This window comes from Polynucleobacter sp. UB-Raua-W9, from assembly GCF_018687435.1.
GTDB lineage: Bacteria > Pseudomonadota > Gammaproteobacteria > Burkholderiales > Burkholderiaceae > Polynucleobacter.
The window spans coordinates 805,918-863,588 of the sequence record NZ_CP061290.1 but is presented as its reverse complement, the minus strand read 5'-3'; the positions used below and the strand labels follow the sequence as shown (position 1 = coordinate 863,588).

The following is a 57,671-nucleotide window of genomic DNA, read 5'->3' as shown; positions in this document are numbered from 1 at the left end:
TATCCGCAAACACTGCCACGCTTAAACTTCACTCTAAAGACCGTAATTCTACAATGCTTGGGGTCTTCGAGGATCTTTAGGCCTTGTAGAGCAATGCAACAGCGTGCACTGCAACGCCCTCACCCCTTCCCAGGTGACCTAGAGATTCATTGGTTTTAGCCTTCAGGTTTACGTGGCTAGGGGTCACCAAGAGGTCAGCAGCGATATTTCTGACCATTTCAGGCAAATAATCAGCCAATTTTGGCTGCTGGCAAATAATGGTGGCATCGACATTCCCAACCTGAAAGCCTGCCGCCTGAACCTTTTGCAAAGCTGCGCGGAGCAAGATTCGACTATCCATGTCTTTGAATTTTGGATCAGTGTCCGGAAATAACTGCCCAATATCATTTAACCCTGCTGCACCTAACAAAGCATCAGTTAATGCGTGGAGTAAGGCGTCAGCATCAGAGTGGCCCAATAAACCTTTTTCATGCGGCACATGCACTCCGCCAAGGATGAGCTTGCGATCAGCCACCAAAGCATGGATGTCATAACCCTGACCAATACGAAACAGTGGAACGTAAGTGTTACTTGGTGTCATATGAACTCTTGATTGATTACTTGTTGTTTGATAAAAGTAGTTGCATCAACTCCCAATCAGCAGGATGGGTTACCTTAAAGTTCCGAGTTGCGCCTTCAATTAATAATGGCCTCATTCCTCCCAACTCCATAGCACTTGCTTCATCAGTGACGTCAGCCTCTAATCGAATAGCATCTTCAAGAGCAGCATGCAATTTCTTCAGGCCAAACATTTGAGGGGTTTGAGCCTGCCATAAGTGTTCGCGTGGAATGGTTTTCTCTACATGGGGCATGTTGCCCGCAATAACAGAATCCAAATCCGCTTGCTTCAAAGTATCCGCCAAAGGAACAGCCAACAAACCACCCACATCAGTGGCTAGTACCAGGTCAATCAATTTTTGAATGAGTGCAGGTGTAATACCAGGCCTAGCTGCATCGTGAACTAGGACCCAATCATCTTCTGGCATGCCGGATTTGAGTAATGCTGCAAGAGTGTTGCAAACGGTCTCTTGACGGGTAAGGCCACCAGTAGGCAAGAAATGAATTGGCTTGCTGCCTTTGGTAAGGGTTTTCAAAATGGGGTTATCAATAAAACCCGGTGCGACACCTATCCAGATGGATTCAATGAGGGGAGACTGCATAAAAGCGTCTATGGCATAAGCCAGCATAGGCCTGCCAGCTAATTGCTGGAACTGTTTAGGCAAATCACCACCTAAGCGAGATCCTGTTCCTGCAGTTGGCAGAAGCGCATGGCATTTCTTCTTGGATTGATTTCCTGAGCTCATGCCTGATTCTATAATGAGCGTAGATGTCTGATGGATTAAATCTAGTACCCCCCATACCCGCTCCGCGGGCTGGGCAGCGCTTTACCTTTTCGGGGCTGGTAGGCTCGGCTGACGCTGCTCTGATAGCCCAAACCGCCCTGCACTATCGCAAGGATTTTTCAGTCATGGTGATCTTCTGTGCACAGGCACAAGAAGCCCAAAGACTTTTAGAAGAAATTCCGGCCTTTGCTCCACAGCTCAAAACACGTCTTTTGCCTGACTGGGAAATTCTTCCGTACGACCATTTCTCCCCGCATCAAGACTTAGTGTCTGAGCGTTTAGCAACCCTCTATGAGCTTCTGAATGGTAGCTGCGATATAGTTCTGGTCCCTGTAACCACGGCACTGCAAAGATTGGGGCCACCAAACTTCTTATCAGGGCATACCTTTTTCTTTAGGCAGGGAGACAGACTCAATGAGGCAGCGCTAAAACTACAACTCCAACAGGCTGGCTATGATCCTGTAAGTGCAGTCATGCGTCCGGGTGAATACAGCATTCGCGGTGGACTGATTGATCTATTTCCAATGGGCTCTACTCTGCCCTATCGCTTAGATTTATTTGGCGATGAAATCGAGCAGATTCGTTCGTTTGACCCGGACACCCAGAGAAGTCTCTATCCCGTCAAAGAGGTTCGTCTTCTTCCGGGGCATGAATTTCCCTTTAATGATGAGGCTCGCACGGCATTCAGAGGCCGTTGGCGAGAAGTCTTTGAAGGAGACCCCACCCGCTGCTCCATCTACAAGGATGCGAACTTAGGCATCCCTAGCGCAGGCATAGAGTCCTATCTACCTATGTTCTTTGAGGAACAATCAAGCGTATTCGATTATTTCCCAAGATCAGGCGATCCGGTATGGATTATCAGCACCGGCGATATTGAGGATGCGATACGAAGCTTTTGGAAAGACACTCTCTCACGTTATGAGTTTCTCAAACATGATCTTGATAGACCCATTCTTCCGCCAAAAGAATTATTTCTGGATGTTGATGAATTCTTCTCTACAGCAAAACCACATGCTCGCCTCTCCCTAGAAAAAGAAACTGACGAAGCTGCGCAGTTTCTTCCGGTCCCAGATATTGCAGTTCATCGTCGCGACGCTGATCCAGTAAGCGGTTTACGAAAATTAACAGCAAATGAGAAAGTACGCATTCTAATTTGTAGCGATAGCGCTGGTCGCAAAGAATCAATTCGACAATTATTTGAAGAAAGCAACTCTGTTGTTGGCCTAGATGGCAAACCCCTTTATGAGCTAAAGCCCGAAGGCTTTGAAACGGTTGCCGAATTTATTAAGAGTGACTCCTTATTTGGAATAACAACTGCCCCACTCTTTAATGGTTTCTCCTGGCCGGCCCAAAACCTCATCATCATTACCGAGGCAGAATTATTTACTGCAACCGCAAGGCAAAGGCGCAAGGGTAAAGCATCCGAGAGTGCCGACCCTGACATGCTCTTTAAGGATTTGTCAGAGCTCAAGATTGGTGACCCTGTAGTACATGCTGAACACGGTATTGGGCGCTATCAGGGCTTGGTACTTCTCAATTTAGCTCCCCCTAAAGAAGCACCCATTTTTGAAGAGTTTCTCCATCTTCAATATGCAGGTGAAGCAACCCTGTATGTCCCCGTTCAACAATTGCAAATGGTAACGCGTTATGCTGGATCTGACCCAGATTCAGCACCGCTTCATCAGCTAGGGTCTGGACAATGGGATAAAGCCAAACGCAAAGCTGCTCAACAAATTCGGGATACTGCTGCCGAACTCCTTGGGCTCTATGCTGCAAGAGCAATCCGTAAAGGCCATGCCTTTGAATTTTCAGCCCACGATTACGCCGCTTTTGCTGAAAGCTTTGGCTTTGAAGAAACTCCCGATCAAGCAAATGCAATTGCTGCAGTAATTGGCGATATGACGAGCGGTACGCCGATGGACCGCTTGGTTTGCGGTGATGTTGGCTTTGGTAAAACTGAGGTTGCGCTAAGGGCTAGTTTTGTTGCAGTCATGGGTGGCAAGCAAGTTGCTATTCTTGCGCCGACTACCTTACTCGCCGAACAGCATGTTGCCACTTGGAAGGATCGATTTGCCGATTGGCCCGTTCGAATTGTTGAACTCTCACGCTTTAAAACTACCAAAGAAATCAATGCTGCATTAGAAGCAATTGCCAAGGGCGAAGCTGACATCATTATTGGAACCCACAAGCTACTCTCCAAGGAAACGCAGTTTGCAAATCTCGGTTTGGTGATTGTGGATGAAGAACATCGCTTTGGCGTCCGCCAAAAAGATGCTCTAAAGGCCTTACGGGCCGAAGTTGATATCCTCACCTTGACTGCCACACCAATACCCAGAACCTTGGGCATGGCCATGGAGGGCTTACGCGAATTTTCTATTATTGCTACCGCACCTCAGAAACGTCTCGCGATTAAAACATTTGTACGCCGGGAGGGTGATGGCGTTATTCGCGAAGCAGTTCTTCGAGAAATCAAACGTGGCGGCCAAGTCTACTTTCTTCACAATGAAGTGGAAACTATTCAGAATCGTAAACACGCACTACAAGAACTGATTCCAGAAGCAAGTATTAGTGTCGCTCACGGTCAAATGCATGAGCGTGAACTTGAGTCTGTCATGCGCGAATTCGTTACCCAAAGAACTAATATTTTGTTGTGCACGACCATTATTGAAACTGGTATTGATGTACCAACTGCCAATACCATCATCATGCATCGTGCCGATAAGTTTGGCTTAGCCCAACTACACCAACTACGCGGTCGTGTTGGTCGCTCACATCACCAAGCCTATGCTTACCTGCTCGTTCCCGATCCAGAGGCCTTAAGCAAACAAGCCCAGTTGCGCCTCAATGCCATTCAGGCCATGGAAGAGCTTGGGTCAGGCTTCTATTTGGCTATGCATGACCTAGAGATTCGGGGTGCTGGCGAAGTCTTAGGTGATAAACAATCTGGTGAAATTCATGAGATTGGTTTTCAACTTTATACAGAGATGCTCAATAGAGCAGTCAAGTCTTTGCGAAGCGGTAAGGAGCCTGATTTACTTGCACCATTACAAGCAACTACCGACGTTAATCTCGGTGTCCCGGCCTTGCTTCCGAATGACTATTGTCCTGATGTGCATGAGCGCCTCTCTTTGTATAAGCGCTTTGCCGGTACAAATGATTTCTCAGAGCTCATGGGCTTACGGGAAGAATTGGTAGATCGCTTTGGGGATCTTCCCGATCAGGCTAAATCATTTTACGAAACGCATCGACTCCGCCTGGAGATGGCCGGCTTTGGCATTAAAAAGATTGATGCCATAGCAACATCAATACAAATTCAATTTATTCCAAATCCACCTATTGACCCACTCAAGATCATTCAGCTGATTCAGAGCTCTAAACACATTCAACTCAACGGCCAAGATAAGCTCAAAGTATTACCCCAAAAAGATCGGGAATTCGAAAAACTTGAGCAGCGATTAGATGCAATTCGCCAAGTATTGCGCCGCCTAAATGAATCTGCCATGCTGAGCCCTGCTAAAGCCAATTAATCATTCGCCTTTATTATTAAGTTATGTCCAAGCAAACTCTTGTTGCCCTCTCTAAAGAGCCAATCCCCGAAAAGCTAGTCTTTGAACTTCAGAAGCAAGCCAATCAATATGGAGTGTCCGTAGATTCGATAGTCGGACAAATCTCCAATGGCATCTACTATTCTGAGCGTTGGGAATTGAATCAATTATTAGATATTGCCCAAAGGGAACATCTGCGCTCCATTGCAGCAAAATTTAATAGCGACCTCTGCTTCTTAAATCCCGAGCTCAAGCCTGCTGACATCAAAGTGCTGGCGATGGATATGGATTCAACGTTAATCAACATTGAATGTATTGATGAGATTGCCGACTTTAGCGGAAAAAAATCTGCAGTTGCACAAATTACCGAAGCAACGATGCGTGGTGAGATTAAAGGCTTTAAAGAAAGCTTGCGGCGTCGTGTTGCCCTACTAGAAGGAGTGTCCGTTGACTCGCTAGAAGCAGTTTATCGAGAACGCTTGCAGCCAAATCCTGGTGCCCAAGAACTGTTGGCAGGAGCAAGTGCACGCGGTCTTTACACTCTTTTAGTATCTGGTGGCTTCACCTTTTTTACAGAAAAACTTCGCGAACAACTCGGCTTTAAGCAATCACAAGCCAATACCTTAGAAATCATCGATGGCAAGTTGACGGGCAAAGTGCTTGGCGATATTGTCGATGGCGCTGCTAAGGCAGCCTATCTCGATGAAGCTTGTCGCTTGTTGGGATGCGCTAAAGTAAATGCAATCACGATGGGTGATGGCGCAAATGACCTCATCATGATGAATGGCTCAGGCATTAGTGTTGCCTATAAAGCAAAACCAGTCGTCAAAGAAAAAGCCGACGCGGCTTTTGACCGAGTCGGCTTGGATGCTGCTTTACTACTGATCTCTTGAGCATTTAACCAAAGAGATCAATCGCAAATCGTCCTGAGTCTTTACCCCAGCTTTTATTACAGACGCTCAAAAATAGTAGCAATACCTTGACCGCCGCCAATACACATCGTTACCAAAGCATATTTACCTTGAACACGTTGCAATTCATGGATGGCTTTAGTGGCAATAGCAGCGCCAGAGCAACCAATAGGGTGACCCAAAGCAATCGCACCACCGTTCACGTTTGTTTTAGCTGGATCTAAACCAAGACCTTTCGTCACTGCCAAGGCTTGCGCAGCAAATGCTTCGTTGGATTCAATCACATCCATTTGATCTAACTTGAGGCCAGCACGCTCAAGAGCAAGCTTAGTTGCGGGTATTGGACCTTCGCCCATGATGTGGTTCGGAACACCAGCCACCGCATAGGACACTAAACGTGCGATTGGCTTATGACCAGCCTTCTTGGCAGTTTCTGCATCAGCCAATACAAAGAACGCTGCACCATCGTTAATACCAGAGGCGTTACCTGCAGTAACAGAGCCACCCTCTTTCTTAAATACAGCTTTCATCTTGCCCAGAGTTTCCATAGTGGTATCTGGTTTGCAATGTTCGTCAGTATCAAATACGACATCGCCCTTGCGAGACTTAATGGTAATTGGAACAATTTGGGATTTGAAACGACCTTCTTTAATTGCGTTAGCAGCACGACGGTGTGATTCCACTGCCAATGCGTCTTGCTCTTCACGAGTCAGCTTCCATTTTTCAACGAGGTTCTCTGCAGTAACACCCATATGACCAACGCCAAATGGATCGGTCAATACAGCAACCATCAAGTCAAGCATTTTGGTATCACCCATACGAGCACCACTGCGCATCGCTGGCGAGCCATACATACCGCGCGACATGACTTCAACACCACCGCCAACACCGTAATCGCAGTCACCCAACATGATTTGCTGCGCAGTAGTCACAATTGCCTGTAGGCCAGAGCTACATAAACGGTTCAAGGCCATGGCTACAGATTCCATTGGCAAACCAGCTTGAATCGCGGCAACGCGAGCAACGTAAGCGTAACGACTATCCGTTGGGATGGTGTTTCCAACAGTTACATAATTGATCAAGGCGGGGTCTACACCAGAGCGGGCAACTGCTTCTTTCATCACAATACCGCCGAGCTCGGAAGGCTCAAAGCTACTGAGGGAGCCATTGAAGGCGCCAATAGCGGAACGTACTGCACTTAAGACAACGACATCACGACTCATAAAAATCCCCTTAGACGAGCCCAAAATTGGGCTGAATTTGTACTAAATGAATGACGCAAACATTATTTTTATAGCAATCGTCAAGTTTCCGCTATTAGGTCATGCCCTTGGGAGCTAATAACCGTTGCACGAATGATTTCGCCTGTGCGATAGCGCTTTGAGGGCTTAGTCGGCGGCAAAACCCTCACCAGACCATCAATTTCAGGGGCATCCCCAATGGTTCTGCCAATTCCACCAGATTCGTCAACACGGTCAATCAGGACCTGAACCCTTTTTCCTATTTTATTGGCAAGACGCTTAATGGAGATTTCTTCTGCTTTTGCCATGAAACGCGCACGGCGATCCTCTCGAACTGTGTCGGGAACTGGACTATCCAATTGATTTGCGGTTGCACCCTCGACAGGTGAATACGCAAAACATCCTGCGCGATCAATTTGTGCCTCATCCAAGAAATTGAGCAAGTACTCAAATTCTGCTTCAGTTTCACCCGGGAATCCTGCAATAAAAGTACTGCGAATAACCAAATCAGGACAAGCAGCACGCCAAGCTAAGATGCGTTCTAAATTTTTCTCTCCGCTAGCAGGTCGCTTCATTCTTTTCAGAACATCAGGATGTGCATGCTGCAAAGGAATGTCAAGATAAGGCAATACACCATAGCCATGCTCAGAAAACTCTGCCATCAGAGGCAAGATGTCATCAACATGCGGGTAAGGATAAACGTAATGCAGCCGTACCCATGCTTGATGTTCGCGGGCAATCTGATTTAAGGCGTTTACTAAATCAAACATCCGAGTCTTTACTGGCTTGCCATCCCAAAAACCTGTGCGGTATTGAATATCAACGCCATAAGCACTCGTATCCTGAGAGACAACCAATAACTCTTTCACACCAGATTCAAATAAACGCTTAGCTTCCAGCAATACCTCGCCAATAGGTCTTGATACCAAATCCCCACGAAGACTAGGAATGATGCAGAAAGTGCAACGGTGGTTACAGCCCTCAGATATCTTTAGATAAGCATAATGTTTTGGTGTCAGCTTGACACCCGCCGGAGGAACTAAGTCTGTAAATGGGTCGTGTGGTTTTGGCAGGTGCAAATGAATTGCCTGCATCACTTCATCGGTAGCATGTGGCCCAGTCACTGCAAGCACTTTAGGATGGATGCTTTGTATAAGATCGCTACCGTCAGCATTCTTTTTGGCACCCAAACATCCAGTGACAATCACTTTGCCGTTTTCAGCAAGCGCCTCACCAATCGCGGCAAGACTTTCTTCTACCGCAGAGTCGATAAATCCGCAGGTATTCACAACCACTAAGTCAGCACCTGAATAATCCTTTGCCGTCTCATACCCTTCGGCACTCAATTGCGTGAGAATCAGCTCAGAATCAACGAGCGCCTTAGGGCAGCCTAAGGATACAAAACCAATTTTCCCAGCCACAACTATTCTTTTTGGTTTTTAGTAGGTTGTGGTGTAAACGCAAAATTACCAAATAGGTTTTGTGAGCCCTGTAATTGCTCTTGCATTTTTACAAATAAATCTTTGCTCTGCTCCATGTAATTCCCCATCAAGCCTTGCATGAGGGGGTTTTGAAGATTCATCATTTGCGACCAAGCTTCAGGCGTACTACCAGCACCTAAGCCTTTGGTCTGATCACCTAATTTATTGTGAATATCCACAAAAGACTGCATTGTCTTTTCAAGATAATTACCCATCAAACCTTGCATCGAGTTGCCATAGAAGCGAATGATTTGTGAAAGCATTTGAGACGAGAACACTGGAGCACCGCCAGCCTCTTCTTCCAGAATAATTTGCAACAAAATATTGCGAGTCAGATCTTCATCCGTCTTTGCATCAATCACTTTGAAAACTTCATTTCCCATGACCAATCCCTTAATGTCGGACAAGGTGACATAGGTGCTGGTTTGGGTATCGTAGAGACGACGATTGGGGTATTTCTTAATGAGGCGGTCTTCACCAGCTCGCTTTGTTCGGGTAACCATTTTTTTCCTTACTGAATACTGCAACGCAACATTAGCCTAGTTTATCTCTAGTTTGATGCAAAGGTAAATAAGCAATGTTGCGACCAAATCATTGTGCAGAAATGCTGCACTGCAGTATTAACCAGTGTGAATGCCGCCGTTTAATGAGAAGTCTGCACCAGTTGCATAGCCACCATCATCAGAAGCAATCCAGCAGCAAATGGAAGCAATTTCTTCAGGAGTACCTAAACGCTTCACAGGAATACCAGCAACAATCTTCTCAAGAACATCTTCGCGGATGGCTTTAACCATATCGGTACCAATGTAACCTGGAGAAACGGTGTTCACAGTAACGCCTTTAGTGGCAACCTCTTGTGCCAGGGCCATTGTGAAACCATGTAAACCTGCCTTAGCAGTTGAATAGTTCGCCTGACCAAACTGACCTTTTTGACCATTGACAGAAGAAATATTGATCACACGACCCCAATTGTTTTCAACCATGCCATCGATCACTTGTTTGGTAACGTTAAAAAGCGAATTTAAGTTGGTATCAATCACAGCCTTCCATGCATCAGGGGTCATCTTGCGGAATACGCTGTCGCGCGTAATGCCGGCATTATTTACCAATACGTCAACGCGGCCCACTTCAGCCTTTACCTTCTCGAAAGCAGCAACAGTACTGTCCCAATCAGAGACATTGCCTTCTGAGGCAATAAAGTCATAACCCAAAGCCTTCTGCTCAGCAATCCATCGATCTTTACGCGGTGAATTTGGACCGCAACCAGCGATCACCTTAAATCCATCTTTTGCTAAACGTTGGCAAATAGCAGTACCAATACCGCCCATACCACCAGTTACGTACGCGACTTTTTGAGACATTGATTTCCCCTTTAAAAAACCTTCATGAATTTTTACGGCGCTTAAGCCGCTTGAACTGCCTTTTCTTTTACATACACCCCAGGTGCAGCATCCATTTTTTTGTACTTGGCATTACCAAATATTTTGCTTGCTGGTTTTTTTTCTCCGCCAAATTGCTCAAGCCATTTGGTGTAATTCGGCCACCAGCTTCCGGGTAGTTGCTTTGCGCCTTTAAGCCATTCATCTGCAGTAGCTGCAATCTTGTTATTTTCAAAGTAATAACGCTTATTTTTTGCTGGCGGATTTATCACACCAGCAATATGACCAGAGGCGCCAAGAACAAAACGATTTTTCCCTTTCAGGATATGCGTTGATTCATAAGCAGATTGCCAAGGAACAATATGGTCCTCTTGAGAAGCATATAAATAGGCTGGGCACTTAATCTTGCCTAAATCAACTTTCTCACCACAAATCTTAAGCTTGCCAGGCTTAACTAAATCATTCTGCAAATAGGTATGACGTAAGTACCAGCAATACATATTGCCTGGCAAGTTGGTTGAATCACCATTCCAATACAGCAAATCAAATGGGGGCGGAGAATTGCCTTTGAGATAGTTTTCAACTACATAGTTCCAAACTAAATCGTTAGGACGCAAGAAGGAAAAAGTGTTCCCTAGATCTAAGCCAGACATCATTCCGCACTTGCCATTCTTGCCGCCGATGGTGTTCTCGCGTAACTCTACCATGCCTTCATCAATAAAGACATCTAAAACGCCCGTATTGGTAAAATCCAATAAGGTTGTAAATAAAGTTAGGCTAGCTGCTGGGTGCTCATCGCGTGCCGCAAGAACTGCTAAGGCTGAAGACGTTAGGGTACCGCCAACACAAAATCCTAGGATATTGATCTGCTTGGTATTGCCAATATCTTTTACAACCTCAATCGCTTTAATGACACCTTTTCCAACGTAATCATCCCAGCTCACCTCCGCCATAGCGGCATCTGGGTTTTTCCAGGAAACGAGGAAGACGGTATGTCCTTGAGCAACCATATGGCGCACAACGGAGTTATCGGGCTGCAAATCCAAAATGTAATATTTATTAATGCATGGAGGCACCATTAAATAAGGGCGTTCAAAAACAGTTTCCGTCAGCGGCGTGTATTGGATTAATTCAAATAATTCATTACGAAAGACAACGTGACCCTCTGTTGTTGCAATATTCTTTCCAACCTCAAAAGCGCTCTCATCCGTTTGAGAAACTTTGCCCTTCTTCATGTCGCCCAGCAAATTTACGATCCCTTTTTGAATCGATTGGCCCTGGGTACTGATAATATTTTCTAGCACCTCTGGATTAGTCGCAATGAAGTTCGATGGCGAGAGCGCATCGATCATTTGCTCGGTCGTAAACAGAATCTTCTGTCTAGTCTTTTCATCTGTATCCACTGCATTGGCTAAAGACATCAGATGTTTTGAGTTCAACAAATAGGTTGCAGCAATCACCTTGCTCCAAGATGAATGCCAAGCTTTACCAGCAAAGCGACGATCCTTTACCTCAATGGCTTCGGGATTAGTCGCAATATGTGCTAACTCGGCGAAGTATTCCTTTTGAATTTCCGCCAAGCGCTCTGGAGGAATCATCGCCATATGGTGCGGCGCCAATGATGGGGTGGCCCCGGTATTCATGCCTGCAAACATAGTAGTCTCTTCAATTAATTAGGATCATTCTCGGTCTATACAGCTTATAAAGTTATACGCAATAACCCTAGCCGCAGAAATGGGCTAGTGTTTACCCGCACACAATCAACGTTATTTGGAAATCCAAATGAGGGATGCAGATCGACCCGTTACTCCATCACGACGATAGGAGAAAAATTGTGCTTCATTTTTCACGGTACACATTTCATCGCCAAAGATGGATTTCAAGCCAATAGCCGTGAGTCGATCTCGTGCTAACTGATAAATGTCAGCAAAATACTTTCCAGGCTTATGGGGAATAGGTAAAAAACACTGCTGGATGTCATGCATCCCCGTTTCCTGAAAACGTTCCAATACATCCTGGCCAACTTCAAAGGATTCTGCACCAATTGCTGGCCCCATCCAGGCGACCAACTCTGCCGCCATAGGAAGATCTGCAAGCTTGAGCATTTCGCTTACTGTGTTTTCCAAAATGCCATCGCATAAGCCACGCCACCCTGCATGGGCGGCGCCAATAACAGAACCATTAGTAGTAGAAAGTAGGACCGGTAAGCAATCAGCCGTCAAAATAGCCAATACCTCGTTTGGAATATTTGTTACGGCAGCATCGGCCTCGAATGGCTTAGCAATCACTAGGGCGCGACTAGCAGGCGTACTCACCTGAACACCGTGTGTTTGTTTAAGCCATATAGGCTCTGTCGGTAGATGCTTTCTCAGAATTTGACGATTTGCTAAAACTCTTGGGTATTGATCTCCAACATGATCCCCAAGATTGAGGCTTTCATAAGGTGGATTGCTAATGCCGTCCTGCCTTGTTGTTTGCAATGAATGAACACATTGTGGGGCTGACCATTTAGGCAAAATAAAGCTCATGATTGATGCTCATGATGAATGGATGCTAATAAAGCCTCTTCCCTTGGCAGCACCTCGGGGCCCATGCCAAGCTGTGGCAATAAGTCCATCAAATCAAGCGGCGGCAAGCGAAACCAAGTCATCCATTGCTGAGATAAGGGATGTTGCAAACTGAGGGCGTATGCATGTAGAGCCTGGCGCTCAAATGGCATGGACTTGGCAACTCCAGGCGTTTTTTTACGGTAAACCGGATCGCCTAGCAATGGAAAGCCAAGTGATTCGAGGTGTACGCGGATTTGATGCGTACGCCCTGTCTCTAGGCGGCACTCAAGCAAGGCTAGAGGAGACTCATTAAAACTGCCCTTTGCAAGCCTTCGAAATACAGTCGCTGCAGGCTTACCCTGTGGGCTGCCGGCTGCCATTCGAAGACGATCGCGTTGATCCCTGCCAACAGAGGCTAAAACTTTGCCTTGACTAGGCGCATCACCCCAAACCCAAGATAAATAGCGACGCCCAACAGTTCTCTCTTGTAGCTGCCTTACTAGAGCAGTTTGGGCTTGAGCGGTACGAGCTACCATCATCAACCCAGAAGTGTCTTTATCTAAGCGATGAACAATCCCAGCCCTAGGTAAGGACTTGAGCTCTGGATAGCGAAATAAGAGTCCATTGAGCAAAGTGCCCGACCAATTTCCGGCGGCTGGGTGCACTACCAAACCTGGCTGCTTATTTATCACGATAAGAGATTCGTCCTCATAAACAACATCCAAAGGAATATCTTCCGGATTGAAGGCAAATTGCTCCGGCATTTCTTGTGGAAAGAGCTTAATACTTTCACCACCATGCAGCAAATAACGGGCTTTGGTGACTTTTCCGTCCACCATAACAGCCCCTGCCTCAACCCAGGCTTTGAGTCGATTACGGGAATAATCAGGCAAAGACCCTGCTAATACCTTGTCGAGTCGCTCCCCGGCCATCTCTAAAGGAATCTCCAGGGAGATGAAATCCTCATCATCGATATAATCGGTAGGATTCGAATCAGGAGTTTGCGGCAATGCCACGCTTAAAGAGCCTTTCAGTAATGTCCGACGTAATATCAGACGCCAGTTTAAGGCTTGCTGGTAACTCTGCCCAACAAAAAAAGGCCACTTTTTTTAATAACAGCCCCCTAGCATTGCTTTTGGTAATGCTGACGGCAGTGCTATTACTCAGTGGATGCGCCGGTAGCGATGGCCAAAAAGACGATACCGATATTTGGTCAGAAGCCAAACTCTATTCGGAAGCCACCGATAAATTAAATGATGGTGACTTCGTTAAATGCGGCAAATACTTTGACAAACTAGAGGCACGCTTTCCATTTGGTCCCTACTCACAGCAAGCGCAAATTAATGCTGCTTATTGCTACTGGAAGGGCAATGAACAAGCACAAGCACTGGTTGCGATCGATCGTTTTATCAAATTGCATCAAGGTAGTCCAAACTTAGATTATGGCTATTACCTCAGAGGTCTTATCACCTTCAATGATGACTTGGGTTGGCTTGGTAAATTTACCGGTCAAGATTTAAGTGAGCGTGATCCGCAAGCAGCTAAAGATGCGTTTGAATCGTTCAAAGTAGTTGTCGAACGTTTTCCCGACAGTAAATACGCACCAGACGCTTTGGATCGGATGCGCTATATCGTCAATTCGCTGGCTGAAGCCGATGTGATTGTGGCCCGTTTTTATTATCAGCGTGGCGCCTATTTAGCCTCTGCAAATCGTGCGCAGCTCGTCATTCGAGACTATGACCGCGCACCTGCCGTGGAAGAGGCTCTCTATCTGCTGTATAAGTCCTATCAAAAGCTGGGCATGGTTGACCTCAGCAACGATACGGCTCGCGTCTTTAAGCTTAACTTTCCGGATAGTCAGATGTTAGAAACTGGGCAGCGCGTGAAGAAAGAGCGTAGATGGTGGCAGTTCTGGAATAAGTAAGAGTGCAAGGTATCGCAAATTCAAACCCCATTCAAATTGAATGGGGTTTTTTATTGAAGCACCTTCTCTAGCTACCCTTTAATGTTTACTTAATGACTACAGGGACACGAGGGGCTACAGCACAAAGAAGTTCATACCCAATGGTGTCACTCATTTGTGCAACATCATCAACAGGAACCTTATCGCCCCATAACTCTACAACGCTACCGATTTTTGCATGAGGTGCATTACGTAGATCAATGCTCATCATATCCATCGATACACGACCAACGATTGGGCAAATTATTCCGCCATCTTTGCTTCCGTCACTTACCCAGACTGGCGTACCATCTTTTGCGTGACGCGGATAACCATCGGCATATCCGCAAGCGATGATGCCCACCCTCATTGCTTCAGGAGTCTCAAAGCGTCCACCGTAACCAATGCGTTCGCCTTTTTCCAACTCCTGAATATCAATGATTTCACTATGTAGATGCATTACCGCCTTTAAATGGGCATTCTGAATATCTGAGTACAGCCCTGTTGGCGATGCGCCATAAAGCATAATTCCAGGTCTAACCCAATCGCCAAGAGCATTGCGATGCCACAAAGTCGCCGCTGAGTTAGCCAGTGAAGTGGGGGCAGCCAAGCCATCAATCGTGTCATTAAATAATTCCAACTGACTATCGACAGTGGGAATCCGATCAACTTGATCAGCATTTGCAAAATGCGTCATGTGATGCATTTTGCAACCCGAGGCATGCAAGCGATGAAATGCCGTTCTGTAGGCTGCAGGTTTTAAGCCTAGGCGATTCATGCCGGTATTCATTTTCAGAAAAACATTAAATGGTTTATGCGCTTGATATTTCTCAAGCCATTCAACCTGAGCTTCGCAATGAACAACGAGATCGCATGACAACTTGTGGGCTAGTGCCAATTCATTTTCATGGAATAACCCTTCCAATAATAGGATTCTGCCCTGCCAACCTTGCTCCCTTAAACGCAGTGCACTTTCCATGTTTAGGAGGGCAAAACCGTCGGTAGATGCCAAGCCCTGCAAGGCAGCCTCAAAAGAGTGCCCGTAGGCCCTAGACTTAATGACAGACCAAATCTTAGACTCTGGAGCAAGCTCCCGAACTCTGTTTAAATTATGCCGAAAGGCCTCGGTGTAAATCGATGCCAAAATTGGCCTATTAATCAAGCCATTAGCTGAAGGGCCCATATTGACCCCTCCTTTCGTGTTTTAATTGAATCAATGACTAGATTGTACGAATGAACCGTAGTTTTTACATCATTATGGCGGCGCAATTTTTTTCGTCGCTTGCTGATAACGCCCTGCTGATCGCAGCAATTGCCCTATTGGCCCAGCTTCATGCTCCGGCCTGGATGACCCCTTTACTCAAATTATTCTTCGTATTGTCCTATGTGGTTCTAGCTGCCTTTGTAGGCGCCTTTGCAGACTCACGCCCCAAGGGCAATGTCATGTTCATCACCAATACGATTAAGTTCGTAGGCTGCGTAGTCATGCTTTTTGGTAGCCACCCATTGCTAGCTTATGCGATCGTCGGTCTTGGTGCTGCAGCCTATTCACCCGCGAAGTATGGAATTTTGACTGAACTTCTCCCACCAGAAAAACTAGTGGCTGCCAATGGCTGGATCGAAGGCCTCACGGTTGGCTCCATTATTTTAGGTACCGTCTTAGGTGGTGTTTTGATTAGCAGTACGGTATCCCAAAGCCTGCTGGCATTGGATATGCCGACCATTGATACGGGGATTGATACGCCTGCTGAATCCGCCATCATGATCATCATGATGATTTATATCGTTGCAGCACTGATTAATCTCAAGATTCCAGATACCGGGGCGCGCTATGTTGCTCAAAAAGCAAATCCCATTGAACTTATCAAAGATTTTTCAGTTTGCTTTAAGACCTTATGGAATGATCGCCTCGGTCAAATCTCATTGGCAGTGACCACTTTGTTTTGGGGTGCTGGTGCTACTCTGCAATTTATTGTGATTAAGTGGGCTCAAGTTGCCCTTCACATGAATCTGTCGCAAGGCGCCATTCTGCAAGCCATATCCGCTGTCGGAGTAGCCGGTGGAGCCGTTTGGGCCGCAGGTCGCGTACCTCTTCGTAACTCTCTAAAGGTATTGCCATATGGCATCGCCATGGGTTTAGTGGTTTGTGTGATGGCTGTCTACAACTCAGATATGTTGCCTAATATAACGATGATGACAATCGGCAAAATGCAAGTAAGCCTCAATTTGCTACCGGCATATCTTTTATTGATACTAGTTGGTTGGTTGGCAGGCTATTTTGTTGTACCAATGAACGCACTACTGCAGCATCGCGGTCACGTGCTGATGTCTGCCGGCCACTCAATCGCAGTTCAAAACTTCAATGAAAATATTTCGGTGCTAATGATGCTTGCCATGTATTCAGTATTGATATGGCTTGATGTACCAGTACCGTATGTCATCATTGGCTTTGGATTAACAGTCAGTGGCTTGATGTGGCTGGTTATTAAGCGTCACGCTAAAAACCAAGCGGAATATGACTCGATGCACCTCATCGGTGAACACAAGCATTAAATATTCTGCAGTACTGACTTTGCTAATAAAAGATCCTGCCAGAGCAAGGCCTTGTCTTTGGGTTTAGTAACTAGTTGCGCCAAGTCAAATGAAGCGATGACTGGAATCTCCTCATCAGCCCCATTATTTAGAGAGAGTATCGTTTCACGTAGTTGCGGCAAAGGATCTCGCTCACCAGTAATTTTTTGAGCGATAGGACCTCCAAAGGCAAACGCCACCACTGGCAAACCATCGCCCGGGGCTTGAAGCGTACCCAGATTATCGTTGGTACTCTTCCATGACCACTCTTGCGGTCCTAAACCTAGCGTGCGGACGACATTCTGAAAGAGAGTCTGCGCATCACCTTGCGGCTGAGTACCAAAGAACCACCAATGCCCTTGAGAAACTTTTTCAACAGCCTCTTGGTGTGCTATAGCAGTTGCCTGCTGTACTTGGACTGAACTTTCCGCAGATGAGATGGCATGAACCGCATCTTTAGAAGACCATTCGGTAATGCCCATTTCCTTCAGGAAGACTGAATGTGTATTGCTCATGACTCTAGCTTAATCGATTTAGCCATCACGAGCGCATCTTCGCGTGTTCCCAAGTGTGGATCAGCTGGATAGTAATTTTTACGCATACCAATTTGCTCGTAAGCAAGCTTTTGATACAAATTGACTGCCGCAACATTCGACGGCCGAACTTCTAGAATAATTCTGGGAATTTTTTGCTGCGCAGCCACACCCTCGATTGCCGACATCATTCTGGAACCCAACCCCAGCTTGCGCAACTTTGTAGATACCGTAATGTTCAGCAAATGCAATTCATCAACTGCGGGAAAGAGAATGCAATAAGCCCATAAAATTGCGGGATCTAAATAGGAACCTTTGACCGCCTGATCTACTTGCGGGCGAATGCAATAAGCCCAATGTCCTGCCGCTAGCGAATCGGAAAAATTTCCCCTGGTCCACGGGTGCTGATGCGATACCGATTCAATCTCCAAAACAGCATCTAAATCTGCAGTCTGCATAGGCAGAAAAGAAAGTTCAGCAAAGCTCTCAGACATTACTTGAGTAATTCTTGGCGTTCTAGGGTGGTAAAGGCAACCTTATCTCGCACATACAGCGGTTCAAGCATGCGCACATCGATTTGCTTACCTTCCAGATAATTTTGCTTAGCGCAATCTAAGATGCCTAAGGCGGTTAGATGGATTTCCGCATCCAGCGTAACCGAAGAAAGCGGTACGTTTACCTTGGTCAATAGGCGATCGCCGTAGGTCTTAATAGCACTACCGGCTAAATGATCAACATCAACGAGATCTAATTCTTCAGGCTTTGACAAATGGATAGCGGTGATACGCTTTGGCAATTGATCTGCACCAATCGGAGTTTCGTATTTAGCCCAATAAATTTCATCCATACGGGCATCTATGGCGATGACAAAATGTGCTGGCTTTGCCCGACTGAAGTCTTCCGTTTTAATGAATTGCGCCGCAATGGCATCCAAGCTAGCCACAGGCAAAACTGGCAAATTACAGGAGATGGCCAAGCCTTGAACTGCTGCTACACCAAGCCTGACCCCTGTAAAGGCACCAGGACCAATCCCAACCGCAATGGCATCAAGTCCATTTAGCTTCAAATTTGCCTCATCCAGCAGATCCTCAACCCAAGGTAAAACCAGTTGGCTAGCGCCAGCCGATACCAACTCATGTCGGACTATTGGTGCTTGATCACCTAAAGATAAAGCCACCGAACACCAAGCTGTTGAGGTGTCGATGGCTAGAATGCGGGCCAATTTGAACTCGTTTACTGTGCTTTAAAAATGAAATTATGAACCCAATTCTGCAATCACTTCAGCCGGCGCCTGTACAAGCTCAATTAAGACCCCTTCGCCACTAATCGGGAACTCCTCATTACCTTTGGGGTGGACAAAAGTGATGTCAAAGCCAGCCGCTCCCTTGCGAATACCGCCTGGGGCAAAACGTAGACCATTAGCAGATAGCCATTCAACTGCTTTAGGCAGGTCATCCACCCATAAACCAATGTGATTTAAGGGGGTTTGATGTACTGCCGGCTTCTTTTCAATATCAAAAGGTTGCATCAAATCAACTTCAACCTCATACGCACCTTTGCCAATTGCACAAATATCCTCATCCACGTTTTCACGCTCAGAGACAAAAGTACTCTTATATTCAAAGCCCAACAGATCAACCCATAATTTCTTTAGGCGGTCTTTATTCTCGCCACCAATAGCAATTTGCTGGATGCCTAAAATTTTAAATGGCTTAGCAGACATCTTTTTTCCTTATGCGAAGCGAATGATGAGTTGATCAACTGCCAAGCTATCGCCCTCGTTAGCGCAAATCTCTGCTACTACACCATCTTGCATGGCTGAAAGTGTATTTTCCATTTTCATGGCCTCGATTGATGCGAGTTTTTGACCCGCCGTTACTGTCTCGCCGACCTTGACAGCAATCTTTGTCAAAAGACCAGGCATGGGCGACATCACCAACTTCGATGTATCCGGTGGCAGTTTCACTGGCATCCGGCGCTGGAGCTCTGCACCTAAGGGGCTCAGGACCATACATTCAAAATGTACACCATCAAGCACCAAAATATATTTCACACCACGGCGCTCTACTTGTGCAGTAATTTTATGGCTGCCATTAATGGTAGCGTTCAGACAAATTTGTCCTGGGCGCCAATCACTAACGATATCGTAACGACTTACTTCATCGGCCTCATCGATATAGACAGAGTAAATTCCATCCTTTAACTCGACGCGAATAGGCAGCTCAACTGGATCATTCATCGAGCCGGCTTTGATACCCGTAACCACAACAAACTTTTTCGCTATGATCATTTCATGGCCAGCTAGTTGACCGTCAATCATTTTGATGTGCTCTAGGTAGCGATAGCGCATAAAGGCAGCCAGTGCTGCAAGGCGCTTCGGATCAGTTGGTTGTACGGAGTCTTTTTTAAATCCTTCTGGATATTCCTCTGCAATAAAGCCCGTTGTGAAATCACCATTCACAAAACGGGGATGCTGCAACAGTGCTGCCTGAAAAGGAATATTAGAATGGATGCCCCGAATGACGAAATCATTTAAGGCAGCACGCATTTTTTCTATAGCCTCAGTGCGATCCCTGCCATGCACAATCAATTTGGCAATCATGGAGTCGTAATACATCGGAATCTCACCGCCCTCATATACGCCTGTATCGACGCGTACGCCATTGATGGCTTCTGGTGGGCGATACTTAACTAAACGTCCAGTCGAAGGTAAGAAATTGCGAAATGGATCATCAGCATTGATACGGCATTCTATTGACCAACCATCCAACTTCACATCCGCTTGCTTAAAAGCGAGCTTTTCGCCGGCAGCTACACGTATCATTTGCTCAACGAGGTCAAGACCTGTGATCGACTCGGTTACCGGATGCTCGACTTGTAGGCGCGTGTTCATCTCCAAAAAGTAGAAAGACTTATCTTTGCCCACCACAAACTCGACAGTACCGGCAGATTGATAGTTCACTGCTTTAGCCAAAGCAACAGCTTGGTCACCCATAGCCTTACGAGTTGCAGGATCGATAAAGGGTGATGGCGCTTCCTCGATCACCTTCTGGTGACGACGCTGAATCGAACAATCTCGCTCATTTAGATACACCACGTTGCCATGCGAATCACCCAATATCTGAATCTCAATATGGCGCGGGCCTTCAACAAACTTCTCAATAAAGATACGATCATCACCAAAGCTATTCATTGCCTCGGTCTTGCATGCAGCAAAACCTTCGGCCGCCTCTTTATCATTAAATGCTACTCGCAGACCCTTGCCACCGCCTCCAGCAGAAGCCTTAATCATCACTGGGTAGCCAATACCATGAGCGATTTTGACTGCTTCTTCAGTTGTTGCGATTGCCTCGTTGTGGCCCGGGATTGTGTTGACCTTGGCCTCTAATGCCAATTTCTTGGAGGCAATCTTGTCACCCATTGCAGCAATGGATTGGTATTTCGGGCCGATGAAGACAATACCCTCCTCTTCGCAACGTCTGGCGAACTGTTCGTTCTCAGATAAAAAACCATACCCAGGATGAACTGCTTCAGCACCCGTATCTTTACAAGCCTGGATGATCCGATCCATTAGCAAATAAGATTCTCTAGAAGGCGCAGGCCCAATACATATCGCCTCATCTGCTAGCTGCACGTGACGCGCTTCTTTGTCTGCTTCTGAATAGACGGCCACCGTCTTAATACCCATTTTCTTGGCGGTACTCATAACGCGACAAGCAATCTCGCCGCGATTTGCAATCAAAATTTTCTTAAACATTTTCGTAGTCATGATTTGTTGGCGCCCTTACAGAGGAATATTGCCGTGTTTACGGGCAGGATTCTTCAAGTCTTTATCTTTCAGCATCGCCAGAGAACGGGCAATACGTTTGCGCGTTTCATGAGGCAAAATGACGTCATCGATATAACCACGACGCCCAGCAACAAATGGGTTTGCAAACTTCGATTTGTACTCTGCTTCACGGGCTGCAATCTTCTCGGGATCAGATTTTTCTTCACGGAAGATAATCTCAACAGCACCCTTTGGACCCATCACCGCAATTTCTGCGGATGGCCATGCAAAGTTCACGTCACCACGTAAATGCTTTGAGGCCATCACATCATAGGCTCCGCCGTAGGCTTTGCGAGTAATCAATGTCACTTTAGGCACAGTGCAATCAGCGTAGGCATAGAGTAATTTAGCCCCATGCTTAATAATGCCGCCGTACTCTTGTGCAGTACCTGGCATGAAGCCTGGAACATCTACTAAGGTCACCACTGGAATATTAAAGGCATCACAGAAACGAACGAAACGTGCAGCCTTAATGGAGGCTTTAATATCCAAACAGCCAGCCAAAACTAATGGTTGGTTTGCTACGATACCAATTGAACGTCCTTCCATACGCGCAAAACCAATCACAATATTTTTAGCGTAGTCAGGCTGTAATTCGAAGAACTCGCCATCATCGGCAATCTTCTCAATCAACTCTTTCATATCATATGGTTGATTTGGATTAGAGGGCACCAAGGTATCCAAGGAGAAATCAAACTCTTCATTGCGGTTTGCACCTTTAATTAGCGGTGGTTTTTCGCGGTTAGAGAGCGGCAAATAATTAAAGAAACGACGCAGCATCATGATTGCTTCAACATCATTATCAAATGCCAAGTCGCAGACTCCTGACACGGTTGAATGCGTTACAGCACCACCTAATTCTTCAGAGGTGACGTCCTCATGAGTAACAGTCTTGACAACTTCTGGACCAGTGACAAACATATAAGAACTGTCTTTAACCATGAAGATGAAGTCGGTCAACGCCGGTGAATATACGGCACCACCAGCGGATGGCCCCATGATCAAAGAGATCTGTGGAATCACACCTGAAGCAGTAACGTTACGCTGAAAGATTTCTGCATAGCCGCCTAAGGAAGCAACGCCTTCCTGAATACGTGCGCCGCCAGAGTCATTTAAGCCAATCACAGGCGCACCAACCTTCAGGGCCTGATCCATGATTTTGCAAATTTTTTCTGCATGTGCTTCAGATAAAGATCCGCCTAATACAGTGAAATCTTGTGAAAATACAAACACCAAGCGGCCATTAATCATTCCATAACCGGTAACTACGCCATCACCTGGCACTGTTTGATCGGCCATTCCAAAGTCATGGCAGCGATGTTCCACGAACATATCCCACTCTTCAAAAGTGCCGGCATCCAGCAATAATTCAATACGCTCACGGGCTGTTAATTTGCCCTTCGCATGCTGAGCCTGAATACGCTTTTGCCCACCACCCAATCGGGCAAGCTCGCGCTTCGCTTCCAGCTGTTGAATGATTTCCTTCATTTCCTGCTCCTTAGAAAAATTCATGCCCCATGGACTCTAATAAGCGTCTTGCCGCAACTGAAGCTGCCATAGTTCCTTGATTTACTTGTGCACTTAAAATTGGCAATAGCTCTTGCACTGCTTGATTATTTCGGAAAGCGGTTTTTAGACCAGCATCGATACGATCCCACATCCATGCACCTGCCTGTCGCTTGCGACGGCTCTCAAATTTGCCGTTTGCCCTTTGCAGTTTTTGAAATTGAGAAACTTTTTCCCATAACTCAGGAATGCCCTTACCCTCGAGGGCGCTTAAGGTAATGACGGTTGGATGCCAAAACTCTTGATCATGGGAAGCATGATCAGGATTTCCTTGAAAACCTAGTAAACGCAAAGAACTAGTAATAAATAGTTGCGCACGCGTAGCTGCATCAGGATCAATATCAACTTTATTAATAGCAATGAGATCCGCAATTTCCATGACGCCTTTTTTGATTGCCTGAAGATCGTCTCCAGCATTTGGCAACTGCAATAGCAAGAACATATCTGTCATGCCAGACACAGCAATTTCACTTTGCCCAACACCGACAGTCTCGACAATGATGACATCAAACCCGGCTGCCTCCGCTACTAACATGGCTTCACGGGTTTTCTCGGCAACACCGCCTAGCGTTCCGGAGGATGGGCTTGGTCTAATGAAGGCGCCTTCTAAAACTGAGAGGCGCTCCATGCGGGTTTTATCGCCCAGAATAGATCCGCCAGATAAACTCGAAGAAGGATCAATCGCCATCACAGCAACGCGATGACCTTTTTCAATCAGATACAAACCGAGAGTTTCAATCAGCGTAGACTTACCTACCCCAGGCACTCCAGAGATCCCTAAACGAAATGATTTTCCAGTCTTTGGCAGGAGTGTATTGAGTACTTCATCAGCACGTTTACGATGATCTAAGCGTGTAGACTCAAGCAAGGTAATGATCTTCGCTAATGCACGTCGCTGTTTTAGCGACGGAATACCAGTGAGGTCGCTCACTAAAGTTTGATCGGCAGCTTCGAGCATGTTCTCTAATCCAGGCTAAGCTGGTTTTATTGATTTACGAATTTGCTCAAGCACATCCTTAGCCGAAGCTGGGATTGGGGTGCCTGGTCCATAAATACCTTTCACGCCTGCCTCGTAAAGAAACTCGTAATCTTGCCTAGGGATCACGCCGCCCACAAAGACGATGATGTCATCTGAGCCTTGTTTTTTTAGTTCCTCAATGATGGCCGGAACCAATGTCTTATGACCTGCTGCTAGCGTTGAAACACCCAAAGCATGAACGTCGTTTTCAATAGCCTGACGTGCGCACTCTTCGGGGGTTTGGAACAGCGGGCCGATATCCACATCAAAGCCCAAGTCTGCATAGGCTGTAGCCACAACCTTGGCGCCACGATCATGACCATCTTGACCAAGCTTAGCGATCATCACGCGTGGACGTCGGCCAAAATCTTTGGCAAAGTCAGCGATTTCTAGTTTGAGTTTTTCCCAGCCCTCGGCTGAGTCATAGGCAGCTGCATACACACCGGTCACCTTTTGAGTATCGGCGCGATGGCGCCCGTAAACCTTTTCCAATGCATCAGATACTTCACCAACCGTAGCGCGTAAACGTATTGCATTCACTGCCAATTCCAACAAGTTTCCGGTGTTGTCCTCAGCAGCTTTGGTTAATGCTTCTAATGCGGCCTCTACTTTTTTACTGTCGCGCTTTGCTCTAATATCTTTCAGAAGCGCAACCTGACCATCTCGAACGCGATCGTTGTCAATCACCAAAACATCCACGAGATCTTCTTTTTCAAGCTTATATTTATTGACACCAACAATCACATCGGAGCCAGAGTCAATCTTGGCTTGCTTCTCAGCGGCCGATGCCTCAATCTTTAATTTAGCCCAACCACTTTCTACGGCCTTGGTCATTCCACCCATGGCATCGACTTCTTGAATAATTTCCCAGGCCTTATCTGCCATCTCTTGCGTGAGGCTCTCCATCATGTAAGAACCTGCCCAAGGGTCAATCACGCTAGTGATGTGGGTCTCTTCTTGAAGAATCAACTGAGTATTCCGTGCTATTCGACTTGAAAACTCTGAAGGCAAGGCAATTGCCTCATCAAATGAGTTCGTGTGGAGGGATTGGGTGCCACCGAATACAGCTGCCATAGCTTCAACAGTTGTTCTCACAACGTTGTTATAGGGGTCCTGCTCTGTTAAAGACCAGCCCGATGTTTGACAATGGGTACGCAACATCAAAGACTTTGGATTTTTCGGCTCGAAAGACTTCATGATGCGCCACCACAACAACCTTGCAGCGCGTAATTTGGCGACCTCTAAATAGAAGTTCATGCCAATTGCAAAGAAGAAGGACAAGCGGCCCGCAAAGCCGTCCACATCCAATCCTTTTGCAAGCGCTGTTTTGACGTACTCTTTTCCATCGGCCAATGTAAAGGCCAGCTCCAAAACTTGATTTGCGCCAGCTTCTTGCATGTGATAACCCGAAATCGAAATCGAGTTGAATTTCGGCATGTGCTTAGCGGTGTATTCAATAATGTCGCCAATAATTCGCATCGATGGCTCTGGCGGATAAATATAGGTATTGCGCACCATGAACTCTTTGAGTATGTCGTTCTGAATCGTGCCCGATAACTGTTCCTGCTTTACGCCTTGCTCCTCACCAGCAACAATATAGCCAGCCAATACCGGCAAAACGGCACCATTCATAGTCATAGAAACAGACACCTTATCCAATGGAATGCCATCAAACAAGATCTTCATATCTTCTACAGAATCAATCGCAACGCCAGCTTTACCAACATCACCAGTGACACGAGGATGATCAGAGTCATAGCCACGATGGGTGGCCAAGTCAAAGGCAACGGATACACCTTGTCCGCCCGCAGCCAATGCTTTCCGATAGAACGCATTGGATTCTTGAGCAGTAGAAAAGCCGGCATATTGACGTATGGTCCATGGACGAACTGAATACATCGTTGCTTGTGGGCCTCTAACAAAAGGTTCAAAACCTGGCAAGGTATTGGTGTAACTCAATCCCTCGGTGTCAGCAGAGGTATAGAGTGCTTTCAGCTGAATGCCATCAGGCGTATTCCAGCCCAGTTTGCCCACATTGCCATTTGGCGCGGATTTCTGTGCAGACTTTTTCCAGGCGTCCAAATTAGTTTCTGGAACTTCCGGCCATGAACTTGTTGATGAACTTTTATTGTCTGAACTCACAAAGCACTCCTGGTAGTTTTATTGCATTGCATCTAACTTCTACAATTCTGCTTGACTATTTGGAATTTGTCTAGTTATCATGTATTCATAATTATGAATACAAAATTGAATAACAGACCCTTGTACGAGGATGTAGCTGATCGGCTGCGTGAGCAGATATTTAGCAAACAATTTCCTCCAGGGAGCTGGCTGGACGAACAATCTCTGGCTGAGCAGTACGGAATTAGCAGGACGCCGATGCGAGAAGCAATCAAAGTATTGGCTTCTGAGGGCCTCATAACCATCAAGATGCGCAGAGGCGCCTACGTGACTGAAGTCAATCGGGGTGATTTAGAGCAAATTTTCACGGTGTTATCGCTATTAGAGAGCCAGGCCGCAAAAGAATCCGCCACAAAAGCAACTGAGGATGAGCTAAATCAACTCGACCACCTACACCACCGACTAGAAAAAGCCGCTGCAGACCGAGATATTGAGCAATTCTTTGAAATTAATGGCAAATTTCATGAGTTAATCCAGGAAATTGCCGGCAATCGGTGGATGAATGGCGTTATTGCTGATTTAAGGAAAGTACTCAAATTGCATCGAAAAGATTCTTTGACGAGCACAGGAAGACTACAAGCATCCCTCCTTGAGCATCGAGAAATCCTGCAGGCAATTCTCAAGCGAGATGAATTGGCTGCAGAAGCCGCTATGAGAAAGCACTTCTCTAGAGGCCTGGAAGCACTTAGGTAAGATAAAATACCTATAAATAACAAAGGCTTAGAATATTAATCTAAGCCTTTGCTTTATCTACAGCCCAGGGAATTTACTTCTTGACTACAAAGTTTCCTGGTAAGGATGCAATGTAAGCAGCAATATCTTGCAGATCTGCATCGGAGAATACTTGAACTTGTGAACCCATAACCGCATTATTACGACCATATTGTGGATTGCCATTACCTACTTTGTACGCCTTCAAGGCATAGTAAAGGTAGTCAGGATACTGACCGGCCAGTTTAGGATAAACCGGCAAGATTGGGGCATTCAGGCCAGCGCCGTGGCAAGAAGCACAATTGGCTTTCTCAACTAGTGCCTGACCTTTATCAACGCTAGCAGCATTGGATACGTTAACAAGGCCAATACTCGATAGTAAAACTGCGGTAATTAGTGCAAATTTCATAAACGTGCCTCTATCACTTCAATGGGTTGTTAGGTGAGCTGGCTGTTTGCGCAGCATAGTATTCGCCAAGGTCAGCCATATCTTGATCAGAAAGGCTACCTGCAATGGCGCGCATTGTTGGATGCTTTCGTTCACCCTTCTTGTAAGCCGCTAAGGCGCTAGCGATATAGCCGGCATTTTGACCGCCTAACATTGGAACCTTATAGACCAATGGGTAGTCCGCACGGTAGTCAGGAATTGAGTGACAGCCAACGCAAAGCCATACCTTGGCATTTCCAGCGGCAGCGCTACCTTTTACTTCGTCTGCCTGGGCAGTCAAACCCATTAGAGCCAAACCAGCAGCAACAAGCATTTGAGGAAGAATTGTTAGTTTTTTCATAGAAATCAGTATTAATAAGTTTGATTTAAATCAATTTGGGAGAGTATAGCGGAGAGACGCTCTTTGGGTCATTGTTTGGCGGATTTGACCCCGAGAATCAATAAAAGCACTGAAAAAAGCAAGGTGAAAGTGCTTCCCAGTAAGATTCAACTTGTACTTAATATGGATTCACAATCATGAGCAACACATACCTTGATCGCCTCAAATCCCTTGGGATTGAGTTACCCCCAGCGGGACCCCCTGCCGCTGCTTACGTCATGGCCGCTACTACCGGTAATACCGTTTTCTTGTCAGGTCATATTGCCAAGAAAGACGGCAAGCCTTGGGCAGGCAAGTTAGGCAAAGACATGGATACTGAGGCTGGAAAAGCTGCAGCAAGATCGATCGCAATTGATCTCATCGCAACCTTGCAAAATCATTTAGGCTCACTCGGTAAAGTCAAGCGGATTGTAAAAGTCATGGGCTTGGTGAACTCCACAGATCAATACACAGAGCATCATTTGGTGATTAATGGTTGCTCAGAATTACTTGTTGAAGTGTTTGGTGATGCTGGGAAACATGCCCGAAGTGCTTTTGGCGTAGCGCAAATCCCTCTGGGCGCTTGCGTTGAAATTGAATTAATCGCTGAAATTGAAGCCTAAGGGCGCTGTAAAGCAAACCTGCTGATGTCGGCATCGGTATCGACATCAGCAATGTACGCTGGATTTTCTGTTGTGAAGGCTTGCACTAGCGCTGGATGCTGATCCATATAAGATCTACACACCATATTTGGTATCGCCAAGATATCCGCAATCACCCCATGTGAAAACACCACGGGATTGCCGCGCTGCTGACCCACCATTGGCAAAACAACTTCTATTTGCTGCGCACGTTGCTCAAATTGTTCAAGTAATGCATCAATTTCAGCAGCGCCTATAAGAGGTTGATCGCATAAAGCCACCAATAACACCTCGTAGTTGGTTGATAGAGATTCGAGACCTAGACGCACCGAAGATGCTTGCCCCAATTCTGGATGGGGATTACGGACGCACTTTATAGGTAAATCGAATTTCTTTTGTATTTCAGCCAACTCGGATTCAATGGGTTGCGCATGAAAACCAGTTACAACCACTAATTCAATTACGGCAAATGTTTTGATTGATTGGCAAAAACGACTTAAGAGGCTTTGAGAATCCTTTTGTAGCAGTGCTTTTGGTATGGAACCCAAGCGACTACCCTCACCTGCGGCAAGCAACAGTACCGCCAAACGAAGATTTGATGAACTAGATTGCAAACCGAAAGATGTCATTAGAGTGATAATAAATAGGAAACTAAAAAAATAAACAATAAAGACAGCACATAGCATGAATAGCACCGATTTAAGCGTCCTCCGCTCTGCCGTCAGCTGGCTTAAAGCTGGCCACTCAGTAGCTATTGCTACGGTAGTGCAAACTTGGGGGTCGGCCCCACGACCTATTGGATCATGGCTTGCCATTCGGGACGATGGTCAGGTAGCAGGTTCGGTATCTGGTGGCTGTGTCGAGGATGACTTAATTCGCCGTGTACAAACGGAAATTCTGACGCGCAACACCCCTGAAATGGTGGTCTATGGCGTTAGCCAGCAAGAAGCTGCGCGCTTTGGTCTGCCATGCGGAGGAACTTTGAGACTGCTGGTTGAGCCCAAACCAGAGCTCACAATTTTGGAACAGCTCCTAGAGCAAATCTCCTCCCACCAAATTAGTCGCCGTACAGTCAATCTCAGTACTGGCAAATCGAGCTTAAGTAGCGGATCTCGCCATGATGAATTTGTTTGCAACGATCAAGAGATGCAAACCACTTACGGACCACGGTGGCGCATGGTGATCATTGGCGCTGGCCAACTATCGCTCTATACGGCGGACTTTGCACTCGCTTCTGACTTTGAAGTCATTGTGGTCGACCCTCGCGAAGAATATGCAGAAGGCCTAAATCGTGACGATCTTATTTTCCACAAAGGCATGCCTGATGATGTATTGCTGGAGATTGGTGTTGATCCACATACTGCAGTTGTAGCCCTCACGCATGACCCCAAACTTGATGACATGGCGCTGATGGAAGCTTTGAGATCCCCTGCCTTTTATGTTGGCGCATTGGGAAGTCGCAAGAATACACAAAAGCGCAAAGAACGACTTCTAGAGTTTGATCTCAACCGAGAACAAGTCAATAGGCTGCATGGTCCAGTAGGGCTTTATATTGGGGCTCTCACCCCACCAGAAATCGCAGTGTCGATTCTGGCGGAGGTAATTGCCGTTAAATACGGCATCAGCGTTCCCAAGAAAAACCAATTGGGCTAGTGTGCCTAATTCGCTTTCAGCTTGCCATCTTTCAGGCGTGGCTCGACAAAGTGACCCTTGCGTGCGCGATTGCCCGCAAACGATTTGAGCGTCTTTGCATCTAGATTGAGTTCTGTTGGCTTTCCTGCTCGACCAGCGCCAGCATAAGTAGCGCCATCAGGACCAACAGCAATTGCAGACGCTAAGAACTCTTTATCATCCAAGCCCATCAGGATCACGCCCTTACCGCCTGTTGGCAAACGCTTGAGTTCATCCAATGGGAATACCAATAATTTAGAGGCCTGCGATAAGCAAGCAACTTGCTTCATACCCATCTTCACTTTTACCGCCCCCAATGGAGCATCACCCGGAACTTTGGCATCAATGCTCACAAAAGATTTACCAGCCTTATTGCGGGTACTCATATCAGAAACGTTAGCCAAGAAACCATAACCCGCTTTAGTGGACAGCAGCACTAAATCATCTGGCTGGCCAGCGTAGTAAGCAACCATTTGTGAGCCAGGGGCCAAATTCACAAAGCTGGTTAATGGCGAACCGTCGCCGCGTGCACCAGGTAATTCGCTCACGGGCACCGTATAGACACGGCCATCACTACCAAAGCCTTGCATCACATCAACTGTACGAACCTCAAAGGTGTCATATATGGCATCACCTGCCTTAAAGCCAAATTGAGTTGGATCATGCTCATGACCTTGACGTACACGCACCCAACCTTTTTGGGAAACGATCACCGTAACCGGCTCATCAATCACTTTGGTTTCTGCGACAGCACGTTTATCCTCCTGAATAAAGGTTCGGCGATCATCACCGAAGTCCTTCATATCAGACTCAATCTCCTTGATGATGCGCTTACGGAGGCTTGCATCACTTTGTAGCAAGCCTTCTAAGTCATCACGCTCCACTTTCAGTGCTTTAAGCTCTTGCTCAATCTTGATCCCTTCAAGTCGCGCTAACTGGCGCAAACGAATATCGAGAATATCTTCAGCCTGACGGTCTGAGAGTTTGAACTCTTTGATCAGGTCAGCTTTCGGTTCATCGCTATTGCGAATAATCTTAATGACCTTGTCTATATTGAGAAGAACGGTTAAGCGCCCTTCCAATATGTGCATCCGATCTTTCACCTTGCCCAAGCGATACTGAGTTCGGCGAGTCACTGTGGCAACTCTAAACTCAACCCACTCCGTCAAAATCTCTTTCAGCCCTTTTTGACGAGGACGACCATCATTGCCGATCATCACCAAGTTCATTGGCGCATTGGACTCTAGTGAGGTATGGGCCAACAAAAGATTAACGAACTCATTAACGTCAATATTTTTACTCTTAGGCTCGAATACCAAACGCACTGCAGCGTCCTTACTCGATTCATCACGTACACCATCCAATACATTAAGAATGGTGGACTTCAGATTGTTTTGCTCTGGCGTTAGCGTTTTTTTTCCAACCTTGACTTTTGGATTGGTGATTTCTTCGATCTCTTGCAACACGCGCTGTGATGAGGTTGCCGGCGGCAATTCATTCACAACAATCTGCCATTGGCCGCGGGCTAATTCTTCTACAGACCAGCGAGCGCGCACCTTAATGCTGCCACGACCAGTTTCATAGATCTGTGCAATCTCTGCGGTAGAGGAAATGATTTGTCCTCCGCCCGGGTAATCTGGGCCAGGCATGATGCCGAGCAAATCAGCGGTAGAGAGCTTTGGAGACTTCATCAAAGCAATTGCAGCGCTAGCGACTTCACGTAGATTATGTGAAGGAATCTCGGTAGCCATACCAACGGCAATACCAGATGCTCCATTTAAAAGAACAAATGGAAGACGTGCCGGAAGTAACTTGGGCTCCTGAAATGAACCGTCGTAGTTGGGAGCGAAATCGACTGTACCTTCATCGATTTCGCTTAATAACAAGCCAGCGATTTTGGTTAAACGTGCTTCTGTATAACGCATTGCAGCAGCGCCGTCGCCATCACGCGAACCAAAGTTACCTTGACCATCAATTAGGGGGTAGCGCAATGAGAAGCTTTGCGCCAAACGAACCAAGGCGTCATAAGCAGATTGATCGCCGTGGGGGTGGAACTTACCAAGCACGTCACCTACAACGCGGGCGCTCTTCACCGGCTTCGCATCAGCACGTAAACCCATTTCACTCATGGAGAACAAAATACGGCGTTGTACTGGCTTCTGCCCATCGGCTACTTCTGGTAGAGCACGACCCTTTACTACACTAATTGCGTAATCAAGATAAGCACGCTCTGCGTAAACGGCCAGGGTCAAACTGTCTTTATTGTCCTCGTTGAGATCCATGGTCTTTGGATCATGCGGATCGTTTGGCCCTTTGGGATTGTTTGTGGCTGCGCTTACTTGAGGAGCATCGTCTACTTCTACGATATCCACCTTCATTGGATTGGAAAATAAATCCGCCTGCTCTGCAGCTGGATTTTTACCTGGTGTTTTCTTCGTTGCCATTAAATGTCTGCCTCAACTTCATTGCCGCGCTCTTCCAGCCAATCACGTCTCGCACCAGATTCGGATTTACCCATCAACATATCCATGGTTTTAAACGTTTCATCTTCCGTCCAAGAGCCCAGTGTTACTGGCAATAAGCGTCGAGTGTCGGGGTTTAAGGTGGTATCCCACAATTGCTCAGCACTCATCTCACCTAAGCCCTTAAAGCGGGAGATTTGCCAAGCGGATTCTTTAACGCCGTCTTTGCGTAATTTATCTTCAATCGCTTGTAACTCGCTTGCGTCTAATGCATAAATCTTTTGCGCTGGTTTCTTACCGCGTGCTGGCGCATCCACCCTGAAGAGTGGCGGCCTAGAAATATGCACATGACCTAGATCAATGAGTTTTGGAAAATGCTTGTAGAACAGTGTTAGCAAAAGCACTTGAATGTGAGCGCCATCGACGTCAGCATCAGACAGAATGCACACCTTGCCATAACGCAAGTTCGATAAATCAGGGTCATCATTTAAGCCATGTGGATCTACGCCGATAGCTACAGCAATATCATGCACTTCATTATTGGCAAATAAGCGATCACGCTCCGCTTCCCAAGTATTGAGAACCTTGCCACGTAATGGCAAGATCGCTTGATATTCTTTGTTCCGACCCATTTTGGCAGAGCCGCCCGCCGAATCACCCTCAACGAGAAAGATTTCATTCATGGCGATATCTTGGCTCTCGCAGTCGGTGAGCTTTCCAGGTAGGACTGCAACACCAGATGACTTCTTCTTCTCCACTTTTTGACCAGCTCTTGTTCTTGCTTGCGCCTGTTTAATCACCAGGTCAGCAAGTTTCCGGCCGTAATCTACATGCTGGTTGAGCCATAGTTCTAATGCAGACTTTGCATAGCCCGAAACCAGACGAACCGCATCGCGAGAATTTAAGCGTTCCTTAATTTGCCCCTGAAATTGAGGATCCAATACTTTGGCAGACAAAATAAAAGATGCGCGAGCGAAGACATCTTCGGGCATGAGCTTAACGCCTTTCGGCTGCAAAGCATGCATTTCGATAAAGCCTTTAACAGCATTGAATAGGCCTTCGCGCAAACCACTTTCATGCGTGCCGCCAGCGGGTGTCGGAATTAAATTAACGTAGCTCTCGCGAACTGGTGCACCATCTTCAGTCCAGCAAACAACCCAAGCAGCCCCCTCACCTTCGGCAAAGGAATCATCTTCACCTGTGCCGGTAGCGTATTGCTCACCTTCAAATGGTGGAATCACTTCTGGGCCATGACCTGCCTGCGCAATCGCTTCATTCAAGTAGCCACGTAGGCCCTGAGCATATTGCCAAGTTTGGCTCTCGCCAGATTTTTCTTGAATGAGTGTCACCTTCACACCAGGCAACAACACTGCCTTTGAGCGTAGGAGGCGCACCAGGTCCGCCATTGGAATGGCTGAACTATCGAAATACTTGCCATCAGGCCAAGCGCGAACGCGTGTGCCATGCGATTTATCTTCTTTAGATGACGGCTTTGTTTTGAGCTTCTCAATCACTTTGCCATCAGCAAAGGTCAAGGTAGAGAGTTGTCCATCACGCCAAACGGTGACTTCTAAACGTTTCGATAGCGCATTGGTTACAGAAACACCAACACCATGCAAGCCACCCGAGAATGCATATGCACCACCAGACCCTTTTTCGAACTTGCCGCCAGCGTGCAATTGGGTAAATACAATTTCTACAACAGGAAGTTTTTCAGTGGGATGCATACCCACTGGAATGCCTCGACCATCATCCTCCACGCTCACACTGCCGTCAGCATGCATCGTCACAATAATTTGCTTACCAAATCCACCTAAAGCTTCGTCAGAAGCGTTATCCAAGACCTCCTGGATGATGTGGAGGGGATTATCGGTTCGGGTGTACATTCCCGGCCGTTGACGGACGGGTTCTAGGCCTTTTAGGACCTGAATCGACGATTCGCTGTATTCGGAAGTTTTACGGGTAGCCATGCGCGCAAATTGTAGTCATGTCTGAAGTCTAAGCCGAACTTTTCAAGAATTGCCCTGCCATCCATGCCAAAATCAGGGCATGGGAGCCTTAAGTCATATTCGTGTTTTAGATCTTAGCCGAGTGCTGGCTGGCCCTTGGTGTGCCCAGAACCTGGCCGACCTGGGCGCCGATGTGATCAAAGTTGAGCGTCCCGGGGTCGGAGATGACACCCGTCATTGGGGACCTCCATTTGCCAAAGACGCCAATGGCCAAGAAACCGAAGAATCTGCCTATTTTATTTGCATTAACCGCAATAAACGGTCTATCACGGTAGATATTGCCAAACCCGAAGGTCAGGAAATTATTCGTAAGCTCGCAGCCGAATCCGATGTTGTCATCGAAAACTATAAGGTTGGGGACTTAGCTAAATATGGGCTCGATTATGAGAGCCTCAAAAAAGTGAAGCCTGATTTAATCTATTGCTCCATCACGGGCTTTGGTCAAACTGGTCCCTACGCCCATCGCCCTGGTTACGATTTCATCATCCAAGGCATGGGTGGCTTTATGAGTGTTACGGGTGAAGCCCATGATTTTGAAGGTGCCAGCCCACAAAAATCGGGGGTGGCAATTGCCGATATCTTTACTGGAATGTATGCCTCCTCTGCCATCTTGGCGGCAGTTATTCATCGCGACCACACTGGCGAAGGTCAATACATTGATATGTCTTTGCTCGATACGCAAATTGCCGTAATGGCCAACGTCTCGAGCGCCTACCTCACCTCGGGTGAAGTGCCAAAGCGCTGGGGGAACGCCTCTCCCATCATCGTTCCCTACCAAACCTTCCCAACATCAGATGGCTGGATGATTGTGGCTGCCGGTAATGATGGTCAATTCAGGCATTTCGTCACCGTAGGCGGTGAAGCCCATTTGGCCAATAATCCCTTGTATCTCAATAATCCTCTGCGAGTACAGCATCGTAAGCAATTGATTCCCTTGCTTGAGCAAATGACTCGCAAGAAAAGCAAAGGTGAATGGATTGCATTATTGGAACAAGCCAATGTTCCTTGCGGACCTATTAATGATTTCAAAGAAGTGTTTGAGAATGAGCAAGTCATTTCGCGAAACGTGCAATTGAACGTACAACACCCTACTGTTGGCAATATGAAATTAGTAGCTAGCCCAATGAAGCTTTCTAAAACCCCTACAGAAGTTCGGATGGCGCCCCCCACGCTGGGACAACATACTGACGAGATTTTGCATGAGCGCCTGAAACTAGATGATGATGCAATTAAAACGCTGCACCAAAAAGGAGTCATTTAAACCATGAACATTGCTGCGATCAAGCCATCACTGACCATGAAACAAGTCCTTATTTATGGCGGGCTCATGGTGACACTATCCATGGGCATTCGTCATGGCTTCGGCTTATTTAATTTGCCCATCACCTCGGCCAATGAGTGGGGTAGAGAAACCTTTGCCCTCACTATTGCTTTGCAAAACTTAATTTGGGGTGCCTTTCAGCCCATTACTGGCGCACTGGCTGATCGATATGGCGCATTCAAGATTATGGTGGCTGGCGGCATACTGTATGCACTTGGTTTAGCCGGCATGGCAGTCTCTACCGATATCTTCAACTTCACCGTTGCTGGCGGATTGCTGATTGGTCTAGCGCAAACTGCAACCACTTACAGCGTGGTCTACGGCATCTTAGGTCGCAATGTTCCTGCAGATAAACGCGTTTGGGCGATGGGTATTGCTGCAGCCGCAGGATCCTTTGGTCAATTTCTGATGATTCCAGCCGAGCAAGGTTTATTAAGTGCCTTTGGATCACAAGATGCACTCCTCTTACTAGCATTGATGGCAAGCCTCATGATTCCAACTGCTTTTATGTTGCGTGAGAAAAACTTTGTTCACAATAACAATCTAGGTGATCAAACAATCAAACAGGCTTTAAAAGAAGCTCTTTCTAATCCTAGCTTTCGCTTACTAACCCTGGGCTATTTTGTTTGCGGCTTTCAGGTGGTATTTATTGCGGTTCATCTAGCGCCTTATTTAAAGGATCTTTCTGCAATCTATCCTGCAGTCGGCGCACCTGCAGTAGCGACTACAGCTCTTGCACTCATCGGTCTATTTAATATTTTTGGGACCTATAGCGCAGGCATGTTGGGTCAACGTTTTCCAAAGCGTTATCTACTCTCTGGTATTTATTTGGGCAGATCGATTGCCATTATTGGCTTCTTGCTCCTGCCATTAAGCCCAATGACCACTTATATCTTTGCAGCCATCATGGGATTCTTGTGGTTATCCACCATCCCACTCACAAACGGCATTGTTGCGCAGATCTTTGGCGTTAAATACCTTACGATGCTATCGGGTTTAGTGTTCTTTTCGCACCAGCTTGGAAGCTTTTGTGGCGCTTTTCTTGGTGGATACCTGTTTGATCGCACCGGCTCATATTTCATCGTTTGGGAAATTGCCATCGCACTTGGTGTGTTTGCATTTTTGGTGAACTTACCTGTTAAAGAGCGTGCCATCGCTCGCACAGCAAACGCATGAGCAAAAGATTTTCTTTATCGCAATGGCTGTTTTATAGTTTTGCCCTATTGGGCTTGCTACTCATTTTTTCAGAGTACTATGCGCCTGACATGATGGTCGCGGTTACCAATCAGGTTTGGGCGCTTTGTGGTTGGTAACCAGTTTCAATTTCAGTATTCAATCGCCTAGCACAGTTTTATATTTGATACACACTCGCCGTAGCACAATGGATAGTGCACATGCCTCCTAAGCGTGGGATACAGGTTCGATTCCTGTCGGCGGGACCACTAATTTAGTAAAACTTATCCACAGGCAATGTGGATAAATCCACAAAAGTTTTCGTAAGTCGCAGATTTGTATAGAGTTAACTAGCTTGCTTAAATAATTAGCAGCTGCTTCATCTGGATTTGCTGCGCATGCAGATGAAAATTTATTTTTATCCTCTGCAAACTTTTATGCTAAGAATCATTGACAAACACCCGAAGACTGGTCGGTTACCTTAAACTCCAATGTATGACCAGCTTATCTACCAGCACACTCGCCGCCCTCGAGGAAATGCTTCAAAACACGGCGCGCTCTGCGCCCGTCGACTTTATGCCAATTCATCTTTCTAGAGGCCCTGAGGGTGAGCAGGTGATTGGCCACTTAAATCCAGAATTTATCCCGTATCTTCAAGAGTCTCTTAAAAAAGAGCCTATTCCCCTCATCTCCATTGGAAATGATTGCCTCACTATCCGCTTAGCTCGCCCTGTAGATTTATCTGCCAGCCTTTATAAACTGGCTGACAAAATGCGGGCAGGTGGTTTTATCCCTGGTTGGCGCAACGAAGATTTTGCTTGGATCGATCAAAATGGGCATAAGTACTTTCGTTTAGAGCGTGCAGCATTTCGTAGCTTTGGGTTTCGCAGCACAGCAGCCCATATCAATGGCTATACACAATCGGGTTTGCTGTGGTTGGGTAGACGCAGTGAAACAAAGGCTACCGATCCTGGCCTGTTAGACAACATTGCTGCAGGCGGTATTTCTGCTGATGAGACACCTTGGATTTGTGCAAAACGCGAACTATGGGAAGAGGCTGGTGTACCCACCCATATTGCAGATCAAGTTGAACCAGTTGCTCGCATCCATATGCGCCGCCCAATTGCTGGTCGCGGCTTTCATGATGAGCAACTCTATGTTTATGACTTGGAGCTGCCGAATAACTTTGTGCCCACTAATCATGATGGTGAAGTCAGTGGCTTTATTGAGATATCCCTAGCTGAAGCAGCCGCCCGAATCCTAGCCGATGAATTTACGAGCGACGCCGCATTTGTAACGGCTGACTACATTTTGCGACGCAATAAATACGGCCTCTAGGCCTATTTGAGCCTCTTGATTGAGGTCATGCCTCTAAACTGAATTTCGTGGTTAAATCCCTAATAAGGATGAAACAGGGGTGCCCTCTAAAGCAGAATCTGCCTAGAGGTGCTGAGAAAGACCCTAGAACCCGATCCAGGTAATGCTGGCGTGGGGAGTTACATCAGACCGACACCCGGTTTCGTCCATCTAAAACAGTGAGGAGATGGACGTGAGTAAAGAGAATCAAAAAACCAAACATGAAATTCCAAGCTTAAAAAGCTTAGAGCGTGACTTTGGTCAAAAATTTGCATACCCTGCATCTACAAAGACCTATCTACAAGGTTCACGCCCGGATGTGAAGGCTCCGATTCGCATGATCGAGCAATTGCCTACACGTGTTGGTGAAGAGATGATGCCTAATCCACCGGTACCTGTTTATGACACTTCAGGGCCTTATAGCGATCCAGAAATCGTGATCAATCTTGAAAAAGGTTTGCCAAGACTGCGTGAGACTTGGATTACTGAACGTAAGGACACCGTTCAACTCGCTGGCCCGAGCTCTGAGTATGGCGTTGCGCGCTCTCAAGATGAAGCAACCCAAAACTTACGCTTCTCACATATCAGTGCACCTAGGGTTGCTAAAGCCGGCAGCAATGTCAGTCAGATGTATTACGCTCGCCAAGGGATCGTTACTCCAGAAATGGAATACGTAGCTCTCCGCGAATCTATGGGCCTAGAGCAACTGCGCAAGGATCCTGCATATAAACAGCTTCTAAAGCAACATCCTGGTAAGTCTTATGGTGCCAATCTACCGGATATCGTTACCGGTGAATTTGTCCGCTCTGAAATTGCTGCGGGTCGAGCGATCATTCCCGCGAACATCAATCACCCTGAATTAGAACCCATGATTATTGGTCGTAATTTCCGTGTGAAGATTAACGGCAACTTGGGTAACTCTGCAGTCACCTCCTCAATAAATGAGGAGGTAGAAAAAATGGTGTGGTCGATTCGTTGGGGTGCAGACACCATCATGGATCTTTCTACCGGCAAACATATTCATGAAACCCGTGAGTGGATTATTCGCAACTCACCAGTGCCAATTGGTACCGTGCCTATTTATCAAGCCCTAGACAAAACTGGCGGTATTGCAGAAGATCTCACCTGGGAAATGTTCCGGGATACTTTGGTGGAGCAAGCTGAGCAAGGTGTGGATTACTTCACCATTCATGCAGGTGTATTGCTGCGCTACGTACCGCTCACTGCAGATCGCATCACCGGTATTGTGTCTCGTGGTGGATCCATCATGGCGAAGTGGTGCTTAGCGCATCACAAAGAAAACTTCCTGTATACCAAGTTTGATGAGATCTGCGAGATCATGAAAGCCTATGACGTGTCATTCAGTCTAGGTGATGGTTTACGGCCAGGCTGTATTGCAGACTCTAATGATGCTGCCCAGTTTGGTGAACTCCATACCTTGGGTGAGCTGACTGCTAAAGCCTGGAAGCATGATGTTCAAGTCATGATTGAAGGCCCTGGTCACGTTCCAATGCAACGCATTGAAGAAAATATGACTGAAGAGCTCAAGCATTGCTTAGAAGCCCCTTTCTATACCCTTGGACCATTGATCACCGATATTGCTCCTGGCTACGATCACATCACCAGCGGTATTGGTGCTGCCCAAATTGGTTGGTACGGTACAGCGATGCTTTGCTATGTAACGCCTAAAGAGCACTTAGGCCTCCCTGATAAGGAAGATGTTCGTGAGGGCATCATCACTTATAAGATTGCCGCACATGGCGCTGACTTAGCCAAAGGTTTGCCTGGCGCACAAGTTCGCGATAATGCTCTGTCTAAAGCGCGTTTTGAGTTCCGCTGGGAAGACCAATTTAATCTTGGTCTGGATCCAGAGCGTGCCCGTGAATACCACGATGCAACCTTGCCTGCCGAGGGCGCCAAGATCGCTCACTTTTGCTCCATGTGCGGACCGAAGTTCTGCTCGATGAAGATCACCCAAGAAGTGCGTGACTACGCTGCAACACTCGATGCTGATGGTAACCCAAAAGCAAAAGTCATTCCGATCACCGCAGAAGCATCTTCAGATCCAGCAAAAGGCATGGAAGAAATGTCGGCAGAGTTTCGTAAGCGTGGCAGCGAAATTTATCAGTAAGTACATCTGAGCAGATTGTGAATAGCGCATCCTTCTCGCACAGCAAATACGCGATTGTCGGTGGCGGCCTAATGGGCCGTTTACTGGCAGTCTCACTTGCCCAGCGCGGTGCTGAAGTAGATCTTTTTGACAAAGGACACTCAGATGCGAGTGGTGCTGCTGCCAGAATTGCTGCAGCCATGCTAGCCCCGCTGGCAGAATCGGTTATTACTGAAGATTCGGTTGTCCGTATGGGCATTCATAGTCTGCCGCGTTGGAAAGAATTGATCAACCAATTATCAGCGCCAGTATTTATCCAACAAGATGGCACATTGATTTTGTGGCATCGGCAAGATGCTAGTGATGCTGAGCGGTTTACTGCACACTTGGAGCGCAACTGCCGCAATAACGCGTCACTACAACTGCCGCAGAAACTGAATAATGAAGCAATACGTGATCTTGAGCCTGGTGTTGCCGCTCGATTCACACAAGGCTTGTTTTTACCTAATGAGGGGCAACTTGATAATCGCCAGCTTTTAGATGCGCTTCTGATTGAGTTGAATAATCTGAAGGTTCATTGCCACTGGAATACCGAAGTTAATCCAGACGATCTGCGTAAAAATGATTCTTACCAAGCGGTGATCGACTGTCGTGGTACGGGCGCTAAGAATGCTTGGGTCGCGAATAGTAACAATACCTTACGAGGTGTACGCGGTGAAGTTGTGCGCTTATATGCTCCTGAAGTCAAACTCAAGCGCCCTACCCGCTTGATTCATCCACGCTATCCAATCTATATTGCCCCCAAAGAAAATGACATTTACGTGGTTGGTGCAACCGAAATCGAATCAGACGATCTGTCCGAGATGAGCGTGCGTTCGGCCATGGAATTACTGAGTGCCGTCTATACCGTTCACAGTGGTTTTGCAGAGGCTCGTATTCTGGAAATGGCAACACAGTGCCGTCCAACCCTGAAAAACAATCTTCCAGAAATTAGAATGCGCAAAGATCAAGGGCTTTCTGATTTGATCATGATCAATGGCTTATATCGCCATGGTTTTATGATTGCCCCAGCCATTCTAGATTGCGCTCTAGAGCTTCTAGCGTCTGGTGACAGCAATACCGCTTTAGACTTAGGCCTGAACATTAGTAAGGAAGCCAGCAATCGAGAGGCTAGCTTATGCGCGTAATCGTGAACCAAGTGGAGTATGAAGTTCCTAATCAGAGCATGATCACTGATGTACTTGCTTTGGTTGATGCTAAGCCACCCTATGCTGTGGCCGTGAATCTGAATTTTGTTCCCAAGAACAAGCATGGAGAATTTCTTCTGAATGAGAATGACCAGGTTGAGGTAATCGCTCCTGTGACAGGTGGTTAAAGAGTCATGACAGTACCTTTACCGAATAATCTCAATAGTGCTGACGCTTTGGTTCTTTATGGTGAGAGCTTTGCTAGCCGTTTATTGCTAGGCACCTCTCGCTACCCCTCTCCACAAGTTTTAGAGAATGCGGTGCAAGCTTCTAATCCAGCAATGATTACTGTGAGTTTGCGTCGCCAAGGCACATCAACTACTGAGGCGCATAGTGGCTTTTGGGATCTTCTTAAAAAGATGGCTGTGCCCGTCTTGCCAAATACAGCAGGCTGTCATAGCCCACAAGAAGTGATTACTACCGCACAGATGGCACGCGAGGTTTTTGAAACAAATTGGATTAAGCTGGAACTGATTGGTGATGACTACACCTTGCAGCCAGACACTCTGCGTTTGGTTCAAACCGCTGAGACTTTAATTAAAGATGGTTTCAAAGTATTACCCTATTGCACTGAAGATTTAATTTTGTGCCAGCGCTTAGTCGATGTTGGTTGCCAGGCAGTCATGCCTTGGGCGGCACCAATAGGAACTGGTCGGGGACCCTTAAATCCCTATGCCATGAAGCTATTGCGTGCCCGCCTGAAAGTGCCGCTACTAGTAGATGCGGGTCTTGGTCTCCCATCCCATGCTTGTACTGTGATGGAATGGGGATTTGACGGGGTTCTATTAAATACGGCAGTTGCGCTTGCAGAAGATCCAGTCGTAATGGCCAAAGCGTTTGGCATGGCAGTAGATGCAGGGCGGGCCGCTTATTTATCTGGGGCCATGAAGCCGCAAGAATCTGCTCAAGCAAGTACGCCATTAGTCGGAACTCCTTTTTGGCATCAAAGTTAATTCACTAGACTAAGAATATGAGCCTCATTCGGGACCTTGCTGATCAAATCATTGCAGCCCATTGCAATGAGGATTTGTGTATTCCGATGCCGCAATTTACCCCTAGCCATCCTCCACCCCGAATCGATAATGAAGCAGCAGCCGATCACTATGAACTGGCCGGCGCTCTTGCTGCAATCAATATGGGTTTTATTGAATCCGATGCCAAAGTATTGGGTAAGGCATGGTCTCGCATGGCACAAGGTGATGGTGGGTTTAATGCCCTGAAGTGGCCCAATAGACCAGAGCATTTTGATTTATTGCCGTGGACTCGCAATATGAATCCCAATGCTTTTGCAGAATGCCCAAAGCGCTTAGGTTTATATGGTGTGATGCCTGATGCCGATTGGGTAAAGCGCATGGTAGATGCTGAACTTCCGACTGTCCAACTCCGCTTTAAATCTGAAGACAAATTCAACATCAGAAAACAAATTAGAGAAGCGGTCGAGGCAGCTAAAGATAGCAAAACACTGCTCTTCATTAATGATTATTGGGAGCAAGCAATCGATGCGGGTGCCTATGGTGTGCACCTGGGTCAAGAAGATATGACAACTGCCAATTTGGATGAAATTCGTGCATCTGGTCTGCGTTTAGGCTTGAGTACCCATGGTTATGCAGAGATGATTTATGCAGATCGCTTTTGCCCTAGCTATATTGCAATGGGAGCAGTCTTCCCAACCAATTTAAAGAAGATGGCTACTGCGCCACAAGGTTTAGGACGCCTGTATCAATATGCCAAACTGATGAGTCACTATCCATTGGTCGCCATTGGCGGCATTGATCAAGATAGCATTCGGGCGGTGGCTAAAAGTGGTGTTGGCTCCGTAGCGGTTGTGCGAGCCATTACCCAAGCGAAAGATCCCAAGGCTGCTGTAAGGTACTTACAAGAGTTAATGCAGTAGTCCGCAACGATCTAAAAAGCGTTTAGCACTTCCCTTTTTCATCCAACAAAGCTGTTGGGTAGAAATCGTGCATATGCCATAGGGGACCCGGACCTTCACCAATATTTAAGAAGCGCCCCGCCTCTAATCCCGCTTCTACGAAGGCAATTGCTTTTGCTACTGCATGACTCAAATCATGGCGATCAGCCAGGTAGGTAGCAATTGCAGATGCTAACGAACAACCCGTACCATGGGTATTGAGGGTTTTGACCCGATAGTGTTTGAATTCTTTTGACTGAATTACTTCGAGTCCATCTTCAATCGTTTTCCACATCAAAAAATCCGTGATTTGCGTATGCGTAGCGTCGAGGTGCCCCCCTTTAATTAAGACTGCTTGTGGGCCCATCGCCAGCAATTCTTGTGCTGCTTTTTTGAAATCATTCGCACCATGAATATCGCGACCTAAAAGCAAAGATGCCTCATCCATATTTGGAGTAATCAATGTTGCCATCGGAAATAGTTCCGCAATCATGGCTTGAGCCGTGTCATCACCACCAAGACTTGCTCCTGAGGTGGCACGCAATACGGGATCTAGAACAATCCTTTTAACGTCATGACGGCGCAATGCTTTGGCTACCGTTTGCACAATTTCTGGGCTGGCCAGCATTCCAATTTTGACAATATCCGCCCCGATATCCAACAAGACGGCATCAATTTGGGCTTCAACAACATTCAGATCCACATCCTGAATACGTGTGACCCCTAGGGTGTTTTGAGCCGTAATAGCGGTGATCACAGACATGCCATAAGCCCCAAGAGCGGTGATGACCTTAAGATCAGCCTGCAAGCCCGCCCCACCGCCGCTGTCTGAGCCAGCAATAGTCAGTACTCTGGGGATCTGTACGGATGTAGGAAGTAGTGAGCGCATCTTGCTATAATATCGGCTTATTCCTCGATAGCTCAGTCGGTAGAGCGCCGGACTGTTAATCCGTAGGTCCCTGGTTCGAGCCCAGGTCGAGGAGCCAAATAAGCAAAGCCCCTAGAGTACTCTAGGGGCTTTTTTGTTTTGGGGCGCAGGTATTAAATCTAGAATTTATAACCTAAACCAACGAGCAAGTTGTAAGCCGTTGTGCTTGGGGTGTAGTTACTAAACGTTCCATTAGGATATTTTCCACCCAAGTTCGGACTGGAATAACCATAGTAGTTAGCCTCACCGAAGCCATATAAGCCACCAGTAATTATTTTCTTGTAACCCAAACCTAGGATATAACCGCCAACCGTAGCAGAGGTTACGAAACCATAATCAGCGTCATAGTTACCATTCTGCCAATTGGTTGATTGGACCTTTTCACTTGTATATCCAGCTTTAGCGTAAATCACACTCTCTTTATCTAAAGCATAGCCTGGGGTCAGAAAAATTGAATACCGGTTAGAGACTTTATATCCAAAATAGGTCTGGCACGATCCCCCGCAACCAGTCACATCACCGCCATTAAATTTTGATGAAATGGCTGAGTATTCTGCGCCAAGACCCAACAACCAAGAGCTGTTGATAGCATGGTTGTAACCCAATCCAAAATTAATTTGTCCGCTGTTACTAGAAGCTGCAGGACTATTTAGAGGTGTGGAATTAAATGATAGATTGGTACTGCCAAGATTATTCTTTTCATACCCTGCGCCAACCTGACCATAAAACCCCTGAAATGTGCTTTGCGCCATTAAGGTGCCAGCAAATAGAGTAGCTGAAATTGCAAGTACTAATTTTGATTTCATTTTGTTAACCTTAAATAATTTACTCGAATTTTAGCAAATCCCTTATTTCTCGGGCTTGAAATTGCTATCCAAGAACTCCTGAACCCCTGCAAACATCAACATTCTGTTCTTTTCCATGATGATGGTGTGAGTACCTTCACTAATTTGCAACATGATTTTGTATGGGGCATTTTCTAGCTTGGTGAAATACTCATAGAGCATATAGCTGGGCAAGTCTGCATCCCACTCTGCATGTACTAGCATGACTGGCACACGGATATTTTTAGGTTCGTATACCGGAATACCAGCTGTCCAGAATTCACGGGCGTCTTGAACGGTACCGTTAGGTGCCCTGAGTTTTTTTGGCGTTTGTGTTCTTCCCCATGGGTCTGTATCAAAAGTTGCTTCTGCCCACTTCTCAAACCAACCCTGCGGAATCAGAGTCGCTTTAGCATTCTCAGGAACACCGGTGAGCCAGCGATTTTTAGCATCGGTCATCGAGGCAACTCGATAGGCGCCTAATTGGCCGCCTTTATCCGTTAATGGCGCTCCGCCTTGACGTAACCATTGTGGCGCATAGAGCACTAATTTATTGACCTTCTCGTTATTCTCGGTGGTGTACTTGCCCATGATGGTTGTACCCCAAGACCAGCCAAGGAGATTAATCTTACTGATATTGCGTTTCTTGAGGATGTAGTCAACTGCACTAGATACATCCTTTACCGCTGTATCTGTTCTCACAATTGGCGCATTTTGGTCAGCAGGCTGATCCATCTCAGGAGGACGAGTAGATTTGCCATAGCCTCGAAGATCAACTAGCCAGACGTCATAACCTCTTGCCGCCATGTACTCCATCCATGAAGTTCCGCCCAGCGATAAGTCAAAGGCGGTCTCTGCTGGATAGGTTGAGCCGTGAACATAAAGCAAGGTTTTCTCGGCAGTGAATTTCTTCATACCAGCTAGATGCTTATTGCGCACGTACAAAGAAATACCTGGAGTGTCACTCGGCACCATGTACTCGTTCATTTGAATCTTTCCAGCGGCAAATGCTTGGCCGAGGCATAAACAAGAAATTAGCGCTACTAGTGTGCGTGCTATCAATTTCACTTCATCTCCTTTTGGGCTGATGCCCTTATGTCTATTTTGTTTGGCCAATATAGCATTGCCTTGGCTCTCCTAAGAGTGGAAATCCTCATTTTTAGGTGTTTTCACTAGCCATCTGCGCCAAAACCCAAAACCTGCCAAGGGCTTTAAAATAATGGCTATGACTAAGACCCCAGAACTTCTAGCCCCTGCAGGCAGCATTTCGATGTTGCAAACCGCTTTTGAATTCGGAGCGGATGCGATTTATGCCGGCCAGCCTCGCTATTCTTTGCGGGTTCGCAATAACGACTTCGGCAAGATCGAAGTACTCAAACAAGGTATTGATACTGCGCATAATTTGGGCAAGAAGTTTTACTTGGTTTCAAATTTACTGCCACACGGTGCAAAGACGCGCACATACATTAAAGATATGTCGCCAGTTGTGAATTTGAAACCCGATGCCCTGATCATGTCTGACCCCGGTTTGATCATGATGGCTAGAGAAGCATGGCCGGATATGCCGATTCATTTATCAGTGCAAGCCAATACAGTCAACGGTGCTTCCGCTAAGTTCTGGCGCTCTGTTGGAATTAGCCGAGTGATTTTGTCTCGCGAGCTTTCTTTTGACGAGATTGAGGAAGTGCGTCAAGATTGCCCTGAAATGGAACTCGAAGTATTTGTTCATGGTGCTTTGTGTATTGCTTACTCTGGCCGCTGCCTCTTGTCTGGCTATATGTCTCATCGCGATTCCAATCAAGGTGCGTGCACCAATGCCTGTCGCTGGGATTACAAGGTCAAACCAGGGCAGCAAAATACTAGTGGTGACGTTGTGCTTCTTCAAGAGGCCCGTCGTCCTGATGAATTAATGCCGATGGAAGAAGATGAGCATGGCACCTACATCATGAACTCTAAAGACTTGCGCGCTGTTGAGCATATCGAGAGATTAACGAAGATGGGTGTCGACTCATTCAAGATTGAAGGTCGCACGAAGTCACCCTATTACGTATCACGTACATGCCAAGCTTATCGCTCAGCAATTGATGATGCGGTCGCAGGCAGACCCTTTAATACAACCTTGCTTGGCAATTTAGAAGGTCTTGCGAATCGTGGTTATACCGATGGCTTTTATGAGCGTCATCACGATAAGGAATACCAACTCTATATGAGAGGCCACTCTCTTTCTGGTAGAAGTTTGTATGTTGGCGAAACTCTGGATATTGATTCGGCCTCTGGCCGCGTCAAAGTGGATGTCAAAAACCGCTTCTCAGTTGGCGACACACTAGAAATCATCGAACCTCAAGGCAACCAAGACATTGTTTTAGATGCCATGTGGAATATGGCTGGCGAGCCAATCGATGTTGCCCCCGGTTCTGGTCACTTTGTTTGGATCAAGTTACCGCTGCAGAGTAAACATGCCTTTATTGCCCGCTATACCCATGAGCCAGCCCCTGTAGAGACTGCCTCTGCTTGCTCTAGTGGTGAATCTTGCTGTAATGCTTAACTGATGATTACACCCGGAAGCACCACAGGTCATTTACCAGGCATCAAAGAAAAAATGCTGGCTGAGGCCAAAAAAGCCTTTGCGCTCACACTGTATTTCGGAGCTTGGTTCTGCGCCCTTGCTTTTTTAGGTGCCACCTCTTTAGATGAACGCCCCATTCCTTTAAGCATATTTGGAATTGCCATAATTAAAGCAGGCTTATGCGCCAAATTTATGTTGATTGCGCAAGCGATCTTCCCGATCAATATTAATAAATCCAATGGCATCATCAAATCCCTTTTGCTTGAATCGATTTTTTACATCTTTGTTGTTCTAGCCCTGAACTATATTGAGGCTGGTATTGAAGGTCTCATGCATGGTAAAAACTTTATTGATTCCATGTCGGCGTTTGGACAGAAAAATCCGTTGAAAGTACTGGCAATGACTATTGTCTACTGGTTAATTGTCTGGCCCTATTTAGTCTTAGTCGGAATGAAGTTGGCCCTAGGTACCAATGCAACGGTCACCATTTTGTTCGGTAGAAAAAATTCTGTTGGTCAATAGTTTTTTGAAGTTGCTTGCGTTTCTTAAGTTGCTTAAGTTACTGAAGTTACTTGAGTCATTTTCATTGGCCGCATTTTCTAGAAATCTATTTTGGGCTTTTACTCTAGGTCTTTTATCTAGCAGTATTCACGCTCAAGAAATTGAGGCTCGCGCATATTCCAATGCACCGATTGGTATTAACTTTATTACGGGCGGTATTGCTCAAGCTAAAAGCGGCTCATACAAAATCACTACTGAAGCAATAAGCTTGACCCATATCCTGGATGTTGCAGGTCAATCCGGCAGGCTTTCCCTGGTGCTTCCTTATGCTGAATTATCTGGCACAGGTACCGCAAATGGCCAAGTGATCAATGCATCTGCCGAAGGTCTTTCAGACCCTATGATTAAGGCCTCCGTCAATCTGTATGGCGCACCCGCTTTGGCGGCAAGTGAGTTTAAGAATTATCAACAAGACCTCATTATTGGCGCAAGTCTTGCTGCATCCATTCCATGGGGCAAATACAACAGTGATCAAATGGTCAACGTTGGTGGCAATCGGACAGTCATTCAGCCGGGCGTTGGGGCCTCTAAAGCAGTTGGTCCATGGCGCTTAGAATTGGCTGGCATGGCATCGATTTATACGAGCAATGCCAATTACATGGGCAATAACACCCTCTCCCAAAACCCGGTGTATTCCACAGAAACCCATGTAATTTATTACTTCCCCAATACCGCTTGGATATCAGCGGATGCCACCTACTTCTTTGGTGGCCAAACCTACGTCAATGGCACGGCGGTGAACGGCTCGCAAGAAAATTGGCGATTTGGCAGCACGATTTCTTATCCGGTTGATAAACACAATGCCATTCGCCTCACCGGCAGTACTGGTGTCTATTCTCGTACTAATACAAGTTATGACATGCTGGGTATTTCTTGGCAATACCGCTGGGGCGGCGGCTTGTAGGCGTGGTCATGATTGCATGACTACAATTAGCCCTTACAGAGCATTTATACAAATCATTCAATACTGAGACAAAAATGAGCACTAAGCCAACAGATCCTAAAGCAGCGCCTGAAACAGGTTTACGTAAGGGCTTAACGAGCTATGGCGATAAAGGCTTCTCTTTATTTTTACGTAAGGCATTTATTAAAGGTGCAGGCTATACCAATAGCGCCTTGGATCGCCCTGTAATCGGCATCATTAATACTGGCAGTGCATACAACCCCTGCCATGGCAATATGCCGCAACTGATTGAAGCAGTAAAGCGTGGCGTCATGCTCGCTGGTGGCTTACCAATGGAGTTTCCGACAATCTCGATTCATGAGAGCTTTGCTGCTCCAACCAGCATGTATTTGCGCAATCTGATGTCTATGGATACTGAAGAGATGTTGCGTGCACAACCGATGGATGCCGTTGTGATGATCGGTGGCTGCGACAAAACGGTTCCCGCTCAAATGATGGGTGCTGCTTCTGCCGGATTGCCAGCGATTCAGCTGATCACAGGCTCTATGCTCACTGGCTCACATCGTAGCGAGCGTGTCGGCGCGTGTACTGACTGTCGCCGCTATTGGGGCAAGTTCCGCGCCGGTGAAATCGATGAAATTGAAAAAGATGAAGTAAATGATCAACTTGTGGCCAGCGTAGGCACTTGCTCTGTCATGGGTACTGCCAGCACGATGGCTTGTATCTCTGAAGCTTTAGGCATGACGGTTCCGGGTGGCGCTACTCCGCCGGCTGTCACTGCAGACCGCATTCGGGTGGCAGAAGAAACTGGTACTTGCGCTGTTCAAATGGCTAAAGATGGTTTGACTATCGACAAGATTCTGACGGCAGATGCTTTTGAGAATGCAATCCGGGTATTGCTGGCAATTGGTGGCTCTACCAATGGCATTGTGCACTTAGCGGCAATTGCTGGTCGCATGGGTCTTGAGATTGATCTGGATGCCCTTGACAAAATGGGCAATGAAACTCCTGTGCTAGTTGACTTAAAACCCTCCGGTGATCACTATATGGAAAATTTCCATGACGCTGGTGGTATGGCTACTTTATTGCGCGAACTCAAGCCACAATTAAAACTCAATGCAATGACAGTGACTGGCAAAACACTTGGCGAAGAAATCGATTCTGCACCGCCAAGCTTTCAACAAGATGTTGTTCGCCCCTTTGACAGGCCAATCTATCCCCGTGGCAGCATTGCCGTCCTGCATGGCAACCTTGCCCCTGGTGGCGCGATTATTAAGCAATCTGCCGCCAATGAGAAACTCATGGAACATGAAGGTCGTGCTGTGGTGTTTGAGAATGCCGAGGATCTAGCCAGCAGAATTGATAGCCCCGACTTAGATGTCACCGCTGATGACATTTTGGTTCTCAAAAATATCGGCCCCAAAGGTGCGCCTGGTATGCCTGAAGCTGGCTATATCCCTATCCCCATGAAACTAGCGCGTGCTGGTGTTAAAGATATTGTACGCATCTCGGATGGTCGTATGAGTGGCACGGCATTTGGAACGATTGTGCTACACGTTACTCCTGAATCTGCAATTGGCGGGCCCTTGGCGCATGTGCACAATGGCGATCGCATTCGCTTGAGTGTCAAGAATCGAGAAATTAGCTTATTAATTTCTGATGAAGAGTTGGCTAAGCGCGCCAAAGAGAATCCAATCACCCCGCCAACAGCTGAGCGTGGATACAAGAAACTATTCTTAGATACTGTGACACAAGCTGATCAAGGCGTTGACTTTGATTTCTTAAGAGCAGCCAAGATGGTTGGTAAAACCCCGCGCAACTAAGTATCTAGTTGCTACCGTATTGTTAAATATTTCTCAGTTCTCGGCGTAGAATTTTTCCGACATTGGATTTAGGAAGCTCGTTAATAAAGACGATTTTCCGAGGGCGTTTATAACTCACCATATGCTCTTTGCAGTATTGCAAGATATCGGCCTCAGTTAAGTGATGATTGTCCCGCACTACGTAAGCTTTAACGATTTCTCCAAGCTTACGGTGTGGCACCCCAATGACTGCGCATTCTCTAACGCCATCCATTTGGACTAAGTGATCCTCCACATCATTAGGAAACACTTTAAATCCAGCCACCACAATCATATCTTTTTTACGATCAACAATTTCTACATAGCCTTCATCGGTGATAAAACCAATATCACCCGATTTAAAGAAACCATCGGCTGTCATGCAATGCTCTGTCTCTTCTGGTTTTTTCCAATAACCTGCCATGACTTGCGGCCCCTGAATACAGATCTCCCCAGGGCTGCCATGCGAGAGTTCAACCCCGTCATCGTCAAGAATGACAAGATTGGTGCTAGGTATTGGCATGCCAATGTGCCCTGTGAAATGCTTTTCTAGTGGTGTATTGACGCAGACTACTGGCGATGTTTCTGATAATCCGTAGCCCTGTGCAATGGGTATACCCGTGAGAACCTGCCAATGGTCAGCTGTCTTCTTATGCACTGCCATGCCTCCGCCAATGGTGACTAATAACTGAGGAAGTTTTACCTTCTTAAACTCTGGCCGATGAATCAGCGCATGAAAGAGCGTATTCACACCCGGGAATATATTGATATTAGGATGCTTAAGTAGCATTTTGATAAAGCCGGTGATATCGCGTGGATTGGGAACCAAAAGTAATAAGCCGCCCTTAGCAATACCGAGCAAGGCACAAGCTGTTAAAGCAAAAATATGGGTCATCGGCAATGCGCACAGAAATACCAATTGCTGTTCTGGCTTTTGCTTGAGGCCAGGATTTAACCAGGCTTCTATCTGCATCACATTAGAGAGGATATTACGATGAAGCAAAACGGCGCCTTTAGAGGTTCCCGTCGTACCACCGGTGTATTGCAAGAAAGCAATATCTTCTAAACCAATGTAAGGCTTCTGAAAATGATGCTCGCCACCACTTTGAAGTGCGTCTTTGAAAGTAATATGGGCAAAACTCCAAGCTGGTATCAGTTTTTTAATGTCTCTGGCTACCCAATTGATCAGATGGCCTTTGAGGCCCATTAATTCGCCTGGGCTACTCACAATCACTTGCCGTATACCCTCTATTGGGTTGATTGTTTGATAGGTATGAGCAAAGTTCTCCATGGCAACCAACACTGTTGCTCCGCTATCGACCAATTGGGCCTCAAGTTCTCGGGCGGTGTAGAGTGGGTTGATATTGACCACCACATAACCAGCACGCAGAGTGCCAATCATGGCAACAAGATACTCAATGACATTGGGGTACATCAAAGCGACACGAGCACCCTTCTCTAAATTGAGAGATTGGAGATAAGAAGCAAAGTCTTTAGAGAGTCGATCGAGCTCTCTGTATGAGAAAAACTTTCCCATAGCTTCAACCGCCCTGCGCTTGCCAAAACGCACAAAGCATTCCTCGATAAAGTCAGTCAGGGATGTATGACTCAGCGGCCCAATCTCGTGTGGGACGCCTACTGGATAATTCTTTAGCCAAGGCTTAGCGGTTTCTAAGGCCATCTGAGTTTAGTAATTTGATGAACTCAGATGAGTTTCTTGGCGCTCTTGAGAAGCTTGACAGCGCCCCAACCGATAGCAAGCACCTTGCTGGCTAATTTAGGCTTGTAATGCACAAGCGCAGCAAATGCGCTGGTCCAAAGTATCGGATTACTTTTTAAGAAGTTCACAGCATCAACGCCTTTATCTGCCCACGAGAGTGGCTTCTCCCATGCCTCAAAGTGCTCACTAAATTCTTTACGCTCACGATCAGCCTGGGCTTTGAGCTCATGAAGACGAAGCTCGAGCTCCTTGAATCGCTCTCTCATTTGGAGAGTGACTCTCGATCTTTAGCAAGCTCAGCGATTGAGGCTTCAAATAACTTGGGCATCGTACGCAATGATTGCATGATCAATAAGGACAAAATGAGTCCAACCGATAAAAAAGCGCTAGTCAGCAAACCCAGAGCCATCATCCGATCAGATTCCCAACTGTAGATAACGATCAATAAAGCCAACATCACCAGGCCAAAGAATAAGAAAAATAAGGCACTTACGATCATCACTAGCAAACTGATTAATTTACTTCTGGCAATTTGCACATCCACCGAGATCAACTCGAGTCGTGTTTGCGCAATAGATGCGCCTGTGGAAACAAGATTCTTAATAGAGGAGAGTAAATTTTCTTGGGACATATCTGCTTAGCGACGGCGAATAAACAAGCCAATTAATAAACCAAGCCCAGCTGCAACACCCACCGCCTCCCAAGGGTTCCGATGCACAAAGTCATCTGCACCTTCCGCAAGCGCTTTTGCTTTGTCGGTGAGAGCACCCTCAAAATCAGAGATACTCTCTTTTGCACCGGCAATGGTTTCAAGAGCTTTTGAGCGGAGAGATCCTATGGCGCCATCCGCATGACCTTCGGTTGCCTGAATCAATGCTTCAGCATCTGACATCAATGCTTTGAATTCGCCAATTAACTGGTCAGAACTGACCGTAGCTGCTTGTGGTGAGATATCAGATTTTTTTGCGGTCATAGGAATACTCCTAGTAGAGATGCTTCTATTCTAAGCACTTCTCTGTGACGAGCCTAGTAATAGCACCGTCATACCAGCATTTCCTTCTTTAAAGCGTTTGAGATATCTTTTTAACCCAGGGCGGCGCTTTAAAAGCGTGTGATACGACACACTTCCATATCCCACATTCTCGCCAAAGAAATATTCATCCACCCTATCTGAATAGCGATTGCTTTCCAGAGCATGATGAACCGCCTTTTTAATATAGCCACCCTCACCGCTTGACCCATAACCATGGATCAGAACGATGGCTTTAATCCCCAACTCTATGCATTTACGCAATTGATCTGTTAATTGCTCTAAAGCCTCCTCAACATAGGGGCTGCCTTGCTTAATATTCAGCTCAACCGTATCGGAACTTAAACTTGGCAACTGATCAGAGTCACAGTGCGGACACTGATTAAACAATGACCGCGCATTGCCACAATCAGGACACTCAGCAATCAATGGCACCTTAGAGTCCGGAGATCAAATCATTAAGAACAGTACTTGCCTTCAAGCGTGGCGACATCTGTGGATTTGTCATCAACCATTAGATTTAGAACTTTCTGGGCCATTTCACGATTCTCCGGAGCCTTCAGATGGGCATTAATCAGGGTGGACACATCCTTTCTAATTGAGGTGTTCCCGTAACGTAAGCCTTTTAATGTTGATACTGCTTCAGCAGAAATTTGGCATTGTTGATTTACTAATGCAGATGAATCAGAAACCGTATTCGCGTACGCAAATGCTGCAACAGATATAGATGCCACTACCAGCAGATACTTTTTCATCCTAATTCCTTATTTTGTGACCACAGGTTGGGCAACAGCCCAAATCTTTTGCTTTCGACTTTCTGAGAGCGGCATACACACTGGATTCTGAAATCTCTAGTTTTCGAGCTGCCTGAGCAGCGCTCAAACCCTTCCCCACCCACTCCAAGGCTTGATGTGTTTTTGGCACCTGTCTCTTCATTTCTTCTCCCAGTAAACATACTCTACCACAGAAGTTGAGAAGTTGTGAACTTCAGTAATATAGGAATAACCCTAAATAGGGGCCCAATATTGGGATTAGCGGGGTTGTGGAGTGGAAGAAAAGAAAAAGCCGCCCGGAGGCGGCCTTTGCAAAGCAGTTAAAACTGAATTAAGCAGCTAATTTAGCAGCAGCTTTCTTTGCAGGTTTAGCAGCGTATTGGCCTTGAATATTTGCCAATGCAGCGTCAACACTCTTCTCAAAGTTTGCAAAAGCATCAGTTGCAGTAGCGCGAACTTGGTCAAACTGTTGAACTGAAGCATCAAATGCTGTTTGGAATGCAGAAACAAAAGCTTCAGCGCCAGCAGGTGCAGACTTAGTAGCTTCTTTAACAAACTTTACCAAATCATCGCGTGCATCATCAATCGAAGCGTCAACCAATTGAGCAACTTCTTTATTGCCATTGCGAACTACTGTGTTCACTTTAGCTTGATAAGCAGCGGCATACTTAGCAGCTTCTTGAGCGACTTCAGGCTGAGCCAATTTAGTTAATTGCTGTGGATCTTTGATAGCCAACAATTGTGTGCTTGCATCTTGTGCAGCAGCCAATGCGTCTTTAGCAGCAGCTTGGTTGATTTCAGCTAATTCTTGTGCGCTTTCAACAGCTACTTGGGCTAAATGTTTAGCGTTTTCAACAGCTTTAGCTTGAGCATGAGCGATTTGATCGTTTAATTGAGTTTGAAACATGACGATTCCTTTATTTAAGTAGAGGTACAAAATTTGTTGCGATGCGCCATTATAGAAAAGAATATGTTGTGCTGCAACATTTATTTGCGGCAATGCAACATATCAGTAAAAACCTCAATTTAAGTGCTTAAAACAGGGATTTGAACGCTAGAAATGAAAAAACCACCAAGTGAAGGGTGGTTTTTTAATGGGTGGCAATGAATAAAGTACTGGCGGAGACGAGAGGATTCGAACCTCCGATCAGAGTTTTAGCCCCGATGCTCCCTTAGCAGGGGAGTGCCTTCGACCAGCTCGGCCACGTCTCCGTATTTCTAACTCTTTACAACGCCCCACAGTTTAACGGATTACTGTCTTACTGTGGCCGCAAAGGGGGTTTTATGGTCCCTCTTTTGTGTTTATTGTTGTTTTACTTCTGGTCCAGCTCAAATGCCTTATGCAAGGCTCTGACTGCTAGCTCCATATATTTCTCATCAATCACTACAGAAATCTTGATTTCACTAGTGGAGATCATGAGGATATTGATGCCCTCTTCTGACAAAGTTCGGAACATTTTGCTGGCAACGCCAACATGAGAACGCATGCCCACACCAACCACTGAAACTTTAGAAACCTTCGGGTCGCCTGAAATTTCTTTTGCTTCGATATGCGCTTGCACTGTGTTCTTGAGTAGATCCAATGCTTTTTGATAATCAGCACGTGGCACGGTAAATGTAAAGTCAGTCTTGCCATCAACGGATTGGTTCTGAATAATGATGTCAACATCAATATTCGCATCTGCGATTGGTCCCAGAATTTGATAGGCAATACCTGGGCGATCAGGAACTCCTAAAACGGTAATCTTCGCTTCATCACGCGCAAAGGCGATGCCGGAAATAACTGCGGCTTCCATAGTGCTGTCCTCTTCAAATGTAATCAAGGTGCCCGACTTCATCTCGATGTCTAGGGGCATCAATGGGTCTGTCAAGGAAGACAGAACCCGGGTTTTAACTTTGTACTTACCAGCAAACTCCACTGAACGAATCTGCAAGACCTTTGAACCTAAGCTAGCCATTTCTAGCATCTCTTCAAAAGTAATCTTGTCTAGACGACGTGCATCTTCACAAACTCGAGGGTCAGTTGTATAAACACCATCGACGTCGGTGTAAATTAAACACTCATCTGCTTTAAGTGCAGCTGCCATAGCGACTGCAGAGGTATCTGAACCACCACGACCTAATGTGGTGATATTGCCTTCTGGATCAACGCCCTGGAAACCGGTGACCACTACTGCTCGACCAGCGTTCAAATCACTCAGAATTTTCTTGTCATCAATACTTTTAATGCGTGCTTTAGTAAAAGCAGAATCGGTATGAACTGTTACCTGCCAGCCAGCATAGCTGACTGCATCCACACCTTCTCGCATTAATGCTAAAGCTAGTAGGCCAGAGCTGACTTGTTCACCAGTTGATGCAATTTGATCAAGCTCGCGCGGATTTGCATCAGGATTAATTTCTTTTGCTAGACCAAGCAAGCGATTGGTTTCGCCTGACATGGCTGAAGGCACGACAACCACTTGGTGGCCAGCACGCATCCATTTAGCAACGCGTTTAGCAACATTCGCAATGCGCTCTGTTGAGCCCATTGAGGTGCCACCATATTTATGAACGATAAGAGCCATAAAAACTGTCTATTTCACTATCTGTAGCAGGAAATGAATTTCCTGAGGATCAAAAAGGCCTCATTTTACAGGGTTTTAAACCTGCTAAACCTTCTGTTGCCACTCAGGCAGCACCCTAGGTCCTGTGTGAACCAAATGCGGGTAGCTAAGACCGACCCCCGCCACTGCTATCAAATCCCCATTAATGAACAAGAGCGGCGCCTTCCGCTGCCATGGTGGAATATCGCCCTCCTGAAAGAGATTCTTGAGGGTTTTGCGTGGTGTCTTAGCTTTGATTTGAATTTTTTCTGATCCAGACCTATTTACCTGGGTGATCTGGCCCTTTTGCTGAGCCTCTTTGACCCATTTACTTGGAAGCCCCAAAGTTTTACTTGAACTGGGGATAGATTTAAAAACCCACTCACCAGCAGTTT

Annotated in this window: 55 protein-coding genes, 3 tRNA genes and 1 riboswitch (1 of these 59 running past the window's edge); of the genes, 22 read left to right on the top strand and 36 right to left on the bottom strand. The window is 46.4% G+C overall.

What is annotated here, in order from left to right:
• Positions 1-76 precede the first annotated feature (76 nt).
• Entirely contained in the window at positions 77-580 is a 504-nt protein-coding gene (ispF, locus tag AOC07_RS04440; RefSeq protein ID WP_305848898.1) for a 2-C-methyl-D-erythritol 2,4-cyclodiphosphate synthase, read from the bottom strand.
• Positions 581-596: 16 nt separating this feature from the next.
• Entirely contained in the window at positions 597-1,343 is a 747-nt protein-coding gene (gene ispD, locus AOC07_RS04435; protein WP_215294165.1) for a 2-C-methyl-D-erythritol 4-phosphate cytidylyltransferase, read from the bottom strand.
• Between the two features lie 23 nt (positions 1,344-1,366).
• On the opposite strand from ispD, the gene mfd reads away from it, so the two are divergent.
• Both mfd and serB read left to right on the top strand, forming a co-directional pair.
• Positions 1,367-4,909 carry a transcription-repair coupling factor gene (gene mfd, locus AOC07_RS04430; protein WP_215358305.1) on the top strand — a complete coding sequence of 1,181 codons (3,543 nt, stop codon included), beginning with the start codon at positions 1,367-1,369 and terminating at the stop codon, positions 4,907-4,909.
• A 23-nt stretch (positions 4,910-4,932) separates the two neighbouring features.
• Positions 4,933-5,820 (top strand): phosphoserine phosphatase SerB, encoded by an 888-nt coding sequence (gene serB, locus AOC07_RS04425; RefSeq protein WP_215358304.1) that lies wholly within the window; start codon positions 4,933-4,935, stop codon positions 5,818-5,820.
• A gap of 56 nt (positions 5,821-5,876) precedes the next feature.
• On the opposite strand, the gene AOC07_RS04420 is transcribed toward serB, so the two are convergent.
• The 7 genes from AOC07_RS04420 to AOC07_RS04390 form a co-directional block, all read right to left on the bottom strand.
• Positions 5,877-7,061, bottom strand: coding sequence for an acetyl-CoA C-acyltransferase family protein (locus tag AOC07_RS04420; RefSeq protein WP_215294162.1), 1,185 nt, complete (start codon positions 7,059-7,061; stop codon positions 5,877-5,879).
• Between the two features lie 80 nt (positions 7,062-7,141).
• Positions 7,142-8,500 (bottom strand): 30S ribosomal protein S12 methylthiotransferase RimO, encoded by a 1,359-nt coding sequence (rimO, locus tag AOC07_RS04415; protein ID WP_215358303.1) that lies wholly within the window; start codon positions 8,498-8,500, stop codon positions 7,142-7,144.
• Positions 8,501-8,502: 2 nt separating this feature from the next.
• Positions 8,503-9,063 carry a polyhydroxyalkanoate synthesis repressor PhaR gene (gene phaR, locus AOC07_RS04410; RefSeq protein ID WP_215294160.1) on the bottom strand — a complete coding sequence of 187 codons (561 nt, stop codon included), beginning with the start codon at positions 9,061-9,063 and terminating at the stop codon, positions 8,503-8,505.
• 117 nt (positions 9,064-9,180) lie between these two features.
• Positions 9,181-9,921, bottom strand: coding sequence for a 3-ketoacyl-ACP reductase (locus AOC07_RS04405; RefSeq protein ID WP_215294159.1), 741 nt, complete (start codon positions 9,919-9,921; stop codon positions 9,181-9,183).
• A gap of 41 nt (positions 9,922-9,962) precedes the next feature.
• The gene (phaC, locus tag AOC07_RS04400; protein WP_215358302.1) at positions 9,963-11,594 is read right to left on the bottom strand and encodes a class I poly(R)-hydroxyalkanoic acid synthase; all 1,632 of its coding nucleotides are present in this window, start codon (positions 11,592-11,594) and stop codon (positions 9,963-9,965) included.
• A gap of 111 nt (positions 11,595-11,705) precedes the next feature.
• Positions 11,706-12,467 (bottom strand): peptidoglycan editing factor PgeF, encoded by a 762-nt coding sequence (pgeF, locus tag AOC07_RS04395; protein ID WP_215358301.1) that lies wholly within the window; start codon positions 12,465-12,467, stop codon positions 11,706-11,708.
• Positions 12,464-13,504 (bottom strand): RluA family pseudouridine synthase, encoded by a 1,041-nt coding sequence (locus tag AOC07_RS04390; RefSeq protein ID WP_215358300.1) that lies wholly within the window; start codon positions 13,502-13,504, stop codon positions 12,464-12,466. The genes pgeF and AOC07_RS04390 overlap by 4 nt, the downstream gene beginning before the upstream one ends.
• A gap of 20 nt (positions 13,505-13,524) precedes the next feature.
• Between AOC07_RS04390 and AOC07_RS04385 the strand changes: the two genes are divergently transcribed.
• Complete coding sequence (locus AOC07_RS04385; RefSeq protein WP_215294313.1) at positions 13,525-14,412, top strand: outer membrane protein assembly factor BamD; 888 nt, start codon at positions 13,525-13,527, stop codon at positions 14,410-14,412.
• Positions 14,413-14,497: 85 nt separating this feature from the next.
• Here AOC07_RS04385 and alr read toward each other — a convergent pair whose 3' ends face one another.
• A complete protein-coding gene (gene alr, locus AOC07_RS04380; RefSeq protein WP_371816728.1) occupies positions 14,498-15,613 on the bottom strand; it encodes an alanine racemase in 1,116 nt (371 codons plus the stop codon).
• A gap of 50 nt (positions 15,614-15,663) precedes the next feature.
• On the opposite strand from alr, the gene lplT reads away from it, so the two are divergent.
• Entirely contained in the window at positions 15,664-16,983 is a 1,320-nt protein-coding gene (gene lplT / locus AOC07_RS04375; protein WP_215294155.1) for a lysophospholipid transporter LplT, read from the top strand.
• Here the strand turns inward: lplT and AOC07_RS04370 are convergent.
• From AOC07_RS04370 to scpA, 8 genes are read right to left on the bottom strand one after another with little or no spacing between them, the layout of a single operon-like run.
• Entirely contained in the window at positions 16,980-17,516 is a 537-nt protein-coding gene (locus AOC07_RS04370) for a DNA polymerase III subunit psi (RefSeq protein ID WP_215358299.1), read from the bottom strand. The two genes, lplT and AOC07_RS04370, sit on opposite strands and share 4 nt — an antisense overlap.
• Entirely contained in the window at positions 17,513-18,028 is a 516-nt protein-coding gene (gene rimI, locus AOC07_RS04365; RefSeq protein WP_251371730.1) for a ribosomal protein S18-alanine N-acetyltransferase, read from the bottom strand. The genes AOC07_RS04370 and rimI overlap by 4 nt, the downstream gene beginning before the upstream one ends.
• The gene (gene tsaB / locus AOC07_RS04360) at positions 18,028-18,756 is read right to left on the bottom strand and encodes a tRNA (adenosine(37)-N6)-threonylcarbamoyltransferase complex dimerization subunit type 1 TsaB (protein ID WP_251369698.1); all 729 of its coding nucleotides are present in this window, start codon (positions 18,754-18,756) and stop codon (positions 18,028-18,030) included. The genes rimI and tsaB overlap by 1 nt, the downstream gene beginning before the upstream one ends.
• Positions 18,757-18,789: 33 nt before the next feature.
• A complete protein-coding gene (locus AOC07_RS04355; protein ID WP_215358297.1) occupies positions 18,790-19,257 on the bottom strand; it encodes a VOC family protein in 468 nt (155 codons plus the stop codon).
• Positions 19,258-19,266: 9 nt separating this feature from the next.
• Entirely contained in the window at positions 19,267-21,291 is a 2,025-nt protein-coding gene (gene accC, locus AOC07_RS04350) for an acetyl-CoA carboxylase biotin carboxylase subunit (protein ID WP_215358463.1), read from the bottom strand.
• 27 nt (positions 21,292-21,318) lie between these two features.
• Entirely contained in the window at positions 21,319-22,851 is a 1,533-nt protein-coding gene (locus AOC07_RS04345) for an acyl-CoA carboxylase subunit beta (RefSeq protein ID WP_215294152.1), read from the bottom strand.
• Positions 22,852-22,861: 10 nt separating this feature from the next.
• Positions 22,862-23,887 (bottom strand): methylmalonyl Co-A mutase-associated GTPase MeaB, encoded by a 1,026-nt coding sequence (gene meaB, locus AOC07_RS04340; protein WP_215358295.1) that lies wholly within the window; start codon positions 23,885-23,887, stop codon positions 22,862-22,864.
• A 15-nt stretch (positions 23,888-23,902) separates the two neighbouring features.
• Positions 23,903-26,089, bottom strand: a complete 2,187-nt coding sequence (gene scpA, locus AOC07_RS04335; protein ID WP_215358294.1) for a methylmalonyl-CoA mutase — start codon at positions 26,087-26,089, stop codon at positions 23,903-23,905.
• Between the two features lie 93 nt (positions 26,090-26,182).
• On the opposite strand from scpA, the gene AOC07_RS04330 reads away from it, so the two are divergent.
• Positions 26,183-26,821 (top strand): GntR family transcriptional regulator, encoded by a 639-nt coding sequence (locus tag AOC07_RS04330; protein WP_215294149.1) that lies wholly within the window; start codon positions 26,183-26,185, stop codon positions 26,819-26,821.
• Between the two features lie 73 nt (positions 26,822-26,894).
• Here the strand turns inward: AOC07_RS04330 and AOC07_RS04325 are convergent, their stop codons facing one another.
• Together AOC07_RS04325 and AOC07_RS04320 are read right to left on the bottom strand one after the other, a co-directional pair.
• On the bottom strand, positions 26,895-27,248 hold the full coding sequence (locus AOC07_RS04325; protein ID WP_215358293.1) for a cytochrome c: 354 nt from the start codon (positions 27,246-27,248) through the stop codon (positions 26,895-26,897).
• Between the two features lie 13 nt (positions 27,249-27,261).
• A complete protein-coding gene (locus AOC07_RS04320; RefSeq protein ID WP_215358461.1) occupies positions 27,262-27,600 on the bottom strand; it encodes a cytochrome c in 339 nt (112 codons plus the stop codon).
• 203 nt (positions 27,601-27,803) lie between these two features.
• On the opposite strand from AOC07_RS04320, the gene AOC07_RS04315 reads away from it, so the two are divergent.
• Positions 27,804-28,268, top strand: coding sequence for a RidA family protein (locus AOC07_RS04315; protein WP_215294147.1), 465 nt, complete (start codon positions 27,804-27,806; stop codon positions 28,266-28,268).
• Here AOC07_RS04315 and AOC07_RS04310 read toward each other — a convergent pair.
• Positions 28,265-28,915 (bottom strand): NTP transferase domain-containing protein, encoded by a 651-nt coding sequence (locus AOC07_RS04310; RefSeq protein WP_215358292.1) that lies wholly within the window; start codon positions 28,913-28,915, stop codon positions 28,265-28,267. The genes AOC07_RS04315 and AOC07_RS04310 overlap by 4 nt on opposite strands.
• Before the next feature lie 55 nt (positions 28,916-28,970).
• Here AOC07_RS04310 and AOC07_RS04305 point away from each other — a divergent pair, with 55 nt between their 5' ends.
• Positions 28,971-29,939: an XdhC family protein gene (locus AOC07_RS04305; RefSeq protein ID WP_215294145.1), complete on the top strand. Its 969-nt coding sequence runs from the start codon at positions 28,971-28,973 to the stop codon at positions 29,937-29,939.
• A 5-nt stretch (positions 29,940-29,944) separates the two neighbouring features.
• On the opposite strand, the gene parC is transcribed toward AOC07_RS04305, so the two are convergent.
• Both parC and AOC07_RS04295 read right to left on the bottom strand, forming a co-directional pair.
• Positions 29,945-32,239: a DNA topoisomerase IV subunit A gene (gene parC, locus AOC07_RS04300; RefSeq protein WP_215358459.1), complete on the bottom strand. Its 2,295-nt coding sequence runs from the start codon at positions 32,237-32,239 to the stop codon at positions 29,945-29,947.
• 161 nt (positions 32,240-32,400) lie between these two features.
• Complete coding sequence (locus tag AOC07_RS04295) at positions 32,401-34,389, bottom strand: DNA topoisomerase IV subunit B (RefSeq protein ID WP_215294144.1); 1,989 nt, start codon at positions 34,387-34,389, stop codon at positions 32,401-32,403.
• Between the two features lie 79 nt (positions 34,390-34,468).
• Here AOC07_RS04295 and AOC07_RS04290 point away from each other — a divergent pair, with 79 nt between their 5' ends.
• The 10 genes from AOC07_RS04290 (at position 34,469) to thiE (ending at position 43,529) form a co-directional block, all read left to right on the top strand.
• The gene (locus AOC07_RS04290) at positions 34,469-35,689 is read left to right on the top strand and encodes a CaiB/BaiF CoA-transferase family protein (protein ID WP_215358291.1); all 1,221 of its coding nucleotides are present in this window, start codon (positions 34,469-34,471) and stop codon (positions 35,687-35,689) included.
• 3 nt (positions 35,690-35,692) lie between these two features.
• On the top strand, positions 35,693-36,925 hold the full coding sequence (locus tag AOC07_RS04285; protein ID WP_215294142.1) for an MFS transporter: 1,233 nt from the start codon (positions 35,693-35,695) through the stop codon (positions 36,923-36,925).
• Positions 36,922-37,062: a hypothetical protein gene (locus AOC07_RS04280; protein WP_215358290.1), complete on the top strand. Its 141-nt coding sequence runs from the start codon at positions 36,922-36,924 to the stop codon at positions 37,060-37,062. Before AOC07_RS04285 ends, AOC07_RS04280 begins: the two co-directional genes overlap by 4 nt.
• 54 nt (positions 37,063-37,116) lie before the next feature.
• Positions 37,117-37,191: transfer RNA gene (locus AOC07_RS04275), tRNA-Arg, on the top strand.
• Positions 37,192-37,417: 226 nt separating this feature from the next.
• A complete protein-coding gene (locus AOC07_RS04270; protein WP_215358289.1) occupies positions 37,418-38,260 on the top strand; it encodes an NUDIX domain-containing protein in 843 nt (280 codons plus the stop codon).
• Positions 38,261-38,325: 65 nt separating this feature from the next.
• A riboswitch (TPP riboswitch) is annotated at positions 38,326-38,434 on the top strand.
• Between the two features lie 70 nt (positions 38,435-38,504).
• On the top strand, positions 38,505-40,409 hold the full coding sequence (thiC, locus tag AOC07_RS04265; RefSeq protein WP_215358457.1) for a phosphomethylpyrimidine synthase ThiC: 1,905 nt from the start codon (positions 38,505-38,507) through the stop codon (positions 40,407-40,409).
• 17 nt (positions 40,410-40,426) lie between these two features.
• Complete coding sequence (locus tag AOC07_RS04260; RefSeq protein ID WP_256437855.1) at positions 40,427-41,575, top strand: FAD-dependent oxidoreductase; 1,149 nt, start codon at positions 40,427-40,429, stop codon at positions 41,573-41,575.
• Entirely contained in the window at positions 41,566-41,763 is a 198-nt protein-coding gene (thiS, locus tag AOC07_RS04255; RefSeq protein WP_215358287.1) for a sulfur carrier protein ThiS, read from the top strand. The genes AOC07_RS04260 and thiS overlap by 10 nt, the downstream gene beginning before the upstream one ends.
• Before the next feature lie 6 nt (positions 41,764-41,769).
• Positions 41,770-42,588, top strand: coding sequence for a thiazole synthase (locus AOC07_RS04250; protein WP_215294138.1), 819 nt, complete (start codon positions 41,770-41,772; stop codon positions 42,586-42,588).
• Positions 42,589-42,605: 17 nt separating this feature from the next.
• Positions 42,606-43,529 carry a thiamine phosphate synthase gene (gene thiE, locus AOC07_RS04245; protein ID WP_215294137.1) on the top strand — a complete coding sequence of 308 codons (924 nt, stop codon included), beginning with the start codon at positions 42,606-42,608 and terminating at the stop codon, positions 43,527-43,529.
• 22 nt (positions 43,530-43,551) lie between these two features.
• On the opposite strand, the gene thiD is transcribed toward thiE, so the two are convergent.
• Positions 43,552-44,436, bottom strand: a complete 885-nt coding sequence (gene thiD, locus AOC07_RS04240; protein ID WP_215358285.1) for a bifunctional hydroxymethylpyrimidine kinase/phosphomethylpyrimidine kinase — start codon at positions 44,434-44,436, stop codon at positions 43,552-43,554.
• 21 nt (positions 44,437-44,457) lie between these two features.
• Between thiD and AOC07_RS04235 the strand changes: the two genes are divergently transcribed.
• A tRNA-Asn gene (locus AOC07_RS04235) sits at positions 44,458-44,533 on the top strand.
• 61 nt (positions 44,534-44,594) lie between these two features.
• Here AOC07_RS04235 and AOC07_RS04230 read toward each other — a convergent pair.
• Entirely contained in the window at positions 44,595-45,281 is a 687-nt protein-coding gene (locus AOC07_RS04230; protein WP_215358283.1) for an outer membrane protein, read from the bottom strand.
• A gap of 42 nt (positions 45,282-45,323) precedes the next feature.
• Positions 45,324-46,367, bottom strand: a complete 1,044-nt coding sequence (locus AOC07_RS04225) for an alpha/beta hydrolase (protein ID WP_251369697.1) — start codon at positions 46,365-46,367, stop codon at positions 45,324-45,326.
• A gap of 157 nt (positions 46,368-46,524) precedes the next feature.
• Between AOC07_RS04225 and AOC07_RS04220 the strand changes: the two genes are divergently transcribed.
• The 4 genes from AOC07_RS04220 to AOC07_RS04205 all read left to right on the top strand — a co-directional run bounded on the left by AOC07_RS04220 (position 46,525) and on the right by AOC07_RS04205 (position 51,153).
• Complete coding sequence (locus AOC07_RS04220) at positions 46,525-47,844, top strand: U32 family peptidase (RefSeq protein WP_215358281.1); 1,320 nt, start codon at positions 46,525-46,527, stop codon at positions 47,842-47,844.
• Positions 47,845-47,847: 3 nt separating this feature from the next.
• The gene (locus AOC07_RS04215) at positions 47,848-48,387 is read left to right on the top strand and encodes a hypothetical protein (protein WP_215294134.1); all 540 of its coding nucleotides are present in this window, start codon (positions 47,848-47,850) and stop codon (positions 48,385-48,387) included.
• Positions 48,338-49,330, top strand: a complete 993-nt coding sequence (locus AOC07_RS04210) for a transporter (RefSeq protein WP_215358280.1) — start codon at positions 48,338-48,340, stop codon at positions 49,328-49,330. Before AOC07_RS04215 ends, AOC07_RS04210 begins: the two co-directional genes overlap by 50 nt.
• Before the next feature lie 74 nt (positions 49,331-49,404).
• On the top strand, positions 49,405-51,153 hold the full coding sequence (locus tag AOC07_RS04205) for an IlvD/Edd family dehydratase (RefSeq protein ID WP_215294132.1): 1,749 nt from the start codon (positions 49,405-49,407) through the stop codon (positions 51,151-51,153).
• Positions 51,154-51,175: 22 nt separating this feature from the next.
• On the opposite strand, the gene AOC07_RS04200 is transcribed toward AOC07_RS04205, so the two are convergent.
• The 10 genes from AOC07_RS04200 to tilS all read right to left on the bottom strand — a co-directional run.
• Positions 51,176-52,852 carry an AMP-binding protein gene (locus tag AOC07_RS04200; RefSeq protein ID WP_215358278.1) on the bottom strand — a complete coding sequence of 559 codons (1,677 nt, stop codon included), beginning with the start codon at positions 52,850-52,852 and terminating at the stop codon, positions 51,176-51,178.
• Positions 52,853-52,875: 23 nt separating this feature from the next.
• A complete protein-coding gene (locus AOC07_RS04195; RefSeq protein ID WP_215294130.1) occupies positions 52,876-53,157 on the bottom strand; it encodes a YqjK-like family protein in 282 nt (93 codons plus the stop codon).
• On the bottom strand, positions 53,154-53,522 hold the full coding sequence (locus AOC07_RS04190; RefSeq protein WP_215294129.1) for a phage holin family protein: 369 nt from the start codon (positions 53,520-53,522) through the stop codon (positions 53,154-53,156). The genes AOC07_RS04195 and AOC07_RS04190 overlap by 4 nt, the downstream gene beginning before the upstream one ends.
• 6 nt (positions 53,523-53,528) lie before the next feature.
• Positions 53,529-53,864, bottom strand: coding sequence for a YqjD family protein (locus tag AOC07_RS04185; protein WP_215294128.1), 336 nt, complete (start codon positions 53,862-53,864; stop codon positions 53,529-53,531).
• Between the two features lie 30 nt (positions 53,865-53,894).
• Entirely contained in the window at positions 53,895-54,356 is a 462-nt protein-coding gene (locus AOC07_RS04180; protein WP_215294127.1) for a Smr/MutS family protein, read from the bottom strand.
• Between the two features lie 23 nt (positions 54,357-54,379).
• Positions 54,380-54,676 (bottom strand): hypothetical protein, encoded by a 297-nt coding sequence (locus AOC07_RS04175; protein WP_215294126.1) that lies wholly within the window; start codon positions 54,674-54,676, stop codon positions 54,380-54,382.
• A 349-nt stretch (positions 54,677-55,025) separates the two neighbouring features.
• Positions 55,026-55,601, bottom strand: a complete 576-nt coding sequence (locus AOC07_RS04170) for a phasin family protein (RefSeq protein WP_215358276.1) — start codon at positions 55,599-55,601, stop codon at positions 55,026-55,028.
• Between the two features lie 210 nt (positions 55,602-55,811).
• Positions 55,812-55,906, bottom strand: a tRNA-Ser gene (locus tag AOC07_RS04165).
• Between the two features lie 101 nt (positions 55,907-56,007).
• Positions 56,008-57,258 (bottom strand): aspartate kinase, encoded by a 1,251-nt coding sequence (locus AOC07_RS04160; protein ID WP_215294124.1) that lies wholly within the window; start codon positions 57,256-57,258, stop codon positions 56,008-56,010.
• Positions 57,259-57,342: 84 nt separating this feature from the next.
• Positions 57,343-57,671: the 3' end of a tRNA lysidine(34) synthetase TilS gene (gene tilS, locus AOC07_RS04155; RefSeq protein ID WP_215358274.1), read on the bottom strand. The gene runs 964 nt beyond the window's last position; only the last 329 of its 1,293 coding nucleotides appear in the window; its start codon lies beyond the right edge, outside the window; the stop codon is at positions 57,343-57,345.

Bases quoted from the DNA above. Each gene is read 5' to 3' on its own strand.
- ispF (WP_305848898.1), bottom strand. From the start codon at position 580: ATGACACCAAGTAACACTTACGTTCCACTGTTTCGTATTGGTCAGGGT.
- ispD (WP_215294165.1), bottom strand. From the start codon at position 1,343: ATGAGCTCAGGAAATCAATCCAAGAAGAAATGCCATGCGCTTCTGCCA.
- mfd (WP_215358305.1), top strand. From the start codon at position 1,367: ATGTCTGATGGATTAAATCTAGTACCCCCCATACCCGCTCCGCGGGCT.
- serB (WP_215358304.1), top strand. From the start codon at position 4,933: ATGTCCAAGCAAACTCTTGTTGCCCTCTCTAAAGAGCCAATCCCCGAA.
- AOC07_RS04420 (WP_215294162.1), bottom strand. From the start codon at position 7,061: ATGAGTCGTGATGTCGTTGTCTTAAGTGCAGTACGTTCCGCTATTGGC.
- phaR (WP_215294160.1), bottom strand. From the start codon at position 9,063: ATGGTTACCCGAACAAAGCGAGCTGGTGAAGACCGCCTCATTAAGAAA.
- AOC07_RS04405 (WP_215294159.1), bottom strand. From the start codon at position 9,921: ATGTCTCAAAAAGTCGCGTACGTAACTGGTGGTATGGGCGGTATTGGT.
- phaC (WP_215358302.1), bottom strand. From the start codon at position 11,594: ATGTTTGCAGGCATGAATACCGGGGCCACCCCATCATTGGCGCCGCAC.
- pgeF (WP_215358301.1), bottom strand. From the start codon at position 12,467: ATGAGCTTTATTTTGCCTAAATGGTCAGCCCCACAATGTGTTCATTCA.
- AOC07_RS04385 (WP_215294313.1), top strand. From the start codon at position 13,525: ATGTCCGACGTAATATCAGACGCCAGTTTAAGGCTTGCTGGTAACTCT.
- alr (WP_371816728.1), bottom strand. From the start codon at position 15,613: ATGGGCCCTTCAGCTAATGGCTTGATTAATAGGCCAATTTTGGCATCG.
- lplT (WP_215294155.1), top strand. From the start codon at position 15,664: ATGAACCGTAGTTTTTACATCATTATGGCGGCGCAATTTTTTTCGTCG.
- AOC07_RS04370 (WP_215358299.1), bottom strand. From the start codon at position 17,516: ATGAGCAATACACATTCAGTCTTCCTGAAGGAAATGGGCATTACCGAA.
- rimI (WP_251371730.1), bottom strand. From the start codon at position 18,028: ATGTCTGAGAGCTTTGCTGAACTTTCTTTTCTGCCTATGCAGACTGCA.
- AOC07_RS04355 (WP_215358297.1), bottom strand. From the start codon at position 19,257: ATGTCTGCTAAGCCATTTAAAATTTTAGGCATCCAGCAAATTGCTATT.
- accC (WP_215358463.1), bottom strand. From the start codon at position 21,291: ATGTTTAAGAAAATTTTGATTGCAAATCGCGGCGAGATTGCTTGTCGC.
- AOC07_RS04345 (WP_215294152.1), bottom strand. From the start codon at position 22,851: ATGAAGGAAATCATTCAACAGCTGGAAGCGAAGCGCGAGCTTGCCCGA.
- meaB (WP_215358295.1), bottom strand. From the start codon at position 23,887: ATGCTCGAAGCTGCCGATCAAACTTTAGTGAGCGACCTCACTGGTATT.
- AOC07_RS04330 (WP_215294149.1), top strand. From the start codon at position 26,183: ATGAATACAAAATTGAATAACAGACCCTTGTACGAGGATGTAGCTGAT.
- AOC07_RS04325 (WP_215358293.1), bottom strand. From the start codon at position 27,248: ATGAAATTTGCACTAATTACCGCAGTTTTACTATCGAGTATTGGCCTT.
- AOC07_RS04320 (WP_215358461.1), bottom strand. From the start codon at position 27,600: ATGCTTGTTGCTGCTGGTTTGGCTCTAATGGGTTTGACTGCCCAGGCA.
- AOC07_RS04315 (WP_215294147.1), top strand. From the start codon at position 27,804: ATGAGCAACACATACCTTGATCGCCTCAAATCCCTTGGGATTGAGTTA.
- AOC07_RS04310 (WP_215358292.1), bottom strand. From the start codon at position 28,915: ATGACATCTTTCGGTTTGCAATCTAGTTCATCAAATCTTCGTTTGGCG.
- AOC07_RS04305 (WP_215294145.1), top strand. From the start codon at position 28,971: ATGAATAGCACCGATTTAAGCGTCCTCCGCTCTGCCGTCAGCTGGCTT.
- parC (WP_215358459.1), bottom strand. From the start codon at position 32,239: ATGGATCTCAACGAGGACAATAAAGACAGTTTGACCCTGGCCGTTTAC.
- AOC07_RS04295 (WP_215294144.1), bottom strand. From the start codon at position 34,389: ATGGCTACCCGTAAAACTTCCGAATACAGCGAATCGTCGATTCAGGTC.
- AOC07_RS04290 (WP_215358291.1), top strand. From the start codon at position 34,469: ATGGGAGCCTTAAGTCATATTCGTGTTTTAGATCTTAGCCGAGTGCTG.
- AOC07_RS04285 (WP_215294142.1), top strand. From the start codon at position 35,693: ATGAACATTGCTGCGATCAAGCCATCACTGACCATGAAACAAGTCCTT.
- AOC07_RS04280 (WP_215358290.1), top strand. From the start codon at position 36,922: ATGAGCAAAAGATTTTCTTTATCGCAATGGCTGTTTTATAGTTTTGCC.
- AOC07_RS04270 (WP_215358289.1), top strand. From the start codon at position 37,418: ATGACCAGCTTATCTACCAGCACACTCGCCGCCCTCGAGGAAATGCTT.
- thiS (WP_215358287.1), top strand. From the start codon at position 41,566: ATGCGCGTAATCGTGAACCAAGTGGAGTATGAAGTTCCTAATCAGAGC.
- AOC07_RS04250 (WP_215294138.1), top strand. From the start codon at position 41,770: ATGACAGTACCTTTACCGAATAATCTCAATAGTGCTGACGCTTTGGTT.
- thiE (WP_215294137.1), top strand. From the start codon at position 42,606: ATGAGCCTCATTCGGGACCTTGCTGATCAAATCATTGCAGCCCATTGC.
- thiD (WP_215358285.1), bottom strand. From the start codon at position 44,436: ATGCGCTCACTACTTCCTACATCCGTACAGATCCCCAGAGTACTGACT.
- AOC07_RS04230 (WP_215358283.1), bottom strand. From the start codon at position 45,281: ATGAAATCAAAATTAGTACTTGCAATTTCAGCTACTCTATTTGCTGGC.
- AOC07_RS04220 (WP_215358281.1), top strand. From the start codon at position 46,525: ATGACTAAGACCCCAGAACTTCTAGCCCCTGCAGGCAGCATTTCGATG.
- AOC07_RS04215 (WP_215294134.1), top strand. From the start codon at position 47,848: ATGATTACACCCGGAAGCACCACAGGTCATTTACCAGGCATCAAAGAA.
- AOC07_RS04210 (WP_215358280.1), top strand. From the start codon at position 48,338: ATGCAACGGTCACCATTTTGTTCGGTAGAAAAAATTCTGTTGGTCAAT.
- AOC07_RS04205 (WP_215294132.1), top strand. From the start codon at position 49,405: ATGAGCACTAAGCCAACAGATCCTAAAGCAGCGCCTGAAACAGGTTTA.
- AOC07_RS04200 (WP_215358278.1), bottom strand. From the start codon at position 52,852: ATGGCCTTAGAAACCGCTAAGCCTTGGCTAAAGAATTATCCAGTAGGC.
- AOC07_RS04195 (WP_215294130.1), bottom strand. From the start codon at position 53,157: ATGAGAGAGCGATTCAAGGAGCTCGAGCTTCGTCTTCATGAGCTCAAA.
- AOC07_RS04190 (WP_215294129.1), bottom strand. From the start codon at position 53,522: ATGTCCCAAGAAAATTTACTCTCCTCTATTAAGAATCTTGTTTCCACA.
- AOC07_RS04185 (WP_215294128.1), bottom strand. From the start codon at position 53,864: ATGACCGCAAAAAAATCTGATATCTCACCACAAGCAGCTACGGTCAGT.
- AOC07_RS04175 (WP_215294126.1), bottom strand. From the start codon at position 54,676: ATGAAAAAGTATCTGCTGGTAGTGGCATCTATATCTGTTGCAGCATTT.
- AOC07_RS04170 (WP_215358276.1), bottom strand. From the start codon at position 55,601: ATGTTTCAAACTCAATTAAACGATCAAATCGCTCATGCTCAAGCTAAA.
- AOC07_RS04160 (WP_215294124.1), bottom strand. From the start codon at position 57,258: ATGGCTCTTATCGTTCATAAATATGGTGGCACCTCAATGGGCTCAACA.